Consider the following 56254-nt stretch of genomic DNA (forward strand, 5'->3'; position numbering starts at 1 on the left):
TCTCGGCCAGCTGATCGAGGCATGGGGCAGCCGCAAGCCGCAGGACCTCGGCGAATGGAAGGCCCGCATTGCCGGATGGCGCGCGCGCGAATGCCTCGCCTATCCGGACAAATCGAAGAAGAACCCGGGCGCGATCATGCCGCAAAAGGCCGTCGAGCGGCTCTATGCGCTGACCAAGGACCGCTCGCCGATCATCACCACCGAAGTCGGCCAGCACCAGATGTGGGCAGCGCAATATTACGGCTTCGACCAGCCCAATAAATGGCTCACCAGCGGCGGGCTCGGCACGATGGGCTACGGCATGCCCGCAGCGATCGGCGCGCAACTCGGCAATCCCGATGCGCTGGTGATCGACATTGCGGGCGAAGCCTCGATCCAGATGAACATCCAGGAGCTCGGCACCGCTTCGCAATACCGCCTGCCGGTCAAGATCTTCATCCTCAACAACGAGTATATGGGCATGGTCCGCCAGTGGCAGGAACTGACCTATGAGAGCCGCTATTCGAACTCCTATTCGGACAGCCTGCCCGATTTCGTGAAGCTCGCCGAAGCCTATGGCTGGAAAGGCATCCGGATCGAAAGCGAGGATGATCTCGACGCGGGGATTCTGCGCATGATGGAGCATGACGGCCCGGTGATCGTCGATTGCTGCGTCGCGCAGGACGCCAATTGCTTCCCGATGATCCCGAGCGGCGCGGCGCACACCGAAATGCTGCTTTACGGCGATCAGGTCGAGGGCACGATGGACGACGAAGCGAAAGCGCTGGTTTAGGGGCGATCGAGACCATGAAAATCAAAAGCGCCGCATCAGAGCGCCACGTCCTCAACGTTACCGTCGATAACGAGCCGGGCATCCTCGCCAAGATCACCGGCCTGTTCACCGCGCGCGGTTACAATATCGATAGCCTGACCGTGGCCGACATCACCGAGGACCACGCGGTCAGCCGGATCACCGTCGTCACCAACGGCCCGCCCGAAGTGATCGACCAGATCGAGGCCCAGCTCGAACGGCTGGTGCCGGTCCACCGCGTGACCGATCTCACCACCGCGGGTGCGCATGTCGAACGCGAGCTCGCGCTGGTCAAGGTCGCGGGAACGGGCGACAAGCGGGTCGAAGCGCTGCGGATCGCCGAACTGTTCCGCGCCAATGTCGTCGACACGACCATCGAAAGCTTCGTGTTCGAACTCACCGGCGCGCCGGACAAGATCGACAGTTTTATCGCCCTGATGCGCACGCTAGGCCTCGTCGAGGTCGGCCGCTCGGGGGTTGTGGGAATGATGCGCGGCGCAGAAGGCGCCTAGAAAAGGGAATCCAATGAAAGTCTATTACGATGCCGATGCCGATCTGGGGCTGATCAAATCGAAGAAGATTGCCGTGCTCGGCTATGGTTCGCAGGGCCACGCCCATGCGCAAAACCTGCGCGACAGCGGTGTGGGGGAAGTCGCCATCGCACTGCGTGAAGGTTCGGCCACCGCCAAGAAGGCAGAAGCCGCCGGTTTCACGGTGCTTACCAACACCGAAGCCGCAAAGTGGGCCGACATCCTGATGATCCTCGCGCCCGACGAGCATCAGGCGGCGATCTGGGAGAACGACCTCAAGGGCAATATGAAGCCCGGCAGCGCGCTCGCTTTCGCGCACGGCCTCAACATCCATTTCGGCCTGATCGAGGCTCCATCCGATATCGACGTCATCATGATCGCCCCCAAGGGCCCCGGCCACACCGTGCGCAGCGAATACCAGCGCGGCGGCGGCGTCCCGTGCCTGATCGCAATCCACCAGGACGCGAGCGGCAGCGCGCACGACGTCGCCCTCGCCTATGCCAGCGGCGTCGGCGGCGGCCGCTCGGGCATCATCGAAACCAACTTCAAGGAAGAGTGCGAAACCGACCTGTTCGGCGAGCAGGCGGTCCTGTGCGGCGGGATCACCCACCTGATCCAGGCCGGATTCGAAACGCTGGTCGAGGCCGGATACGCGCCCGAAATGGCCTATTTCGAGTGCCTCCACGAAACCAAGCTGATCGTCGACCTCCTCTATGAAGGCGGGATCGCCAACATGCGCTATTCGATTTCGAACACCGCCGAATACGGCGACATCAGGACCGGTCCGCGCATCATCACCGACGAGACCAAGGCGGAAATGAAGCGCGTTCTCGCCGACATCACCAGCGGGCGGTTCGTGAAGGACTTCGTACTCGACAACCGCGCGGGCCAGCCCGAGCTCAAGGCCAGCCGCAAGGCCGCCGAGGCGCATCCGATCGAAAAGACCGGAGCCGAACTGCGCGCGATGATGCCGTGGATCAGCGCCAACAAGCTGGTGGACAAGGAAAAGAACTGACACCACCTATCCGGGAAGTATGAACCTCTCCCGCACCAACGCGATCATCCTTGCCATCTGCGCGCTCGCGTGGGTGCTCGTGGTCGTCCGTATCGCGCAGCATGAACCCGTTTACGAGCCGCGCGAGATCGTGTCGGCGCGCGACGACGTGCAGCGGTATGCACGCCAGCAGCTGAACGACCTCCAGCGGCGCTCCTTCCATGAAAGCCGCGAATTCTGCGGGGTGATCGTGGAGGACGAACTCGGCAATCTCTCCACCATGAGCGTGAGCGAGGGCGACATCGCCAGCTGCCAGTACGAGTACGAGGGCCGTGTCGGGATTACGCCGGTCGCGAGCTTTCATACCCATGGCGGGGCAAGCATCCGCTTCGACGACGAAGCCCCTTCGCTGCAGGATCTGCAAAGCGACATCGCCAGCCGCATGGACGGATATCTCGCCACCCCCGGCGGGCGGTTCTGGCGGATCGACTGGCAATCGCAGACCGCGAACCTGATCTGCGACGAAGGCTGCCTGTTGCAGGATCCCGACTACACCCCCTGCCCCGCTCACGAGCCGGCCGGGCAATACGATATCAAACGCCTTCAGAAACGCTTTCGCGACACACCCTCGCGCTGCTGAGCGGGCCGCGCGAGACTTCGGAACTCCTCGCGGCGGCAGGCATTGAATTCCTGAAAAAGAAAGGAATTCAATCCCATGAAAACAGTCGCAATCGCCGCAGCCTTCGCCACCGCAGCCGTCACCGGGGGAATCGCCGCCGCTCCCGCGATCTTCGCGCAGGACAGCGCCGAGCTTCCCGGCGCGGTCGACCCCTCGCGCGTGACCGCCGGAACCTATGCGCTCGATCCCGCGCACACGCTGGTGAGCTGGGAAGTCGATCATTTCGGTTTCAACGACTATTTCGGCCTGTTCGGGAACATCACCGGCACGATGACGATGGACCCGGCAAACATTTCGGACGCCGAGTTCGAAATCATGGTCCCGATCGCCGAAGTGACGGTTGCCAGCGAACAGCTCAAGGATCACTTGCTGCGCCCGGGCAAGGACGGCGCGGATCCCGATTTCTTCGGCCCGGAACCCGGCATGGCAAAATTCACCTCGACCAGCGTCCGGCAGGCCAGCGACACCACCGCGGTCGTCTCGGGCATGCTCGAAATGAACGGCAAGTCCGGCCCGGTCACCATGCTGGTCGAATTCACCGGCGCAGGCACCAACCCTTTCAACAACAAGGAAACGGTCGGCTTTCATGCACGGGCGACGATCGACCGCACGCAGTGGGGCGTGATGTACGGCCAGGGTCTGGTCGGAAACGAAGTCGACCTGACGATCACCGCAGGCTTCGAGAAGCAGTAACAGGAATAACGGAGTGTGGCCGGTCCATCCTGGAGGAAGTCCGGACCGGCCACACCCCTAGATGCGCACCCTCAGGCACGAGGTGCGCAAAAGCATACCCGCGAATGGTGGCCGATTGGTCTTGGAGATTTCACTGCGGCGCACCCTTTGTACCTGCGGCGGAGTGTGCGGCGACTGCCCTTCGGGCGCCCGGTGCAAGGGGGGATGAATCGGGGCCCGGGACCCAAAAAGCAGCCGCGCACATCGAGGTATTCGCTCGCCGGAGCCGATTGGTGACAGCTGCGCGAAAATAAGTTTGCAGCCGCCCTGTTGGCGCGAACTGCATCGCTCTCGACAGCTATTGCGCAATCGGCCAAGGCTGCGATCGCAATGCGCCTTTCCGATTGCCACAATATCGACGATTTCAGGCTGCTGGCAAAGGCGCGGCTGCCCTTCCCCGTGTTCGACTATATCGACGGCGCAGCGGACGACGAACTGACCAAGGCGCGCAACACCGCCGCCTATGACTGCTGCGACCTCGTGCCCGATGTGCTCGCCGGGGTCGAGACTATCGATACCTCCTGCACCATCCTCGGTCGCAGAAGCGCGCTCCCCCTGATGCTCTCGCCCACTGCGGTGCAGCGCGCGTTTCACTGGCAGGGCGAAACGGCCGTTGCGAAGGCGGCGGAGAAATTCGGGCTGTGGTTCGGCATCTCCAGCCTGGCCACGCGCAGCATCGAGGAGATCGCCGCGCTCACCAATGGCCCCAAGCTGTTCCAGCTCTACGTCCACAAGGACAAGGGGCTCAACACCCATATGATCGAGCGCTGCCAGCAGGCGGGCTTCGATGCGCTTGCTCTCACCGTCGATACGATCGTGTCGGGGAAGCGCGAGCGATGCCTGCGTAGCGGCTTCACCACCCCGCCCCGCTTTACCCCGGCGAGCGTGTGGAGCTATGCGACCCGCCCGCGCTGGACGCTCGATTACCTCTTTCGCGAGAAATTCCGCCTGCCAAACCTCGATACGCATGTGTCCGAAGGCTCAAGCAAGGCGGTGAGCATCGCGGACTATTTCAACACCATGCTCGACACCTCGATGGACTGGTCGACTGCCGCCGCGATCCGCGAGCAGTGGGGCGGCACCTTCGTCCTCAAGGGCGTGATGAGCGCCAACGATGCACGCCGGGCGGTCGAGATCGGCGCCGATGCGATCATGATCTCGAACCACGGCGGGCGGCAACTGGACGGTTCGCGCAGCCCGTTCGACCAGCTTCGTGAGATCGTCGATGCGGTCGGCGGCGAGATCGAGATTATTTGCGATGGCGGCGTGCGGCGCGGCACGCATGCGCTCAAGAGCCTGTGCGCGGGAGCGACTGCAGCTTCGGGCGGGCGGCTGTATCTCTATGCGCTGGCGGCGGCCGGCCAGGACGGTGTCGAACGCGCGCTGGCGATCCTCAAGGATGAAATCGAGCGCGGGATGCGGCTGATGGGTGTGACCAGCGTCGGCCAACTGACGCGGGAGCGAATCCGCTGGCGCTAGGTTTCACGATACTGCAACATGAGACGCGCTTTGAGCCTGTCGACCAGAGTGATCGGAAGGAAGCATGAAGCACAGTATTGCAATCCTTGGAGCCGCCGCATTGCTCGCGCTAACCGCCTGTGGCGGCGAACCCGACCCCGCGTCCGGCACCGAGGCTGACGATTTTGCTGCGCGCATCAACGGTGGCGGTGCTGCATCGGGGAACAGCCCCCCGACGACCGGCGATGCGCCGCGTCCGATGGTGACCCCGACCGTGGTCGAGCCGCTACCCAACGCCGCTCCCGGCCCCTATGCGCCGGGCACCGCGACCGATCCGGCAGCCGCAACCTGCGATGCCAACAAGATGGGCACGTTCATGGGTCGCGTCGCCGATGCGCGCAGCCGGATGGAGATCGAGGAAACCGCCTCGCCGGGCCGCGAGATCCGTTTCCTGCGCCCGGGCGGCGTCTTCCTGAAGCCCGACGCCTCCAGCCCACGGCTCAACATCATGCTCGACGCACAGGACATCATCCGCGACGCGCGCTGCGGCTGATACAAAACCCCCGCCGGCGATACTCTCGCTGACGGGGGCTTCGCTCCGCGACCCGGCGGGCAACGGTGCTTACTGCTGGGTGAAGTGCTCGTCCGGAGAGTGGGCCGGGTAATTCTCGTCCGCCTTGGCGATGAAGCCGGGGATGTCCTTTTCCCACTTGTCCTGTACGTCTTCGCTGAAGTTCAGGTACAATGTTCCGTCGACGACCTCGTAGACATTGGGGTCGCCCGGCGCGAGCCGATCATTGGCGCCGATCGCCCAGGCGCAATAGCCGCCATAGGCCGGGGCGTATTTCGCCGGATCCTCGATAAAGGCCTTGGCGTTGTCTTCGCTCGCGAAGCGATAATCGTAGCCGTTATAGCGGACGGTGTATTCCTCCGAGCCCTCGACCGGCACGCCGTCGTCAACGAAATAGCTGACCACGTCATACCCGCGCACAGCGAGCGTATCGCCCAGCTCCTGGGTGTAGATCGGGCCGGTCGCCTCACCGCCGAGATCGGCGTAGAGCGGGGTTTCGGCAGCCACCTCTGCGGTCATGGCATCGCCCTCTGCCGGGGCGTCGGCGGCCTGGCTGCACGCGGCGGCGGTGGCCATCAGCGCGATAGCAAACACGGAATTCTTCATCGGGGGTATCCTCCTTAAAACTGTCTCTCGCCGGACAGCCTGTCGCCCGGTGACACATGAAAGTTCGCCGGATTGGCTTGCAGGGTTACAGCCCCGCAAACTTTTCACCCAAAATACTTGAGCCGCGCGGTGAAATCGGCAACAAGATGCGCATGACGCGGATGAGCAGCCTGCTTCTACGACTTACACGCCCTTGGGCGTGAGCGGCTGCGCGTGAAATCGGCGCGGCCCGGCGTTCAAGGGACCAGCAGCCACCATTTCCCGACCTTTCTCCGCGACGAGCCTTTCCGATGACCATGCTCAAAGACCCTGCCCGCAAATACCGACCCTTCGGGCAAATCGACCTGCCGAACCGCCAATGGCCCGGCCGCCTGATCGAGAAGGCGCCGCGCTGGCTTTCGACCGACCTGCGCGACGGCAACCAGTCGATCATCGATCCGATGGATGGCGTGAAGAAGCGCCGGTTCTTCGACCTGTTGGTCGAAATCGGCGTGAAGGAGATCGAAGTCGGTTTTCCCAGCGCGGGCGCGACCGAATTCGATTTCATTTCCGGCCTCGTCCAATCGGGGGCGATCCCCGATGACGTCACCGTTCAAGTGCTTACCCAGAGCCGCGAAGACCTGATCAGAACCTCTTTCGAGAGCCTTGCGGGCGCGCGGTCCGCGATCGTCCACCTCTACAACGCGGTCAGCCCGGCATGGCGCGACATCGTGTTCCGCATGTCGAAAGACGAGGTGCGCGACATCGCAATCGCAGGCGCGAAGGTGATGCGCGACGAGGCGGCCAAACGCCCCGACACCGACTGGCACTTCCAGTACAGTCCCGAGACCTTCTCCACCGCCGAACTCGATTTCAGCATCGCGGTCTGCGCGGCTGTGATGGACGTGCTGCAGCCCACGCCGGACAAGCCGATTATCCTCAACCTGCCCGCGACGGTCGAGGCGGCAACGCCCAATATCTACGCCGACCAGATCGAATACTTCTGCCGCAACCTGCCCAACCGCGAGAGCGCGGTGATCAGCCTCCACACGCACAACGATCGCGGCACCGGCGTCGCGGCGGCGGAGCTTGGCCTGATGGCGGGCGCGGACCGGGTCGAGGGATGCCTGTTCGGCAATGGCGAGCGGACCGGCAATTGCTGCCTCGTGACGATGGCGCTCAATCTCTACACCCAAGGCGTCGATCCCGGCCTCGATTTCTCCGACATCGACCGCGTGATCGAGACGGTCGAATACTGCAACGACCTGCCTGTCCACCAGCGCCACCCCTATGGCGGCGAGCTGGTCTACACCGCGTTCTCCGGAAGCCATCAGGACGCGATCAAGAAGGGTTTCGAAGCCCGCGATACGCAGAACGACGAAGGCTGGCGCGTCCCCTATCTCCCGATCGACCCGGCCGATCTCGGGCGGAATTACGAAGCGGTGATTCGCGTCAACTCGCAGAGCGGCAAAGGCGGCTTTGCGTGGGTGCTCGAGCAGGACCAGGGCCTCAAACTGCCCAAGCAGATGCAGGCCGATTTCTCGAAACACGTCCAGCGCATGGCCGATGAACTGGGCCGCGAACTGAACGCGGCAGACATCTGGGAAGCGTTTCGAAACGCCTACCACGTCCAGACGGAGAACAAGCACTTCCAGCTGGTCGATTACGAGGAAAGCAGAGGCGCAGACGGAACCCGTATCTTCGCCGGCAAGATCGCGGTCGACGGCGGCGAGCAAAGTGTCTCGGGCCGCGGCAATGGTCTCATTTCAAGCGTGGTCAGCACGCTTGAAGATGCCTTCGACATCGACCTGAAAGTGCTCGACTACACCGAACACGCGCTCGGCACGGGCCGCGACGCGCGCGCGGCCGCCTACCTCAAGTGCCAGTCGGGCGACCGGGTGATCTGGGGCTGCGGGATCGACGAAGACATCGCCACCGCGTCGGTGCGTGCGGTGGTGAGCGCGGCGAATTCGGCGGTGAGCGCGTAACGCGCCCTCCACCGCAAGGCTGCGTGCGGTTTCCTACTCGCCCCCGATCGGCCATGTTGCGGTCGAATACTCGACGCCGCTGTTGTGCCGCCCGCAAAATTTTCGAATTGGAAAAGTGTCAACTTCGTTTTTCAGGGCCAACCGTCTGACTTCAAGGCATTTTTCACCCCATTTTGCGGATGACCCACTGTCAACTCTGTCAACTTCGCTTCGCACCGAATTCCGGCCGATTTGCATCCCGCCGCATCGTCGAGGATGAACAGCCGAACCGACAAACCAAAGCGTGGGAGAGACGCCGATCATGACCGAAGAGATACTCGAGCCAGACCTGCCGATCATCGATCCGCATCACCATCTGTGGGACCTCAGGCCGATGGTGCCGATGTTCCCCGAGCCCAAGCATCCCTTCATCGCCGCGCTCGAGGGCAACGCCTATTACACTTTCGACGAGCTGCGCGCGCACCTGACGAGCGGGCACAACATCCTCGCTACCGTCTTCATGGAATGCGGCGCATTCTATAACGGCGCCTATGGCGAAGCGAAGAAGGTCGTAGGCGAGGTCGAGTATGTGAACGGCGTTGCCGCGCAATCGGCGAGCGGGCTCTACGGTGACTTGCGCGCCTGCGCCGGGATCATCGGCCATGCCGACCTGACGCTGGGCAGCGAGGCGGGCGAAGTCCTCGATGCGCTCATGGCCGCCTCTCCCCGGTTCCGGGGAATCCGTCACGCGGGCGCATGGGATGCCGATCCGGAGGTGCTCGGCCCGCCCTTCCATCACCCCGAGGGCCTTTATCGCGATGCGACGTTCCGCGCAGGCTTTGCCGAGCTCGGCAAGCGCGGACTCAGCTTCGATGCCTGGGTGCTCGAACCGCAATTGCCCGATGTGATCGACCTCGCCAACGCCTTTCCCGACCAGCCCCTCTGCCTCGACCATTGCGGCACGCCGCTCGGAATCGCGAGCTACAAAGGCAAGCTGCACGAGCGCTTCGACACGTGGCGGCACAACATCAAGGAACTCGCCAAGTGCGAGAACGTGCAGGTGAAGCTCGGCGGGCTCGCCATGGCGTTCTGCGCCCTGCCGGACGAAGGCCCGGCAGCGGGTTCGACATCGGAGCATCTCGCAGGGTTGTGGCGTCCCTACATCGAAACCTGCATCGAAGCCTTCGGCACCGACCGCGCGATGTTCGAAAGCAATTACCCGGTTGACTACTGGGGTGCGGACTACGCCGCGCTATGGAACGCCTTCAAGCACCTCACGCACGGTTCGAGCGCCGATGAGAAAGCCGCGCTCTATGCCGGGAACGCAGCGCGGTTCTATCGCATTGAAGAGGTGCTTGCCTGATTGCATTTTGCAACTTAGCCCGCACTGACACGCTTTCCAGGAGACCTCAATGCCGCTTCCCGCCCCGTTCGACCGCCTGCGCCTGCCGCTGATCGGATCGCCGCTGTTCATCGTCTCCGGCCCCGAACTGGTAATCGCGCAGTGCAAGGCCGGGATCATCGGCAGCTTTCCCGCCTTGAATGCCCGCCCGCAGACGCTGCTCGACGAGTGGCTGCACCAGATCACCGAGGAACTGGCCAAGCACAATCGCGAGCACCCCGACCGGCCCGCCGCGCCCTTCGCGGTGAACCAGATCATTCACAAGTCGAACGATCGTGTCGAAGCCGACATGGCGACCTGCGAGAAGTGGCAGGTCCCGATGATCATCACCTCGCTCGGCGCGCGCGAGGAAGTGTTCCAGGCGGTGCGCAGCTGGGGCGGGATCACGATGCACGACGTGATCAACAACCGCTTCGCGCGGAAGGCGATCGAGAAAGGCGCCGATGGCCTCATCCCGGTCGCTGCCGGTGCCGGCGGCCATGCGGGCGCGCTTTCGCCCTTCGCGCTGATGCAGGAAATCCGCGACTGGTTCGACGGGCTGGTCGCGCTCTCGGGCTCGATCGCGCACGGGGCCTCGATCCTTGCGGCGCAATCGCTGCGCGCCGATTTCGCCTATTCGGGCAGCGCCTTTATCGCGACTGAAGAAGCCAACGCCGACCAGGCGTACAAGCAGGGGATCGTCGAAGGCGATGCGAGCGGCATCGTGTACACCAATCTCTTCACCGGCGTGCACGGCAACTACCTGCGCAGCTCGATCGAGAATGCAGGGCTGGATCCCGACAATCTCCCGGAAAGCGATCCATCGAAGATGAACTTCGGCAGCGGGGGCAACACCAAGGCGAAGGCATGGAAAGACATCTGGGGCTCGGGCCAGGGCGTGGGCGCAGTTAAGTCCGTGGGCACGGTCGAGGACCTCGTCGGGCGTATGGAGCGCGAGTATCACGAGGCAAAGGTGCGTCTGCTCGCGAATTCCGACTACGCCCCGTGGCAGCCGATGGCCGAGGCCGCGGAGTAATGTTCAGGTCGAGCGCCAGAGCGCTTCGGCCATCGCGTCCAGCTCGGCGAAATCGAATCCTGTGCCGAGCGGATCCTTGCGATTGAGAATCATGCGGCGGCGTTCGTCGAGCAGCCTGCGGCGGAGCGCGGACTGGAGCAGCCGCAGCCGCAGGATCGCTTGATCGAGCGCGGCCTCCGCATCGTATCGCACGAGCTGCGACCAGTGCCGTTCGATGTGCCCGACGCGCTCGATCACGACCTCGTTGTAGCGCCGGTGGGGTCCGCGATGGAGCGGCATACCGGTGCGGATCGTCGCATCGTCACTCGCGGGAAGCAGCAGGCCGTTGGCACGGAAGTCGTCGAAACCGACATGCGAACGCCCAATCCTCGCGAACATCGGCCCGAAGCATTTGCGAGCGAGCAGCTGGCGAGGCAGGAGATGGTGGCGCTGGAATCCCGGATCGAAGCTAACGCTATCGCGCCGGTTGACCTTGCGAAATGGGATGGCCCTGCGCTGGTCTGCGCGATGTATTCGAGTCTGATTGAGCGACCCGGCCGTTCGCTATTCCCGGAATACGCGGATGAACCTGCCGTTTTGCGATGGCTGCAACACCAGCTTGCTCAGATCCGGAGCGGTCACGCGTTCGCTTCGATCAAGAGGTCCATCGATCACCAGCCGATTGATCAAGCGGCTGGCGAGCTGCGCTGCCTCGGCCTTGTCCCCGAGCAGATGCGGTTCGATCCGCAGCTCCTGACCGATCCAGAATTCGAGACCGACACTCTGCAGCGCGCCGTCTCCGGTCTCATGTATCGTGGTCAGGCCCATCGCGGGAAACGGTCCGCCTTCGAGCCATGCCGAAACGATCGATTCGAAATATCGTCGGCTCATCACGCTGGCGATCGGTTTCCACACCACCGCCTCGAGGTCGTCGAAATGCTGGACCATGTCGCAGGCAATCGCGAGCATTGTCCGGACAACGGGTATCGAGTTGCCGCCCCCGCTCAGATGCTTGCCGGGAACCAGCCGCAGTGCCTCCAGCCGTAGAGCGCCGGGGGACTGTCCGAAATCGAAGCTGTGCTGGATATCGGCACGTTCGCACGCCTCACCCGGTGCCAAGCCCATGAGATCGAAGGTCAGGCCATCGCGCAGGAGTTCAAGCCATTGCCGCTCGTCGATGTCGGGCTCGGCAACGGGTGCAGTCCCCACACGCTCGCCTTCGTTCGCAACAAGGTGCGGCGAGGTATCGAGCGGATCGTGGCTTATCGATACCGTGCACCTTGCCTCCGCGAATTCCTTGATCGCAAGGCGACTTGGCCGCTTGCCCGAAGCGAACAACAATTGCAGCCCCATGGCATCGGCAGTCTGCGTCTGAGTGATTGTCCAAGACTCCTTCAGGTCTTGCTAGCGCAGGTCGGTAGGATGAAATTGGAACCTGACGACATTTGTCGACAGCGTCGAGTCCTCATTCCCGCCCTATCCCTAGCAAGTATGCCAGTTCAGAACACACCCATCTGAAGGCCCTCGGCCAGCCCCTCCCCCAATTCGCGACATTCGGCAAGCACGTCTTCAGGCACCTGTTTACGAGCGAGAATCTCCTCTGGCGTCTGTGCCGAGAAATTGACGATCATCGGGTCGGCCACCCGTTTTAGCCGCCAGCCGGTGGCGATCCTGTCGATCTGGCGCTGTGCCCCCTCCCCATCCGATCCAGCGGCGATGATCGTCGCGTAGGGTCGTCCCTCGATCTGGCCCAAGACGGCATAATAGGTACGGTCGAACATCTCCTTCATCTCGCCGCTCATGCTTGCGAGGTTCTCCGGGCAGGCGAAAAGATATCCCCCTGCATCGAGCAACATTCGGTCGGTAACGTCGCGAGCGAACACCAGAAGGGTATTGGCGCCCTCCGCTGCGGCGCGTGCCATCGCCTCGCTCGCTCCTGTGCGGCTGTGCCAGATGACCAGCAGACGGGGTGTTGAGTCGTCGTCGGACATGGTGCGACGCAAGCCGCGCGGACTGTCGATTGTCAATGCCCTGCACCTGTTGCCCGGCGCCGCGATGCGCTAATGTCAAAGGATGGCAACACGGTCGCTTTCGCATGTCCTGGGCGTTTCGGATTCGATTTCAGGCCGCGCATGGCTCTGGCGAGGTGGGACCATGGATCTCGCTGGCGACACCGCCGGTTCGCACGGGCTCGACCACGATATCCTCTCGCAACTGCTGACCACCCGCGGGGTCGCACCCGACGACGTCTCCCGCCATGCCAATCCCACCATGCGCGAATTCCTTCCCGATCCATCGGAGTTCCGCGACATGGACGCGGCGGCAGAACGGCTTGCCCAGGCAGTATTGGGGCGGGAAAAGGTCACGATTTACGGCGACTACGACGTCGACGGAGCGACAAGCGCCGCCCTGATGATCGAGCTGCTGCGCGAGCTCGGCCTCGACGCGAATTACTACATCCCGGACCGCCTGCTGGAAGGCTACGGGCCAAGCGGGGAAGCGCTCGTCAAGCTGGCCGAAAACGGATCGAGTCTGATCGTCACGGTCGATTGCGGGGCAATGGCGCACGAGGCGTTGACGATGGCGCGCGATGCCGGGGTCGACGTGATCGTGGTCGATCACCACAAATGCGCAGCGGAGCTCCCGCCAACCGCCGCGCTGGTCAATCCCAACCGGCTCGACGAGAACGACCTTGCCGCAAGCCACGGCCACCTGGCTGCGGTCGGCGTGGCATTCCTGCTTGGCATTGCGCTGGTCAGGGCGCTCCGCCCGCACGGCTACTTCGACGATCGCAAGGAACCCAACCTGATGGGCCTGCTCGATCTCGTCGCGCTCGGCACCGTTGCCGATGTGGCGGCGCTTCACGGATTGAACCGCGCTTTCGTGGCGCAGGGCCTCAAGATCCTCGGGCGCAGGGAACGGATCGGGATGGCCGCCTTGATGGATGCCAGCCGGTTGAATCGCGCGCCAAAGGCCAGCGACCTGGGCTTCGCACTGGGACCGCGCATTAATGCTGGCGGACGGATCGGCGAATCCACCCTCGGTGTACGGCTTCTTACGACGCGCGATCCGGAAGAGGCGCGTGCGATTGCCGAACAGCTCTCCGCACTCAACGAGGAACGCCGGGCTATCGAGGGCGAGGTTCAGGAGGCTGCAGAGGCGCTGCTAGCCAACCAGCACAATATGGCCGTGCATGTTCTTGCAGGAGATGGCTGGCACCCCGGCGTGATCGGCATCGTCGCGGGCCGGATAAAGGAGAAGACCGGCAAGCCGTCGATCGTGATCGCGAACGACACGGACGGCACCGGCAAGGGTTCGGGGCGCTCGATCAGCGGCGTCGATCTCGGTGCCGCGATCATCGCCGCGCGCGAACAGGGGCTGCTTGTGGCAGGCGGAGGCCACGCCATGGCAGCAGGCCTGACGATCGCTGCGGAGAACCTGTCGGCGTTCACCGAATTCCTCGACACCCGGCTCGCCCGCGACGTCGAACGCGCGCGCGCGACGCAAGCAATGCATCTCGATCTGTCGCTGGCCCCGGGCGGATTGACTCCGGACCTGGTGACGACCCTAGATGCTGCCGGACCCTACGGCGTCGGCTGGCCGGCCCCGCGTGTCGCCGTCGGGCCGGTGCGGATCGTCAAGGCGGATATCGTGGGGAAGGATCACCTCCGCGTCATCGCCGCTGGCGACGATGGCAGATCGTTCAAGGGGATCGCATTCCGGGCGGCGGAAACCGAAATGGCGCAAACCCTGCTCCACCGCAGCAAGGGGCGCCGCTTCCATCTTGCCGGAAGGGTCAAGATCGACGATTGGGGGCCCCGTCCCGCCGCGGAACTGCACCTTGAAGACGCAGCCTTCGCCGACTGAGCGCGGACCTGCACAATTTTTCGAAGAACGCGCGAAACGGGGCTTGACCCATTACGCCCACACCCCTAGATGCGCGCTCTCGCAAGCGAGCGTGGCCCCTTCGTCTAGCGGTTAGGACGCGGCCCTTTCACGGCTGAAACACGGGTTCGATTCCCGTAGGGGTCACCACCTCCCTCCTCCATTGTCGGTCCATCATCACCTGCTACGGCAGGTGAGGTCCTTTCCACCCGCGAAGCTTGCGGTTAAGGGGGCAATCGCAATGGGCTTCAGGCAATCCTTTCCGCTCGCCGGCATCCTCCTTGCCATCGTGGCATTCGTTGCGATGCTGCTGCTTGACGTCGAACCCATCCTTTCGCTCGCCGTGCTCGTGGTATGGGTGGGTTCGCTCGTGCTTGTGTCCGGGCAACCACCAGAGGCGCCGCAGACGGTCGTCAAGGAATCCGTGAGCCTCGATTCCATGCGTGATCTCATCGAGAACTCGGCGACGCCCGTTCTGGTCACCGACAAGAACACCATCGCGATCGCCAATGCTGCAGCAAGACGGGTCATGGGCCGTCACATGCTTGGGCAGGATGCTCGGGTAACATTCAGGCAGCCGGAAGCGATTGCGCTGCTCAACAGCAATCGCAACGGGCGTGCGATCGTGCGTGGGTTGGTGAGACGCCAGGATATCTGGGAAATCAACCGCCAGGCGGTCGACGAACAGATGGCCGTGATCGAGCTCATCAACCAGACCGCCGAAGCCGATATCAGCCGCGCACATACCGACTTTGTGGCCAATGCCAGCCACGAACTCCGCACTCCGCTCGCCGCGATCCTGGGCTATGTCGAAACGCTCAGCGAAAGCGTAGACAGTCTGGACTCGCCGACGTCCAAGAGGTTTCTCAACACGATCGAGAGCGAGGGAAAGCGGCTTCAGAGCCTGATCAGCGATCTCATGAGCCTGTCACGCGTCGAGGCCGAAAAGCACGATCTGCCGCGCGAATTGATTGCGCTCGGGCCACTGGTAGAGCGCGCCGCATCCGATGCGGCAGGCCCCGACCGAAGCCAACGCCTCGATCTCGATCTCGACAGGGATCTGAACGTGCGCGGAGATCGGCAGCAACTCGAACAACTCGTGCGCAATCTCGTGGACAATGCGCTGAAATACGGCAACCCGGATTCGCCGGTAAAGGTCGCTCTTGCCGTCTCGCGCGACAAACAGGCCCGGCTGTCCGTGGTCGACGAAGGCGAAGGTATCTCTGCCGAGCATGTTCCGCACCTTACGCGGCGCTTCTATCGCACCGATCCGGGTCGCAGTCGCGCCTCGGGCGGGACGGGGCTTGGCCTCGCCATCGTCAAACATATCGTGGAACGCCACCGCGGACGTCTCGACATCGAGAGCGATCTCGGCAAGGGGACACGGGTAACTGTGCGCCTGCCGCTGGCCGAATCCGAAGGAAACGATGCGCTGCCCCCGGGAAAGGGAGATAAAGCACCTGCAACGCCGGAATTGTCTTAGTACTGTCTTATTTCTTTAACATGGGGCCATGAAGGGTTTTGACGCTTGACGCGGGCACGCCCCGCGCACCGCAGGCACACTCCACCGGCCTGCCAGATTGCTTCGAACCCTAGAGGCTTCGATTTTCGCATTTTCTACGTCGGGACGCGGTCACGCGCGACGCCAAGGGGAAACAGGTTCACTTCATGTCGCCTATAACGCTCATTCTGATTGCCATCGGGCTGGGTCTTGCAGGGTGGCTCGCAGGGCGCGCCAAGGCGTGGAGCTTCCAGAAGTCGGTGCCGGATGCTCGCCCGGTTGCCCGTCCGATCTACCATGCCTGGTATGTCGCCGTGTGGGTGGTGATCCCGGTCCTCGCGTTCGTCGTGATCTGGTCGATCCTCTCCCCGCAACTGGTCCTCCAGAGCGTACTCGCCTCGCCCGGCGCCGAATCCCTTCCGGCGTTCGGGTTCGAGCGCGAAGCCTGGCTGAACGAAGCGCGTGCTGTTGCCAGCGGAAACTCTCCGGCCGTGTTCAACCAGGGGGCCGAAGCCCTCGTCGAACCGTTCCGCGAAGCCATCACGCGCTACAACATCATCGGCGTCGTGCTGGTCTTCCTCATCGGTTTCGCAGGGGGAACATTCGCATTCCTGAGAGTGAAGCCCGATTTCAGGGCTCGCACACGAGTCGAGCGCACGGTCATGATCGTGCTGCTGCTTGCGTCGCTGGTCGCGATCCTGACGACCTTCGGCATCTTCGCCAGCCTCGTTTTCGAGACCGTCCGGTTCTTCAGCATAGTCTCGCCCGGCGATTTCTTTTTCGGCACCTTCTGGGGTCCCGATCCGATGAGCGCCGCCGACAATCCGGACGGCTCCAAATACGGAGCGATCCCGCTGTTCTGGGGAACGCTGTTCATCGGTGCCATCATTGCAATGATCGTGGCGATCCCGCTCGGTTTGATGAGCGCGATCTATCTCACCCAGTATGCCGATCCGAAGCTGCGCGCATGGGTGAAACCGGCGCTTGAGATTCTCGCCGGTGTTCCGACAGTGGTTTACGGCTATTTCGCTGCGCTCACGGTCGCTCCCGCGATCCGCGATGCCGCCGTGGCAGTGGGCATATCAAGCGCGTCGACCGAAAGCGCTCTTGCCGCGGGTGTGGTGATGGGGGTGATGATCATACCCTTCGTGTCATCGATGGCGGACGATTCCATCGCTGCCGTGCCGAGCGCGATGCGCGACGGCAGCTATGCGATGGGCGCCACCAAGTCGGAAACGATCAAGCGGGTGCTGTTCCCCGCCGCCCTGCCCGGCATCGTTGCCGGTATCATGCTCGCCATCAGCCGCGCGATCGGCGAGACCATGATCGTGGTGATGGCCGCGTCCACCGCGGCGAACCTTAGCGTCAACCCGCTGGACCGGATGACGACCGTGACGGTCCAGATCGTGAAACTGCTCACCGGCGAACAGAGCGCCGACCACCCGACCTATCTCAGCGCCTTCGCGCTCGGGTTTACCCTGTTCCTCGTCACGCTCGTGCTCAACATCATCGCGCTGCGCGTCGTCAAACGGTTCCGTGAAGCTTATGAGTGATACTGCACCCAATGCCTCCCTTTCGTCCGTTCCGGCTCACGACGGCCCGACACGCACGCCCGAATTCGAGAAGAGGCTCGCCAAACGCTACCGCAGGGAACGCAATTTCAAGCGTCTCGGACAAGGCGCCATCATGTTCTCGGTGGCGGTGCTGATCTTCCTGCTCGCGAACATGTTCATCAACGGCATCGGCGGGTTCCAACGCGCCGAGCTCGCGGTAACGATCGATTTCCCCGAAAGCGGCATGGCTGGCGACGCGGCCTCGCTTTCCGCTCCCAGCGCACTGCAGGTCCTCGAAATGCAGGGTATCGAGAATGTCGTCGATACCTATGCAGAACGATCGCTTGGCGAAGCGGGAGCGGCGAACCTCAGCCGGGATGCATGGCGGGACGTTGCCCTTGCCATCACACAAGACCCCTCGATGATTTCGCGAGCGGAGACATTCTACCTGCCTGCATCTTCGGACCTGGCCTCCGGCCTTGCCGGGGAAGGTTCGCCCGAGATGCAGCAGCTGGCGCAGGACCTTGCGGCGCAAGACAAGCTCTCCGAGAACTGGGATTGGGGATTCCTCGCCCGCTCGGACGCGACCAGCCCGCAAGCGGCAGGTATCTGGGGCGCTCTCAAGGGCTCGATCCTGACCATGATCGTCACCTTCCTGCTGGCCTTCCCGATCGGCGTGCTGGCAGCGCTCTACCTCGAGGAATACGCCCCCAAGAACCGCTGGACCGAACTGATCGAGGTTTCGATCAACAACCTTGCTGCGGTCCCCTCGATCATCTTCGGTTTGCTTGGCCTCGCGGTATTCCTGTGGCTGTTTCCAAACTACCGGTCTGCACCGCTGATCGGCGGGATGACGCTGGCACTGATGACGATGCCCGTGATCGTGATTTCCGGCCGCAACGCGATCAAGGCCGTGCCGCCTTCGATCCGCGACGGGGCGCTCGCCGTTGGTGCATCGCCGGTGCAGGTCGTGTTCCACCACGTTCTGCCGCTTGCGATGCCAGGCATGCTGACCGGCACGATCATCGGCATGGCGCGCGCGCTCGGCGAAACCGCGCCGCTGCTGCTGATCGGGATGCGCGCTTTCGTTGCCACCCCGCCTGACGGATTTACCTCGCCGTCCACCGTCCTGCCGATGCAGATCTTCCTGTGGTCGGACGAAATCGACCGCGGCTTTGTCGAGCGCACCAGCGCCGCTATCATAGTACTCCTGCTGTTCCTCCTGGTGATGAACGGCCTCGCCATCTACCTCCGCAACAAGTTCGAGAAGACCTGGTGACTGTCATTCACGAAAACATGGACGATACCGGCGCCAAGATGAGCGCTCGCAACGTCTCGGTCTATTATGGCGACAAGAAGGCGATCGATAACGTTTCGATCGACATCTCGCCGCAATATGTGACCGCCTTCATCGGCCCTTCGGGCTGCGGCAAATCGACCTTCCTGCGCTGTTTCAACCGCATGAACGACACAATCCCGATCGCGAGAGTCGAAGGATCGATCGAGCTCGAGGGCGAGGATATCCTCGGCAACAGCATGGATGTCGTGCAATTGCGCGCGCGGGTCGGCATGGTGTTCCAGAAGCCGAACCCCTTCCCCAAGTCGATTTACGACAACATCGCCTATGGCCCGAAGATTCACGGCCTTGCCGAAAAGAAGCCCGATCTCGATGCGATCGTGGAGAGGTCGCTGACCCGCGCCGGTCTGTGGGAAGAGGTGAAGGACCGCCTCGAGGATTCGGGCACGGCGCTTTCGGGCGGTCAACAGCAGCGCCTGTGCATCGCGCGTGCCATCGCGGTCGACCCCGAAGTCATCCTAATGGACGAACCCGCATCCGCGCTCGATCCGATCGCCACCGCCAAGATCGAAGAGCTGATCGACGAGCTTTCGGGCCGCTACACGATCGTCATCGTCACCCACTCGATGCAGCAGGCTGCGCGCGTTTCGCAGCGAACCGCTTTCTTCCACCTCGGAAAAATGGTCGAATACGGCCGCACATCCGATATATTCACCAATCCTATCGAGCAGCGCACGCAGGATTACATTACGGGACGGTACGGCTGATGGCCGAACATACAGTCAAAGCATTCGACGAGGACATCACCCGTCTTCGCGGCCTGATCGCGGAAATGGGCGGTTTGGCCGAAATCGCCATTCACGAAGCCCTGGAAGCGATGATCCGCGGGGACGAGGAACTCGGCAACCAGGTGGTCGCGCGCGACGTGAAGATCGATGCGCTCGAATCCGAAGTCGACAAGCTCGCCGTGCGAATCATCGCGTTGCGCGCACCGATGGCGGACGACCTGCGCGAGGTGATCGCCGCGCTCAAGATCGCCGGTGTCGTCGAACGGATCGGCGATTATTCGAAGAACATCGCCAAGCGGGTCGGGATGATCGAGCTTCGCGACCGGTTCGAACCGCTCACCCTGCTGCCTGCAATGGGCGAGATCGCGTGCGAAATGGTGCACGATGTGCTGACCGCCTATGCCGCGCGCGACCCCGATCTCGCCCGTGAAGTGATCGCGACCGACGCCAAGGTCGATGCGTTCTACAACAGCATTTTCCGCAATCTGGTCAGTCACATGGTGGAAAATCCTGCGACAATTTCGAGCGCGGCGCAATTGCTTTTCGTGGCGCGCAACCTCGAGCGGATCGGCGATCATGCGACGAACGTGGCCGAAATGGTCCACTTCGCCGCGACCGGCACCTATCCGCCGGAGGAAGACCGCGAGTAGGCCTGCATCCGGCAGAATCGCAAATCGTGCATGGCTGTCATCAAACGGTAGCCGAACTGAAACATAGCGCGAAAGCGGCCTCCGCAGCCGGGGGCAAGGCCAGGGAGACAGATTGCGATGTCCGCTGCCAAATTGCTGCTTGTCGAAGACGATCCGGCGCTCTCCGAGCTGCTCGAATACCGGTTCCAGAACGAGGGCTACGATGTCCGTTCGACCGGCGACGGGGACGAGGCGCTGGTGCTCGCAAGCGAGGACACGCCTGATCTCGTCATTCTCGACTGGATGATCGAGGGCACGAGCGGGATCGAGGTCTGCCGCCGCCTGCGCCGCGACAAGAAGACCGCGCATGTCCCGATCATCATGCTCACCGCGCGCGAGGCCGAGGACGACCGCGTTCGCGGGCTCGAAACGGGTGCGGACGATTACCTCACCAAGCCCTTCTCCCCGCGCGAACTGCTTGCGCGCGTCGCCGCGGTTATGCGCCGGATCCGCCCCGCGCTCGCTGGCGAGAGCATCGAAGTCGGCGACATCAAGCTCGATCCGGTCGCGCACAAAGTTCAACGGCGCGGCAAGTCGCTCCAGCTCGGCCCGACCGAATACCGCCTGCTCAAATTCTTCATGGAAAGCCCGGGACGCGTATTCAGCCGTGGGCAATTGCTCGACGGCGTGTGGGGCACAGGTTCGGACATCGAATTGCGCACGGTCGACGTCCACATCCGCCGGTTGCGCAAGGCAATCGCGGTCGATGGCGCCAAGGACCCGATCCGGACCGTGCGCTCGGCCGGATACGCTCTCGAAGCGAACTGATCCGGGCGCGGTGCGGCGGATTGCTGCAGCTGCACACAAAGTTGACAATGGTGACAGTGTGTCACCCGCGTTTTTCGGCATTTTCCACCTAATTTCCAGCATCTTGTCTTCGAAAATCGAAGTTGACACTTTGCCCGGCGCTTTTTTGCCCGGCGCCGCTTTTGCAGAGGATCGACGATGTGAAAGAGCCGCGCGCAGACTAGCGGCGACGGGGCGTGTAGGAAAATTCGGCCTAGTGGAAATCGCGCGATTTCGGGATGATCCGGTGGTTGCGCGGGTGGCCGGTCACATTCGGTAGCTGGTCGATCAGGTCGCGCGGCTTGATCGCCTCCCTTTCAGACGGCGTCTTGCGCCCGGTGAGCGGCGAATTGACATGGTCGGCCCGCGCGACCGGCGCATCGAGCATGTCGTCGGACAGGCGATAAAGCTGGTCGGTCGCGTCGGTCATGCGATGCGCGATCACGTGGATCACCTCGTCGTCGTATTCGACCCGTCCGCGCACCTCCATCAGCCGTGCGCCCATCACGACCTTGCGCTGTTTCTCCTTGAGATCGGGCCACACGACGAGGTTGATGACGCCGGTCTCGTCCTCGAGCGTGATGAAGCACACACCCTTGGCGCTGCCGGGGCGTTGGCGGATCAGCACCACGCCCGCGACCTGCACCATGCTACGGAACTTGCGGTCCCTGAGATCGCAGGCGCGCACGAAGCCGCGCTCGGCCAGTTGCGGGCGCAGGAACGCCATCGGATGCGCCTTCAGCGAGAGGCGCGTGGTCTGGTAATCGGCCACCACTTCTTCGGAGAGCGGCATCTGCGGCAGGCGGGTTTGCGTGCGCTCCGCCCCCTCGTCGCGCTCCTCCGCCGCGCGGAACAGCGGCAGGTCGGGCCCTGCAATCAGGCTGCGCGCATCCCACAGCGCCTGCCGCCGCGAGAGCTGCATCGAGGTGAAGCAATCCGCACTCGCCAGCCGCTCGATATGCGCCGGCGAAAGCCTCGCCCGCTCGCGCAGCTCGGCAACATCGCGATAAGCGCCGTTCTCGGCGCGTTCGGCGATCAGTTGCGCAGCCACATGCTCGGGCAACCCGTCTATCTGACGCAGGCCAAGACGCAGGGCGATGTGCTTGTGCTGCCTGCCCTTCACTTCGCAGGGGCGACGGATTTCTTCGAGCGTGCAATCCCACTCGCTGCCATTCACATCGGTCGGGAGCACTTCGACCCCGTGCTCCCTCGCATCGCGCACGATCTGAGCAGGCGCATAGAACCCCATCGGCTGCGAATTGAGCAGCGCCGCCGCGAAGGCCGCCGGGAAATGGCATTTGAGCCAGCTCGACACGTAGACGAGGTGCGCGAAGCTCGCAGCGTGGCTTTCGGGAAAGCCGTATTCGCCGAAGCCGCGGATCTGGTTGAAGCAGCGCTGCGCGAAGTCGCGCTCATAGCCGCGGGTCACCATCCGCTCGACCATCATGTCCTGCAGCTCGTCGACCATTCCGCGCGAACGGAAAGTCGCCATCGCCTTGCGCAGCCGGTTGGCCTCGGCACTGGAGAATTTCGCCGCATCGAGCGCGATCTTCATCGCCTGCTCCTGGAAGATCGGCACGCCGAGCGTGCGTTCGAGGATGGAAGACAGCTCGTCCGGCGGGCCATGCGCGGGCGATGGCTTGGGGATCACCACCTGCTCGGCCCCGCGGCGACGCTTGAGGTAGGGATGGACCATATCGCCCTGGATCGGCCCCGGGCGCACGATCGCGACCTGGATCACGAGATCGTAGAACTCGCGGGGTCGGAGCCTCGGAAGCATGTTCATCTGCGCGCGGCTTTCGACCTGGAAGACGCCGAGCGAATCCCCCTTGCGCAGCATCGCGTAGGTCTCAGGGTCCTCGCGCGGAACCGTGGCGAGCGTCAGCGTGCGGTCGTGATGCACCTCCAGCAGGTCGAGGCACTTCTTGATGCAGGTCAGCATGCCCAGCGCCAGCACATCGACCTTGAGGATGCCGAGCGCCTCGATGTCGTCCTTGTCCCATTCGATGAAACTGCGATCGGGCATCGCGCCATTGCCGATCGGCACGGTCTCGGTCAGCGCGCCTTCGGTGAGGATGAACCCGCCGACATGCTGCGAGAGGTGGCGCGGCATGCCGATCATCTGCTCGGTCAGCCTGAGCACGCGTTTGAGGTGCGGGTCGGAAATGTCCATGCCGGTTTCGGAGGCGTGCTTCTCGCTGATCTCGCGTCCCCACCCGCCCCATACGGTGCGTGCCAGCGCGCTGGTGACGTCTTCGGACAGCCCCATCGCCTTGCCCACCTCGCGGATCGCCATGCGCGGGCGGTAATGGATCACGGTCGCGGTCAGCCCGGCGCGGTGACGGCCATATTTGCCGTAGATGTACTGGATCACCTCCTCGCGCCGCTCGTGTTCGAAATCGACGTCGATATCGGGCGGCTCCTTGCGCTCTTCGGAGATGAAGCGGTCGAACAGCAGCTGGTGCTTGGCCGGATCGACGCTGGTGATTTCGAGGCAGTAGCAGACCGCCGAATTGGCCGCGCTCCCTCTGCCCTGGCACAGGATCGGCGGATCGACGCTGCGCGCGAAATCGACGATGTCCTTGATGGTGAGGAAGTAGCGCGCGAGCTCGAGCTTGGCGATCAGCGCCAGTTCGCGTTCGAGCGTCTGCTGCACGCTGTCGGGTACTCCGTTGGGATAGCGCCGCTCGGCCCCGCGCCAGGTCTCGATCTCGAGATATTCCTGCGGAGCCATCCCGTCGGGATAGATTTCCTCGGGATATTCGTAGCGCAGTTCGTCGAGCGAGAAGTCGCAATTGTCTGCAACCTCGCGCGCCGCTGCAATGGCATGCGGCCAGCGCTCGAACAGGTGCTGCATCGCCTCGGGGCTCTTGAGATGCCGTTCGGCATTGGCATGGAGCAGGTGTCCGGCTTCAGCGACGGTGGTCTTGTGCCGGATCGCTGTCATCACGTCCTGCAACGGGCGCCGCTCGGGCGCGTGATAGTGCACGTCATTGGTGGCGAGCAGCGTCAGGCCGTTATCCTGCGCCAGCGCATCGAGCCGGTCGATCCGCGCGATGTCGCCGCCGCGATAGAGATAGCTTGCGGCGAGGTGACGCAGGGTCGGGAGTTGCGCGGTGAGATGCGGGAGAATGTCGGTGAAGGGTCCCCTGAACTCTACTCTCTCGTCACCCCGGACCTGATCCGGGGTCCCGCTTGTCTTCGAAGGAAGCGGGACCCCGGCTCGGTGGCCGGGGTGACGGAAGGGAATGACATTGTTCTCTATCCTGATCGTGAACTCCGCCTTCAGATCGTCGGGGGGGAGCAGGACCAGCTGCACGCCTTCCGCATGGTCGGCGAGCATCGCGCAGTCGATCTCGCACACGCCCTTTTCCTGCCATTCGCCCGTGAGCGTCTGCATCCGGCCTGCGCTGATGAGGCGGCACAGGCGGCCATAAGCGGCGCGGTCGCGCGGATAGGCGAGGAAGGCCAGCCCCTCGACCGTCTCGATCCGGCAGCCGATCACCGGGCGCAGCTTGAGCGTTCTCGCCTCGGTATGGATGCGCACTACACCGGCCATGCTGTTCGCATCGGCAATCCCCAGCGCGTCATAGCCGAGCGCGCGGGCGGTCATCGCGAGGTCGACCGCGTCCGATGCCCCGCGCAGGAAGCTGAAACAGCTGACAAGGCCGAGCTCGACGAACGGCGCGCGCGGCGGCGCTTCGATCAGGTCGGGATCGAGTTCGATCGTCCGCTTGGGTATCTGGAGGTCGTTTTCGGGCATGGCGGACAGGCCTCTAGGCCGCCGTCATCCCCGCGAAGGCGGGGATCCAGATAACGGGAGTCAATATTCGAGAGGGTGAATGGGCCCCTGCCTTCGCAGGGGCGACGACAAAGTTATGGAGACCGTTCATACCGACAATTCCCCCAACCGCGCCTGCACCGCCGCCAGATCGCGCGCGAACAGCCGCCCCTGCTCCTCGCTCGCCTCCCCATCGAGGCGCAGCAGGTAGGAGGGGTGCACGCTCACCCATAATTCGCTGCCATCCCCGAGCGGGATCGGAGCGCCCCGCACCTTCGACACGCTCACCGTCTTGCCGAGTATCCCGCGCGCCGCCGATGCGCCCAGCGCCAGCACCACGCGCGGTTTGACGATGCCGCGCTCGCTTTCGAGCCACCAGCGGCAGGTGTCGATCTCCTTCGCCTGCGGAGTCTGGTGCAGCCGTCTTTTGCCGCCTTGAACGATCTTGGGGACGAATTTGAAATGCTTCACCGCATTGGTGACATAGGCAGTGCTGCGCTCGATCCCTGCACGCTCGAGGCACTCGTCGAGCAACTGCCCGGCCGGACCGACGAAGGGCCTGCCAACCACATCCTCCTGGTCGCCGGGCTGTTCGCCGACGATCATCAGCGAAGCGGTTGCGGGTCCCTCGCCCATCACCGCGCGCGTGCCGCATTCGGCGATCGGACAATCCCGGCAGGTCGCGATCTGCCGGGCGATGTCCTCGAGACTGCCGGGCCGTTCGCGTTCCTCCCGCTCGCCCGCCGCGACCATCCCCGCCTCGCGCGCCTGCGCCCCGGCGATGAGATCGGGGATGAGCTCGGCCTCTGGCATGTTCTTCCAGTATTTCTTGGGCATTTCGGAGAGCATCGCCCCGACCTTCAGCCGTGCGGGGTTGAAGATCGAGGCGTAGTAGGACTTCCACAGCTCCTCGGTCGGATCTCCCTGCGGTGCATCCTCGCGCCGTGCCGGGCCGCTCTCCCGCATCGTCTCTCCATCCCAGTGGATACAGCCGCGCGGGGTCAGGATCGACCAGTGCATGTTGGCAAAGCGGCGCCTGAAGAAGCCCGCATTGGCGCGCAGGATGTGGTGATCGGGCTCGAACCAGGCGACGTAGTGCTCCTCGTCCTCGCCCGCGACTTCGCGGAAACGGACGAAGGCGTGCATCTTGTGGCTGTCGCGGCGGACCGACTTGTCGAGTTCCTCGATCCGGCGGACATCGGGATCGGCCTTGTCCTCCATCGCACGGGGATTGCGCTGGAGTCGCCAGAGCATGCGGTAGAGCAGCCCGAAGCGCTGCGAATCCGAATGGAGCGCAGCGTTGCGCGCAAGCTTCATGAAACGCCTGGAGGCGCGCACGGGGCGAGCGTCCTTGTCCGGCACGGGAAGGCGCTTTTCCCCGCGCGAGGGACCTTCCTGCGCAAACAGGTCCCCCGTTCCGCCCGGCTCGACCCAGCTCACCCGATCGGGCGGGACGTCGCACTGGATCAGCCCCCGCGCCCGCTCGCGCCAGAAGGCGAAATCGTCGGGCGCAGGCATATGGACGACGTAATGCGATCCGAGCGAGACGTTCTGCATCGCGGTCATGACGGGTCCCCCAACCCGTCACCCCTGCGTAGGCAGGGGTCCAGATGAGTTCTGCAGCGCACGCCAACATCGTTATCTGGGCCCCTGCCTGCGCAGGGGCGACGAGGAAGCAATTTCATCAGAACAGCTCCAGCTGCACCTGTTTGGGTGCGAGCAACGCGCGCAGATCGGCGCGGTCGGTGAGCGTCGTCGGTCTCCAGTCCAGCGCGACGAGGAACGGGCGGACCTTGGCGATCGACTGGGTGAGCCGCGCCACGTCGTCGAGGCGCAAGGTCCGATGCCGCCGCGCCGCGAGGATCTTGCCCACCGCAGTCGTCCCCAGCCCCGGCACGCGCAGCAATTGTTCCTTGGACGCGCGGTTGACGTCGACCGGGAAACTCTCGCGAAACTTCAGCGCCCAGGCGAGCTTGGGATCGATATCGAGCGGCAGGTTTCCGTCCGCCTCGGTCGCCTGCGCCACTTCACCGGGCGCGAAGCCATAAAACCGCATCAGCCAGTCCGACTGATACAGCCGGTGTTCGCGCATCAGCGGCGGGCGCTTCAGCGGCAGCACTGCAGAGGCATCGGGGATCGGCGAGAACGCGCTGTAATAGACGCGGCGTAAGCCGAAGCTGCCATAGAGTCTGCTCGCCTTGCCGACGATATCGGCATCGGTCGCATCGTCCGCGCCGACGATCATCTGGGTCGACTGGCCTGCCGGGGCGAAGCGCGGCGCATGGCGAAAGCGCTTGCGCTCGTCCTTCGCCTCGATGATCCGCGACTTGGTCCGCGCCAGCGCGCCTTCGATCTGGCGTTCGTCCTTGTCGGGTGCAAGCCGCGTCAGCCCCGCCGTAGTCGGCAGTTCGACATTGATCGAGACGCGGTCGGCATAGAGCCCCGCCTGGTGGATCAGTTCCGGATCGGCCTCGGGAATGGTCTTCAAGTGGATGTAGCCGCGAAAATCGTGCTCCTCGCGCAGGATACGCGCGGCCTCGACCAGCTGCTCCATCGTATGGTTCGAGCTCTTGATGATGCCCGATGAGAGGAACAGCCCTTCGATATAATTGCGCTTGTAGAAAGCGATCGTCAGGTCTGCGATCTCCTGCGGGGTAAAGCGCGCGCGGGCGACGTTCGAACTCTTGCGGTTCACGCAGTAATGGCAATCGAAGATACAGTGATTGGTCAGCAGCACCTTGAGCAGCGAGATGCAGCGACCGTCGGGTGCATAGGCGTGGCAGATGCCCATCCCCTCGGTCGAGCCGATGCCCTTGCCCCCGAGGCTGTTCTTCTTCGCCGTGCCCGACGACGCGCACGACGCATCGTATTTCGCCGCATCGGCGAGGATTTCGAGCTTCTGTTTGAGCGTTTGCTGGAGCATCGGAGACCTTGGGGAACACCTTTTTGTTCCTTATATGTTCTTACCTCCGATCCAACAAATGCAAAGTGTGCAATCGCCGGGAACCAACCCAAGAATGATACGTAATATCGCCACGGACCGGGCCCCTCTGGCGAGCAATCGTGCTCGTGATGTCGGACGTAACCATTCAAAGGTTGGGGGGCGTCGAAGCTCCCCGAACAAACATGGGAGCAGTCATGAAGAAGATTCTTACCATCACCGCGGCGGCAGGCATTTCACTCGCCGCCGTCGCTGCCTCGGCCCAGGATTGGGCGTACACAGACGGCGAAACCCCCGAAAAATGGTCGGACGCAGGACCTGAATTCGAAGGATGCGACGTCGGCAAGATGCAGTCGCCGATCGATCTCGGGTCGCCGACCGCCTATGGCAATATCAGGCTCGCGGCAGACTACGGACCGACCGACGGCACGCTGCGTCTCGGCAAGCACAAGATCCAAGTCGATGCCGGACCGGGTCAGGGCATGGTTTCCGGCGACCGCCTGTTCAGCCTGATCCAGGTTCACTTCCACACCCCGTCGGAGCACGCCATCAATGGCGAGCGTTACCCGCTCACCGCGCATTTCGTGCACGCCACGCGCGATGGCACGCTGGGCGTGCTTGGCGTGATGTTCGAGGAAGGCGATGCCAACGAAGGCTTGCAGACCATCATCGATGCCATGCCGAACGGCGATGGCTCGGCCATTTCGATCGACATGGGCGCAATGGTGCCCGACGAACTCGAAGTCTATCGCTACATGGGCTCGCTCACCACGCCGCCGTGCAGCGAGAATGTGAACTGGCACGTGGTCGAGGATTCGATCGAAGCCAGCGCGGAGCAGATTGCCGCATTCGAAGCTGCGCTGGAAATGAGCGCGCGTTCATTGCAGCCGCTGAACAACCGCCTGCTGGTCGCTCCGTCGGATTGATCTTGATATCGCAGGAGGAGCGGGGTCGGTGCCTGAAGCATCGGCCCCGTTCTTTTTGGGAGGCCTACAGGCGGCGCGTGCTCGTATCCCGCTCTTCCGCCAGCTTGATGCCCTGTTGCTGGACGAGATGATCGATGATGGCGGGATGCATTCCGCCTTCGAAGGCGATACCGGCAATCTTGCCTTCGACCCAGACCACATTGCCCAGCGGCGCGTTTACGCCGGCAACCTTCATCGTGACCCGGTCACCGACATTGGCGAAGCCCAGCGAGCCGCGAATCTTGCAGCCGCCTTCGGAAATGTCGATCAGGTCGCAATAGACCACGCGCGATTTCACGCGGCCCTTGATCATCAGGCTGAGCGAACGGCGCTCTGCGGCGCGCGGGATGCTGTGCATGTTCATGGTGAATTGCGTAGCAAGCATTCGTAAAAAAATGCTGATCAGGCGTAGAGGCCTTGCAGGTACCACTCAGGCACGCCCCCGCGCCCGTCGCCCGCGATCCCGTGACGAAAAATCCAGAACCGCCGTCCTGACGTGTCCTCGACGCGATAGTAGTCACGCAGCCGCACGGTCGATTTCTCGCGCCACCATTCGGGGGCGATCCGCTCCGGCCCCTCGACCCGCGCGACCTCGGACACATCGCCGCGCCAGCGAAACCGCTGCGGCAGGCCGTCGGGCGAAGCGTAAAGCACCGCAATCCTCTCGGGTTTATCGAGTAATTTCATTGGCCTCTGGTGGAATTCCAGCATGCTTTGCGAGCTTGGCTCGGGATCCAGCGGTGGCTGCCATTTTTGCGCCCGCTCGGGGAGGTGGCTGGCATGCGGCACCGGTCGGCGCACCGCTTGCGGGCCAAGGCGCACCGTGAGGCGATCGATGCAGGCGTTGAGCGAAGTGCCATGCCGCTCCGCCGCCTGCTCGACATCGCCCTGCGAGAGCGCAAGCGGTTCGGCCCAGCTTGCACGCAGCCGCACGGTCTCGATCCCGAACCCTGCATCGATATCGCCCAATCGCTCGGCGAACAGGCGGGTTATATGACCCGCCTCGCGGGTTGCCGCCGCGAGTTCGAGTCGGCGAACGAGCACCTCGCCATCGACCCGCCACAGCCCGAGTTCGAGCCTGCGCGCGCCCTCGCCGCGCGCTTCGAGCTCGCGCACCATGTCCTCGGCAAGGTCGTCCAGCACCTGGTCGAGCAATGCGCGGTGGCGGATCGGCTCCATCAGCCGGCGCTGCACCAGCGGGGCGTGCTGCGGGACGACCGGCAGCAGCGGCTCGGGCACCTTGCCGAGCAGCTGATCGAGCCGGACCAGCGGATTGGCCGCAGGCGATTTTCGGTTGCGGAAGCGGCGATGGATCGCATCGCGGGCAGCCGCCTCGGCGCGGTCGGCGGGACCGGTGGCAATGGCGGCGAGGTCGCCGAGCCGTTTCAGCCCGAGACGGCGCAGAACGGTCAGCACGTCCTGGTCGAGCCTCAACGCCGCGACCGGCAAGTCTGCAAGCAGGCGTATCGTGTCGCCATGCGAGGGCATGATCGCCGCAGATGGCCCGGAATGCGCCCCGAAATGCGCCAGCGCCCATGCTGCCCCCGCTGTCGGCGCTATGGCGGCGCGGGTGGCAAGCCTGCGCTTCGCAAACGCCGCTTCGACATCCCTGAGCAACCGTTCCTCGCCGCCGAACAGGTGCGCGGCGGCGGTGATGTCGACCAGCACACCGTCGGGCGGATCGAGCGCGCTCCACGGCCCCCAGCGCTGCGACCACAGCGCAAGTTTCTCCAGCGCGTCGAGATCGCCCGCCGGGTCCGCCGGTGCGGTCTGGATCGCGGGGCACAGCGTGCGCGCATCGGCGAGCATCATCCCTGCCCGCGCGCCCGCTGCGTGCCCGGCGTGGTTCACCGCATCGATCCGCGGCCCGTGCGCGGTTTCGGTGATCAGCGCGGTCGGGAGCGCATCCGGCCCTTCGCCTGCTTCACATCCGTGCGACAGCCGCCAGCGATCGACCGACAGTCGGGCGAACCAGATCGCCAATATCCTGCGTGTTGGAAGCGGTCGGACCGTGGCGGCGGGCGCGTAAACGTCCGTCGTCATTGCTCAATATCCATTTTCCGGGAGCGTGGCTGCGCGCGCGGAAGAGTTCGGCTGCCCATTGCGGCACGCCGGGAGCAGCGGCATCCCAACGGGCCGGTGCGGAATGGGCAGGCGCCGCTCGCCAGCGCATCCGGGCCGAGGACAGTTCGGGCGCGGCATCGAGCCGCACCAGCCACAGCGCCACGCCATGCTTCTCCGCCGCGAGGCTGAGACGGCGCGAGGCGGTGAAGGAGAGCGCGCGGGGATTGCCGGTGATCTCCCCGATCACGCAGGCAAGATCGCGGCACTTGAGCCCCTCCTCGAGCGCGAACAGCGCATCCTCGGGGGTCTTCGTCTCGACATGGATCAGGCGGTCGCGCAGTTCCCTCGGCAGGCCATGGCGGTACGGGCGACCGCCGCGCTGCACCGCGCGGGCATCCTGCACCCACAGCACCTGTCTGCGGTCATGCTCCTCTGCAAGCGGATTATCCCCCTCGCCCGCCACCCGCAGCGCGTCCTGCGCCAGCGCCAGCGCCAGCCCCGCCCCGCTCGCATCGGAGGTACTGGCGAAAATCTCGCTATGCAGCGGCTGCCCGGCAAGCCCCGGCCGCCAGCGCCCCTCGCGCGCTTTCGACAGCGCCGCGATGTCGGCGGCGGACAACCGCGCGGCAACAGGGAGAGGAGCAAGCGCTTTCGCGCCGGAAGGGGAAACGGAACTCTGCATAGGAACGACTCGTCGTAAACGACTCACGTGTTCCTATTTTGTTCCACACTTGCGGGGCGATTGCAACGGTGTGATCACCCGCCGCAACCGCCCCGGAAATGCTTACTCGGCGCCGACGATGCTCGGAAAGATGCCGACGATCAGAATCGCGGTGAGCGCAACCGGACACAGCCAGCGCACCAGGAATACCCAGAACTGGTGCATCCCGCCCGAAAGGCCGTTCTCGTTATCGATCAGCTGGCGGCTCGCCACCCAACCGACGAAGATCGAAACCAGCAAGGCGCCAATCGGCATGAACAGCTTGGCCGTCACGCTATCGAGCGCCGAGAATACGCCCTCGCCTTCGAACAGCGGAATGAACCCGAGCGGATGGAAGCTCGAAAGCGAGTTGAACGAATAGGCGGAAAGCACGCCGAGCACCGCCGCCAGGGCGGCAATCGCAAGCGCAGTCGGCGCGCGGGCAAAGCCGAATCTGTCGATTGCCCAGGCGGTCGGAACCTCCATCAGCGAAATCGAGCTGGTCAGCGCGGCAAAACCCACCATGATGAAGAATGCGAGCCCGATCACCGTGCCGAACGGCATCGACTGGAACGCGTGCGGCAGGACGTCGAACATCAGGCCAAGCCCGCCGTCCGACGAAAGGCCGGCCGCCAGAACGATCGGGAAAATGCAAAGACCCGCAATCAGCGCCACCGACGTATCGGCAAAAGCGATCGTTGCCGATGTCTTGGCGAGGTTCACGTCGCGGCTGACATAGGAGCCGTAGGTCATCATCCCCGCAACGCCCAGCGACAGCGAGAAGAACGCCTGACCGACCGCCGCGAGCATGACTTCGCCCGTCAACTTCGAAAAATCGAAGACGAAAAGATAGGCGATCGTTTCCGCAAACGCACCCTCGAACGCACCGTAGATGGTGATCCCGAGCAGGAGCAGGAAGAACGCAGGCATGAGCCAAACGGAGGCTTTTTCGATCCCTCCCGAGACGCCGCGCGCGACAAAGGCAACGGTGATCGCGATGAACAGCAGGTCAAGGACGCTCATCGTAAAGCCTTGCTCAAGGAGCGCAGGGAACAGGTTCTTGATATTTTCCTCTGTCATGCCGGTCAGGGCGCCCCCGGTCACACCGGAAACGAACAGATCCTCGACGAACAGCCAGATGTAAGAGAGCACCCAGCCACCGATCACGCAGTAGAAAGCGAGGATCATGAAGGCGGAAAGCACGCCGAGGCTGGCAATCCCGCCCCACATCTTGGACGCGCCGCTTTCCGCCGCCATCTTCTCTACACTTTCAACCGCGCTCGCCTGGCCGTGACGCCCGATCAGCGTCTCGGCGAGCAACACCGGCAGGCCGATCAGCACGATGCAGGCGATGTAGAACAGCACAAATGCGCCGCCGCCGTTATTGGCGGCCTCTGCCGGGAAACGGACGAGGTTGCCGAGACCTACGGCCGCGCCGACCGCAGCAAGAATAAACGCACTGCGCGAGGACCAACCATCGCGCGTCGCCGAACCTGTGGTTGCTACCATGTCTAGAAATGTATCCCTTTTGCCGCGCGTCCCCCGACGCGCCATCCCATTGGACCCCTCTGTGCAATGTTTCTGCGCCTGCGCCAAGGGGGCTTTGCGTTTATCCGGCGCGCAAGCTAAATGCGCGGCCATGTCGACGACCTTCCAGCTCGATACGAGCACCAGCCGCGCCAATCCTACCCCCGCCCCGATGAAGCGGCTCACCGTGCCGCGCATTCGTGCGCGCAAAAAGGATGGCGTCACCGAAAAGCCGCTGGTGATGCTTACCGCCTACACCGCGCGGCAGGCGCAATTGCTCGACGCCCATTGCGACATCCTGCTGGTTGGAGACTCGCTCGGACAGGTGATCTACGGTCTTCCCTCCACCATTCCGGTGACGCTCGAAATGATGGCCAACCACGGCGCGGCAGTGGTGCGCGGATCGTATCACTCGGTGGTTGTGGTCGATATGCCGTTCGGCAGCTACGAAAGCTCGCCCGAACAAGCCTTCGAAAGCGCAGCCCACCTGCTCAAGCAGACCGGCGCGGCGGCGGTGAAGCTCGAAGGCGGCGAAGCGATGGCGCCCACCGTCGAGTTCCTCAATTCGCGCGGTATTCCGGTGATGGGCCATGTTGGCCTGACGCCGCAGGCCGTCAATGTGCTGGGCGGCTACATGGCCCGCGGGCGCTCGGACGCTGAGGCCGACAAGATCGTCAGCGACGCGGTCGCGCTCGACAAGGCGGGTGCATTCGCAATCGTGATCGAGGGCGTGGTCGAACCGATCGCCATCGCCGCCACCGAGGCCGTATCCTGCCCGACCATCGGCATCGGCGCGTCGGCGAAATGCGACGGACAGGTGCTGGTGACCGAAGACATGCTCGGCATGTTCGAACGCGTCCCGCGCTTCGTGAAACGCTATGAAGATATCGCCAGCGTGATCGAAAAGACCGTCGCGACCTATGCCGAGGAAGTGCGCGATCGCAGTTTTCCCGGCGAAGAACAGACCTATCAGCCCAAGAGCTGATTTCCCTCCCGAACAGGCTCCAGCCCATGCAAACGCTGCTGCGTTACTACACATTCTCGCTGATCTTCACCGCAGTCTGCCTCGGCCTTGCGGGGTGGTATGGCTATGCCAGCACCGGCACGATCGGCGGGATGCTGTCGATACTGTGGATCGTGTTCGTGCTCTCGATCCTCGAAGTGTCGCTCAGCTTCGACAACGCCGTGGTGAACGCGACCGTGCTGCGCGAAATGGACCCGGTGTGGCAGCAGCGCTTCCTCACCATCGGCATCCTGATCGCGGTGTTCGGGATGCGGATCGTCTTTCCGATCGCAATCGTCTCGATCGCCGCGCAGATCGGCCCGTGGGAAGCGGTCCAGCTTTCGCTCGGCGATCCCGAGGAATACGAACGCCTTGTTTCCGCCGCTCATATCGGCATTGCCGGTTTCGGCGGCGCATTCCTGGCGATGGTGGGGCTCACCTTCTTCTTCGACGAAGGCAAGGACATCCATTGGATCAGCGTCATCGAGCGCGGGGCCAACAGGTTCTCCAGCATCCCGGCGATGGAAATCGGGTTCGTGCTTGCGCTGGTCTACGGCGTGTCGACGATCCTTGAACCTGACGAGGCACTGACTTTCCTCACCGCCGGTATCCTCGGCTTGCTGACCTATATCGCTGTCCATGCGCTGGGCGAGATCATCGAACAGGGTGAGGCCCGGAAGAAAGCCGCCGGTGAAGTCGTCAAATCGGGCCTCGGCGGATTTCTCTATCTCGAAGTGCTCGATGCGAGCTTCAGTTTCGACGGGGTGATCGGGGCCTTTGCGCTGTCCAACAACATGGTCGTGATCGCCATCGGCCTTTCGATCGGCGCGATGTTCGTGCGCTCGATGACGATCCACCTCGTCCGCGCAGGCACGCTCTCGCAGTTCCGCTATCTCGAACACGGCGCGTTCTGGGCGATCATCGTGCTCGGCGTGATCATGCTGGTTTCGGCGAAGTATCACATCCCCGAGACCTTCACCGGACTGATCGGCGCGATCCTGATCGGACTGTCGCTGTGGTGGTCGATCCGCCACAACCGCGCCCAAAGCGATGCTAGCCCGGAGCCTGCTGCGCAAAGCGACTAGCGAGCGGAGCCGCAACCACCAGTTGCAGCAGGTGGTAGATCAGCAAGGGCGCGATCACGAAGCCCGCCATCTCAGGCGGAAACAGGATCGCGGCCATCGGCGCGCCTATCGCAACGCTCTTTTGCGGAGCGGCGAAGAGGAACGCGATGCAGTCCCCACGCGGGTAACCGAGCAATTGCGCCGACCACCAGGCGACCGCATAGGCCGCCACCATGAACGCCCCTGTCACCGCAAAGAGCCATGCGGTTGCCCCAGCCGAAAGCGTTTCGAGCAAGCCCATCTCGACCGCACCGGAAAACGCGACGTAGACGGCGATCCCGATCACGATCCGGTCGAGCCAGACCACCCGCGCCTTGTGCTCGATCACTGTATCGCGAACGAAGCCTTGCAATGCCTGCCCGATCACGAACGGCAAGAGAAGGATGACCCCGATCCGCAGGATCGTCTGGTAACCGAGATCGACCGCATCACCGCCCGCCAGCAGCGCGAACAGCGGCGCGCTGACGAATACGCCGAGAATGTTGATCAGCGCCGCTCCGACGACCGACAGCGCGGCATTGCCGCCCGCCAGCGTCGTGTAGCTGGTCGCCGACTGGATCGTCGAAGGGAGCACCCCGAGGAAGATAAAGCCGAGCGCGATCTCGGCGGGGAGCACCTGCGCAGTCGCTGCTCCCAGCCCTGCTCCCGACAGCCCCATCGCGCCGAAAACGAACAGCACCAGCGGAAGGTAGAAGCGCCAGTTGCCGATCGCGCTCGGTATCTCGCTCCGCGCGATGCGAATGCCGTTGACGAGAAACAGCAGGAATATCGAAACGTTCGACACCCACTGCGCCGCCAGGCGCGTCTCGCCGACCGCCGGCGCGACGAGCGCGAGTCCGGTGGCGATCAACAGCACTGCGATCATCGGATCGGCTAGGATGGCAAGGCGTCTGGTCATCGGGGTCGCCCCTGCCGACTCGACCGGCCAATGTCGAGCGCTACGATCTAGCGCGGAGCGAAATCGCCCGGGCCAAGTTTCGCAAGAGCCGAAGCGAAGCGCGCAATCGAGGCTTCATCGTCGAGCGCGCGGGCTGATCGCAGCCGCAATTCCAGCACTTCGAGGTCATTGCCTGCGCCGATTTCGATCACATGATCGAGAAGAACTGCCACCCGGAGCCAGTCGTCATCTTCGGCGCTGCGCTGCGCCAGCATGATCAGAGCCTCTGCGTTGCGCGGCTCGGCGCGAAGTTGCCGGAGAAGCAGCGCATCGGCTGCAGCAGTATCGCCGCTCTGGCGAAACGCGTGGATCATCTTGCGCGACAGCGGCCACGGACGCCGGACTTCAGCAGCGCGGCCATAGAGGGACAGCGCGCCGCTTGGGTCGCCACGCCACAGCGCAGCATCGCCGGCGAGCGCGGCGATGTCGGACGATTCGGGGAATTGTCGCAGCAATTCGCCAGCATACCTCTCCGCCTCGCCCGGCGGCGCGGAATTGACGAATTGACGCATGGCAAAGGTCTGGTCGGGCAAGCCGTCGGGATTGCCATTGGGTGCGGGGAGAACCGCCGCTTCGCCGGTCTGGAATGCCAGAGCGCGCTCGATCAGGGGTGCCGCCATGGCGCGCTCCCCGAGCCGCTCATATGCGCGCCCCACGAGCATTGTGAGGTAGGGCGAGGCATCGGGGGCGGAGACACGAGCCGCGAACCGGTCGACGATTTCGCGGTCGCGGCCGCCCAGCCAGAGGGCGCGCGCGAGCAGGTCTCTCGCCACAGCATTGCCGGGTTGACGCTCAAGCAATCGCTCGAGCGAGGACGCAGCCGTATCGAACGTGCCCTGTTGCAGATCGGCCAGCGCATCGGCAACCAGCGCCGCCGGCACCCCGCGATCGACCATTCCGCTGCGCTTCAGCAGGCTGCTGGCGAGCACCGGTTCACCGGCCCGGAGCGCCAGCACGGCTTGCAGGTAGTGAACGCGCGGGTCGCTGGCATCGACTTCAGCCAGATCGCGCACCGCAGCCAGCATATCGCGATGACGCCCGAGATCGCCAAGCGTCGCGGCGTATTCTGCCAACAGGTCGGCGTCGCGCGGGTGCAGCGCCAGAGCCGCCTCGAACCAGCGGAGCGCCGCTTCCAGGCCATAGGCATCGCGCACCAATTGCGCCCGCAGCAGTAGGGCGGGCGCGAATTCCCGATCGAGCGAGAGCGCGAATTCCGACGCCTCCAGCGCCCCGGTGTGTTCGCCTCCGCGAAACCGGAGCCGGGCAATATCGACCCAAAGACCAGGATCGACCCGATCGGTTGCGAGCGCCGCATCGAACAGCCTGCCCGCCTCGGCGAGGTTGCCCTCCTCCATTTCGAGCCGCGCCTCCTCGACCAGCCGCTGCAATTCGGGTGGCCGCGATTGCGTAGTATCACCGGGCGTCTCGGTGTCTGCGCAGGCAATGAGCCCGAGCGCCAGTCCGAGGCAGGGACCGAGGCAGGCGCGCCGCCAATCAGGCATGCAGATCGTATTGCTTGAGCAGGTCGTACAGAGTCGGTCGGCTGATTCCGAGCAGCTTGGCGGTGCTCGAGATGTTGCCCTCGCTTCGCGCCAGCGCGTGGCGGATGACGCGGCGGTCGGCCTGCTCGCGCGCAGCCTTGAGGTTCAGCACCTCCGCGCTCTCTTCGTCATCGCCGTGGAAGTCCAAATCTTCGGCGCCGACCAGCTTGCCATCGGCCATGATGACAGCCCGCTTCACGCGGTTTTCGAGCTCGCGAACATTGCCCGGCCAGTCATGCGCGTCAATCGCGGTCAGCGCGTCCGGAGCAAACCCGGTCACCGCCGGGTTCATCTCCGCGGCAAAGCGCTTGAGGAATGCCTTGGCGAGCAGCACCGCGTCTCCGTGGCGTTCGGCGAGGCCGGGAATGCGCACGACGATCTCGGCTAGTCGGTAGAACAGGTCTTCGCGGAAGGTCCCGGCGCCGATCATCGCCTCGAGATCCTGATGGGTCGCGCAGACGATGCGGGTATCGACCGAAATGGTCTTGCGACCGCCGATACGCTCGATCGTGCGTTCCTGCAGGAAGCGAAGCAGCTTGACCTGCAGGGGCAGCGGGATGTCGCCCACTTCATCGAGGAACAGCGTCCCGCCGCTGGCGCTCTCGATCTTGCCCTCGGTGGTCTTGACCGCGCCGGTAAAGGCGCCCTTCTCATGCCCGAACAGCTCGCTTTCGAGGAGGTTTTCCGGGATTGCCGCGCAATTGATCGCGATGAAAGGCCCGTCGGCGCGATCGCTCGCATTGTGCAGCCCCTGCGCGAGAAGCTCCTTACCGGTGCCGCTCGCGCCGAGCAGCATGACCGATACGCTGGTGCTCGCGACCCGCTCGATCGTCCGGGCAACCTTGACCATTTCAGGAGCGCCCGTGATCAGGCGCCCCAGCACGGTCTTGTCCTCGCTCGCATGCGACGTCAGGCGGCGGTTTTCCTCCTCGATCTCGTAGAGGTTGAACGCCCGGCGCACGATCAGGCCGAGCGCTTCGATATCGACCGGTTTCTGGTAGAAATCGTAGGCTCCGCGCTCGATCGCCTGCAGCGCGCTTTCGCGCGCTCCGTGGCCGCTGGCGACGATCACCTTGGTATCGGGCTTCAGCTCCATGATCGCATCGAGCACGGCAAAGCCTTCGGTCGTGCCGTCGGGATCGGGTGGCAGTCCGAGATCGAGCGTCACAACGGAGGGCATCTCGCTGCGCAGTGCCGCAATCGCGCTGTCGCGGTCTCCCGCGATCACGACTTCGAAATCGTCATACGCCCATTTGAGCTGCGCCTGCAGCCCTTCGTCATCTTCGACGACAAGCAGCGTCGGTTTCTTCTCTGCCATTGCTATGCGACCTTGTTGCTGGGTAGATTGTTAGAGCTGCCACCGGATGCGAGACGATGGGTTTCGGTTAGCGGCAGGATCACGGCGAACCGCGTGCCCATGCCTTCGCGCGATTCGACCATTACGCGGCCGCCCATCGCCTTGACCATTTCCCGCGCCTCGAAGGCACCGATGCCGAAGCCGCCCTGTTTCGAAGAGACGAACGGCTTGAACAGGCCGGTGCGCACGAATTCGGGACTCATGCCGTGGCCCTCGTCGACCACTTCGATCCGTCCGTTGAGCCCCTCGCGAGTCGCCGCGATGTGAACCACGCCGCGCTCATCGCTCGCGTCGATCGCGTTCTGGATAAGGTGAACGAGCGCCTGTTCGAGACTGTCGCGGTCCGCCATCACCCGGACGCTTTCCGCCTGAGCGATGGCGACCGGGTGCACTGCAGTGAAACGCTCAGCCAGGTCGCGGGCGAGCGTGCCGAGATCGACTTCGACCAGCGTCTGCACCGGCCCGGCACCATAGCGCCCCAACCGTGCGAGCAGGGCCGAGAGCTTTTCCGAAGAACTGCGCAAGGTCACCAGCATGTCCGCGCGGAAATCGGGATTGTCGGCGTGCTTCTGGGCGTTGGCCGAAAGCAGCGAGAGCTGGCTCGCGAGGTTCTTGATGTCGTGCATGACGAAAGCCATGCGGCGGTTGAATTCGTCGAACCGGCTCGCATCCATCAGTGCCTGCTGTCCGGCCTGTTCGGACAGATAACTGGCGAGCTGCTGGCCGACGACCCGCAGGAGATCGAAATCCTCCCAGTCGAGCCGGCGTTCGATGCGCGGGCGGGCAAGCACTATAGCGCCCACCAAACGGTCGAAATGAAGCAGCGGCACCAGGGCCCAGACATCTTCGGCCTCGCTCAGCCAGGCGGGCACATGCGCCAGTTCTCCGTGATGCTCCACCCCGGCGCGGATCTCGTCGAGATCGATGATGAGCCCGTGCTTTTCGAGCAGTTCGGTCAGGCCGAATTCGCCCGCGACAGCCGGAACATCAATGGTCGGCCAATTCCAGCGTGCAGTCAGTTCAAGCTGCGCTTCCTCGTTGGAGACGAGCAGCAGTCCCGCAGGGCTTTCGGTGATGTCGGCGATCGCCTTGACGGCGCGCTCGTGGAAGGTCGGGCCTCCGCTAGACCCACGACCGATCGTGTGGGTGAAACGCAGCCATTCCTCGCGATAGTCGTAGCGGTGCTGGAACAGGTGCTTGCTGGCGGTTACCCGCAACCAACCGCGTGCCCGCTTGGAAGGGACAACGATCGCTACCGCGAGAATGCCGAATACGAGGAAAGCAACCTGCCCGGCCCGCGCAACATCGCCGCCGATCAGCGTAAGCGATCGGGTCACGATCACCATAACCAGCAAGTAGCCGCAGATCACCAGCAGCGAGAGCGTCTGGAAAGTGACGGCGCGCGAGGGCCGGAATTCGAGTCCCCTGCCCGCTTCGCTCGCCCCCAGGGCGAGAAGCGCGGCCATCAATCCTGCAAAGATGCCGCGCACAGCCAACAGAGCTGCGGGATAGTCGTTCAGCAGGTAAGCGACTGTGTAGAGGTTCAAATCGTAGGCGAAGATGCCCGCCAGCCCGATGCCGCTCCAGCGCAGCACCCGGCGCGATGCTGCCGCCGCACCGGCGTAAAGGTTGTGCAGGAGCACCAGCGCGCCGATCGCGACCAGCATGTTGAGGATCGCCGAGACTTCGAATGTCAGCGAGAGGATTTCAGGGCCGATACCGGGCCGGGCGTTGACGAACAGCAGGACCGGCTGGAACAACTGGACCAGGACCAACGCGATGATGACCGGGCGGATCGGCCGCAAGCTTTCGTCGCGCCCGTCGGCAGAAAAAAGCCGGAATATGACCCCGATAAGCGCAAGATTTCGACCGGTTTCGGAGAGCAATGTCTCGGGCTCGAAGGGGCCGAGCGTTGCGGCTAGCAAGCACCAGAGCGCCATCAGGAAGCAGGCTGCAAGCAGCACCGTGCGATCAGGCCGCGCACGATCCCCGGATCGCGCGATCCACAGCCCGGCGCCTGCGCTCAGCACCCCGCCCGCGACGTAGCAGGCAAGGCTCACGTAAAGGCCGATATCGCCCATCAGCGCGCTCCCTCCGGCCACAGGATCACCCGCACCGTCTGAAGCAGGATCACGAGATCGAGGAAAGGCGTGTAATTCTTCGCGTAATAAAGATCGTATTCGAGCTTCTTGCGGCTGTCCTCGTTGGAGGCACCATAAGGATAATTGATCTGCGCCCAGCCGGTGATTCCCGGCTTCACCATGTGGCGTTCGCCATAGAAGGGGATGTCTTCTTCGAGGCTTTCGACGAATTGCGGCACTTCAGGACGCGGGCCGACGAAACTCATCTGGCCCTTCAGCACGCTCCATGTTTGCGGCAGTTCGTCGATCCGCACCTTGCGGATGAAACGCCCGATGCGGGTGATGCGCGGATCGTTTTCCTCGGCCCACTTTGCGCCGTCCTTTTCCGCGTCGGTGCGCATCGAGCGCAGCTTGATGAGTTGGAAGGTTTCGCCGAACAGCCCGACGCGCTCCTGCCGGAAGAAGGCCGGACCCTTGCTGTCGAGTTTAACGAGCACGGCGAAGATCGCGATGATCGGGAATGTGAGCAGCAGCAGGATCAGGCTCGCGGCGATGTCGAACACGCGCTTGACCGCGCTCGAAAACATCCGGCTGCTGGAAAAGCCGTCGGAAAAGATCAGCCAGCTGGGATCGAGGGTGTCGAGATCGACGCGCCCCGTCTCGCGCTCGAGAAAGCTGGAAAAGTCGTTCACATGAACGCCCTTGGTCTTCATCCGCAGAAGGTCTTTCAAGGGCAGCGAGTTGCGGCGCTCCTGCAGAGCCAGCACGACTTCGCTCACCCCGAGGTTTTCCACGAACCGCCCAAGGTCGTGGATCGCCTCGCGCGGGATGGCTTCTTCGACGACGCGCTCGGGCTCGCTCATGGCGATGTAGGAGACGATGGCGAAGCCGCTTTCGGGCTTTTCGCCCAACTTTCGAAGGCGCTGAGCCCGATCCCCCGCCCCGAGCACAAGCACCCGGCGACGGAACGCCGACGATCCAAGAAAGCTGTTGAGCACCAGCCGGTCGACCACCAGGACGAGCACGGCAAAGCCCATCGCGTAGACCAGGGTCGAGCGCCAGAATGCGTCCGCCTGCAACAGGAAATCGATGAAGGCGAGAGCGATGATGCCGAGGCTGATCGCGACCAGCAGGCGGGCCCCGGCAAAGCGCAGCGAGCGTAGCGCATAGGGACCGTAGACCCCGACCGAAATCATCGCCAGCCAGACGATCGCGGCCGAACCGGCGAGCGCCAGCCAGCGTTCCGACAGCGTCCCTGCATCCATTCCGATCTGTGCAGACCGTACCTGCCAGGCGAGCTCACCCGCCAGGAACAGCAGCGCAAGATCGAGCAGGCCGAGAAGGATCACGGCATGCGGGATATAATGCTTGAACAGGCGGATCATGATTCGGCGGCTTTACCCACGGTGGTTTCCCGAGCGGGTTTTACGCGCCAGAGCTTAAGTGTCGGTAAACTTTACACCGCGTGCCGAGAGCCCCGAATATCGGTCGAGAGAGCGGTTAATCGGGCCTTAGGAACCGGCGTTTGCGGGCCCGGCCAAACGGGCTGGAGCGGGGGTCAGGCAGTCCGTGCGACCGCAGCGCGGGCAACCCACGCCGAGCGGCACCGCATCCTGCGGATCGAGCGAGATACCGCGCGCGTGCGCGAGCTCGCCGGCGAAGCGCGCCTCAATCCCCAGAACGACCGCTTTTCTCGAGCTGCAGGCAACGCCATCGACCTCGACCGTGCGGGCGATGGTGAACCAGTGCTTCGGCGCCGCCTCGCCTTCACCGAAGGTGACCGCCTGCGTCAGCAGCGCGCCGCGGTTCTCGAAAGCCGCATAGGGCACCCATGCCGGCCAGCGCGCGCCGTCGATCGGGTAGACCGCTCCGCTCGCACCGGCGGTGAAATGCACCATCCGGCCGGTTCGGCCAAAGCGTGCGCTGAAGAACGGCAGACCCCGCTCTCCGACGCGCTGAAGGCTCGTCAGGCGCTGGGCAATCTGGTCGAAACTCGATGCAAAGCGACGCTGGAGGATGTTTACATCGTAACCGGTCTGCTCGCAGGCGCGCAGGAACCGGCGATAGGGCATCAACAGCGCCGCTGCGGCATAATCGGTGACATGATCGCGAAACCCCTCGCGCGCCTCGCCGGAGGAGAGGTTCGCCCCCGCCACCAGCGTATCGATATCCTCGCGCAGTTCGAGCGCCGCGACCTGCCGCGCGATCTGGAACCGGCGCGCGGCACCCGGAAGCATTTCCGAAAGCTGCAATTGCCGCGCATGCAGGTCGAGCCGGTGGACGATCCCCGGCATGACTTCGGCGGGAAGCACCCGCACCGAAAGCTGGTGCTTCTGGCGCAAGCGATCGGCGAGTGCCGCGCCCGTATCTCCCTGAGACAGGCGCAGTTCGTCGGCCATGTCTTCGGCGGCATGATCGAGATCGGCAAAGTGGTTCTGCCAGCGCTCGACCGCCTGACGCGCCTGCTCGGCGGGATCCTCCGCACGCGAAGTGGTTTCTCCGGCTGTATCGTAGAGGCGGGCGAAGGCGGCGGCGGCCTGCGGGGCGGCCGCAAGGAATTCCTGCACTTCCTCGCGGTCGATGCCGAGATCGGCGAAACGCTTGTCCGACATGCGCCGCACCAGCCCGTCGATCCCGCCGATCGCTTCGTCTTCGCGCAAGGATCGCGGATCGAAATCGAAGCGTTCGATGACCTGCACCAGCACCCGCGCGGAAAGCGGACGCTGGTTGCGCTCTATCAGGTTGAGATAGCTGGGAGAAATCCCGAGCGAAGCGGCCATTGCAGCCTGCGTAAGCCCTTCACGCTTGCGCAGGCGTCGCAGCGAGGGTCCGGCGAGAAGGGAGCTGTCCGACATCTTCCGGCGTGTAAATTAATTTACATCCTTACACAAGGATTTCCGCATTCCGCGCGATACAGACAATAAATTCTGTAATTTTTCCTATCATGCTGCGCTGCACCAATGCAGATGGGTCGCACTACCTCCCCACCCTCTCACGGAGACCGGACATGACCTATCAGAACACTATCTCCCAGATGCAAGGCATCATCGAAGCGAACGGCCCGAGTTGGGCGGCGATCGATCCCGAATCGACTGCCCGCATGATGATCCAGAACCGCTTTCCGACCGGTCTCGATATCGCGAAATACACGGCGAAGATCATGCGCGCCGATATGGAAGCCTACGACGCGGATCCGGCGAAATACACCCAGTCGCTCGGTTGCTGGCACGGTTTCATCGCGCAGCAGAAGATGATTTCGATCAAGAAACACTTCGGCAGCACCAAACAGCGTTACCTCTACCTTTCCGGCTGGATGGTCGCCGCGCTCCGCAGCGATTTCGGACCGCTGCCCGACCAGTCGATGCACGAGAAGACCAGCGTTCCCGGACTGATCGAGGAACTTTACACCTTCCTGAAGCAGGCCGATGCGCGCGAGCTCGGCATGATGTTCCGCGATCTCGACAAGGCCCGCGATGCCGGTGACGAGATCAAGGCGCAGGATATCCAGAACCAGATCGACAATTACGAAACGCATGTCGTCCCGATCATCGCCGATATCGATGCAGGCTTCGGCAATGCCGAGGCGACCTATCTGCTCGCCAAGAAAATGATCGAAGCCGGGGCCTGCGCGCTGCAGATCGAGAACCAGGTGTCCGACGAAAAGCAGTGCGGCCACCAGGACGGCAAGGTCACCGTTCCGCACGAGGACTTCATCCAGAAGATCCGCGCCTGTCGCCACGCCTTTCTCGAACTGGGCGTCGAAGACGGCGTCATCGTCGCACGCACCGATTCGCTCGGCGCCGGCCTCACCAAGCAGATCGCCTACTCGAAGGAGCCCGGCGACCTTGGAGACCAGTACAACGCCTTCCTCGACTGCGAGGAAGTCGATCCGGCGAACATCACCAATGGCCAGGTCTTCATCAGCCGCAATGGCAAGCTGATGGCACCGAAGCGCCTGCCGTCGAACCTCTACCAGTTCCGCGCCGGTACGGGCGAAGATCGCTGTGTGCTCGATTGCATCACCTCGCTCCAGAACGGTGCGGACCTGCTTTGGATCGAGACCGAGAAGCCGCATGTCGAGCAGATCGCCGGAATGGTGGATCGCGTGCGCGAGGTCATCCCCAATGCGAAGCTGGTGTACAACAACTCGCCTTCGTTCAACTGGACGCTCAACTTCCGCCAGCAAGTCTATGATGCGTGGGCGGAAGCGGGCCAGGATGTTTCGGCCTACGATCGCGATCGTCTGATGGATGCAAGCTACGATAGCACCGAGCTTGCTACCGAAGCCGACGAGAAGATCCGCACCTTCCAGCGCGATGCCGCGGCGCGTGCAGGCATCTTCCACCACCTTATCACCCTGCCGACCTACCACACGGCAGCGCTCAGCACCGACAACCTCGCCCGCGAGTACTTCGGCGAACAGGCGATGCTCGGCTACGTCAAGAACGTCCAGCGTGAGGAGATCCGCCAGGGTATCGCCTGCGTGAAGCACCAGAACATGGCGGGCTCCGACATCGGCGACGACCACAAGGAGTACTTCGCCGGAGAAGCTGCGCTGAAGGCAGGCGGCAAGGACAACACCATGAACCAGTTCGAGGCTGCCTGACACGCCGACCGAACTCGACGATGGATTTCCGCAGGGCCGAACCCCCATCGGCCTTGCGGGAACCAACCAAGACCTCCATTAGCTTGGTCATCAGATAGCCCTTGCTGGACCACGGAGAGAGATAATGAGCGATACCGATACGCCGAAGACCGAACCATCGCGCGCCCGCGCACTGCTTTCGACGGCGGATATGAAGCTGCTGCGCCGCGCGCTGGAGAGCCACGCGCGCAACACCGAGGACCGCGACGAGCTTGCCAAGATCAACGCGCTACACCACCGGCTCGGGACCTACGTGCCCAGCTCCGACTGAGGCGCACGCGCCACCACCAGTTCTCCTGGGGAGGAGAATACGGCCGTCGTAACGGAGCGATCCGTTTCGGCGGCCGTCCTTTATTCTGCGTACCCCATCCGCGGTGCGATTTTCTCGCCCGCGCGACCGAGAAATTCTTATCCGCCGTTCTTGGGCATCAGATCGAGCGTGCTCGCAACCAGCGCTTCGGTCGCGGTTGCGATCACCGTTTCGGCATCGGGAGCCCAGAACGGCGAGTGCAGCGAAGGCAGCTCAACCTCGCCCGCCTGCGCCTTTTCCCACTGGTCCTGCGGGACCCCGCCAACCCAGAAAATCAGCGTCTGGACATTGTCCGGATCGGCGCGGCGGAACTGGCTGAAATCCTCGCCGCCCATCACCGGATCGGTCTCGATCACGCGCTCGCCGAACCTGCCTTTGAGCAAAGCTGCAACGTTCTCGGTGAGTTCGGGCGTGTTGTAGGTCGCGGGGGTGTACGGGTCCTTTACCGTCACGACCGGCAGCATGTCGCCTTCGAGCCCTGCCGCCATCGCTTCGGCTTTGGCAATCCGCTCGATCCCGGAAAGCAGTGCGTCGCGCGACTCGTCGCTGTAGCTGCGCACCGTCAGCTGCAGCCTTGCCTCGTCGGAGATAATGTTGTGCTTCGCCCCGGCCTGAAAGCTGCCGACCGTCACCACAGCGGGGTCGAGCGGGTTCTTTTCGCGGCTGACCAGCGTCTGCAAGCGCATCACGATCGAAGATGCGATCACGATCGGGTCCTTGGTCGTGTGCGGATAGGCACCATGCCCGCCAATGCCCTTCACGGTAATGTCGACGCTGTCGACATTGGCAAGCGCATAGCCCGAGGTGTAGCCGATCACACCGGCAGGCGCGGCGGCGGCATCGTGAAAGGCAAGCACATAATCGGGCTTCGGAAAACGCTCGTAGAGCCCGTCTTCGATCATCGCGATCGCGCCCAAACCGAGCTCCTCGGCGGGTTGCAGGATCATCACCAGCGTGCCCGACCACTCATCCTTGCTTTCGGCCAGCAGCTGCGCCGCACCGAGCCAGGCGGCCATGTGGGTATCGTGGCCGCAGGCGTGCATGATCCCGGTCTCGACCCCGCTCGCGGGCACGCCGCGGGCCTCGGAGGCGAAAGGCAAGCCGGTCTGCTCGACCACCGGCAGCCCGTCCATGTCGGCGCGCAGCATGACTGTCGGGCCCTCACCATTGCGCATGACCGCGACGACACCGGTCTGCCCGACGCCTTCGGTCACCTCGAAGCCCAGCGCGCGGGCCCTTGCTGCAAGCTTCTTCGCAGTCTCGAATTCCTGAAAGCTCAGTTCGGGATTGGCGTGGAGATCGCGATAGACTTCCATCAGCCCGGGCATGTCGGCCATGACTTCGGTCCGCAGATCGTCTGCGTGATTGTCCGCATGCGCCGGCGCGTCCATCACCATTGCCAGCGCCGCGCCAGCCGTCAGAACCCGTTTAAGCATAGTTGTGTGTCCCCGTATTCTTATGTCTTGTGAGAAGCCCGCGTTCTACAATCCGTACCACAGTGCCAGCAGCACCGAGAGTGTCGCCACCATCAGCAGCACCAGTGGAACGCCGGTGCGGACGTAGTCGGCGAAATCGTAATTGCCCTCCGCCATGATGAGCATGTTCGTCTGATACGCGATCGGCGTGGCATAACACAGGTTGCAGCCGAACAGCACGGCGAGCACCAGCGGTTCGGGCGGCAAGCCGAGTTGAGCCGCGATACTGAAAGCGATGGGCGTGCCGACCGTCGCCGCCGTCGCGTTCGAGGCAAAGTTGGTGAGCACGGTAACAAAAGCCATGATCGCCGCCAGCACCAGCGCAGGCGGCAAATAGCCGAGGCCCAGCGACAGCGCCTCGCCGAGCCACGCCGCAGCCCCGCTTTCGTCGATTACCCGCCCGATGGCGATACTGGCGGCGACCAGCACGATCACCTGCCCCGAAAGCGCCCGTCCGACGCGGTCGAATTTCACACAGCCGGTCACGAACATCAGGATCGCGCCCGCCAGCGCGGAGATTGCGATCGGGAATATGCCGATCGATGCGGTGAACACCGCGACCCCCATGATGGCGGCCGCGAGCACCGCCTTCGAACGGCGGGGCAATTCGCGCCCGCCTTCGAGCATCAACAGGCTGTCGGCTCGGGCGAAGGCCTGAAGGTCTTCGTTAAGGCCCATCACCAGCAGCACGTCGCCTTCCGTAATCCGCAGGTCGCCGCCTTCCGAATACTGGTCGCGCTCGCCGAGCAGGCGCTCGGGTCGATGGATGCCAAGCACGGCCACACCGTAGAGGTCGGCAATCCCCGAGGAAGGCAGCGTCCGCGTGATCAGGCGCGAATCCGCTGTCACCGTCATCTCGACGACCATGATGTCGGCATCCTGAGCCGCAGCATTTCGCTTGATCCGGTCGAGCACCCAATTGGGTGCAAGCTCGCCCTTTAACACTCGCACCGCATCCTCGAGCCCTTCGTGCGTGCCGGAAATATGCAGGCGTTGCTGGGCTTGGATCGGCCCCGCGCCATAGCCGTGAAACTCGATCGTCTTGGGCAGTTTATCGGTTATCTCGCCCACTTCCTTGCCGACGAGGTCGCTCTGTTCGGCGATCCGCAGACGCGTGTGGAAGCGCCGGACGTTCTCCTGAGTGTCGGTGCGGTTGTCCGCCAGCATGCGCGGCATCACCAGCCACATGTAAGGCAGCGCGATAAGCCCCGCGACCAGCACGATCGGGGTAAAATCGAACACTCCGATCTCGCGCATGCCGAGGTCGACCGCGATCGAAACCACGAGGATATTGGTCGAGGTACCGATGGTGGTCGCAAGGCCGCCTAGCAACGATGCGGAGTTGAGCGGCATCAGCGTCTTCGAGGTCGGCATCGCTCCCCGCTGCGCCAGCGCGGCGAAGATCGGGATCATCAGCACCAGTACCGGCGTGTTGTTGACGAACATCGACAGGAAAAATGCGATCAGCAGCGAGACCAGCAGACCGATCTGCAGGTTCATCCGGAATACGCTTTCGAGAATCCGCGCTGCGGGTTCGAGCGCTCCGGTTACGACCAGCCCCCTGCCCATCACCATGAGCGCGCAGATCGTAATCAGAGCGTAATGTCCGAAGCCACCGAAGGCGAGCGCCAGTCCGTCGATCGGACGGGTTCCTTCCAGCGGAAAGAAATACAGACCGACCGCGATCACCGCGATGGTCAGCAGCGAGACGATCTCGATCGACATCCGCCCGCGGACGAATCCCACGAACATCAGGATCGTGATCACCATAGCGGCGATAGCGTGATAGGAAGGAAGCTCGAGCATGATCCCGTTGAGGACGGGTCTCCCAACTAACGGTGCGAAGATCAAGAGATTTCAGTCAGACGCCTTCTGCCGCTGCACTTCGGCGGCGTCGGCCTGGTCCTCCGGATCGCGCAGTTGCTGCGGCACGGCCCGCCCCTGGACCATCCACGACGTGCCGAACGCACCGAGCGCAAGCGCCTCCATCCAGAAGGTCAGATTGTTGCCGCGCCACGCGTCTCCGACCAGCAGGTCCCCGGCGGCGATGGCAAGCGTCGAAACGACGATGACGGTGCCGGAAACGCGGTAAATCGCGTTACGCATCCGCTTTGCTCGAGAAAGAGGTTCATGTGCGCGGTGTGCGGGGACACGGGTGAAGACGAAGAAACAGAAAAAGGCGAGCACCGCGAACAGCGCTCCGGCGGATCCTGCGTGAACCCAGTATCCGATCTGAGGATAAAGGCGGGTCTCCGTCTCGCATTGCCCAAGCGCATCGAGCGCCTCGCAACCGGTCACCCAGCCCTCCATAGGAACGAGCGCGACAAGCAGGGCGGCAACCCCTGCAAAAGTTGCGAGCTGCGCAACATGCGGGGTCCAGCCGCGATAGGCGAGTAGCAGCGATGCGATCAGCACGAGGCTGCCGACGAAAATGTCGCCCAGCACCAGTTCCTCGTAATAATACCCGCTGAGCGCTTCGCGAAAGTCGCCGAGCAGCACGCCGCCCAAACCGAGCACGATCGGCAGGCCGAAGGCCACGACGCCGACGACACGGGCGAGCCGCCGCTGGTCGAACCGCAGCTTGGGATCGCGGGCATATACGTAGTCGCCAGTGCGCTGATAGCGTTGCGGGTCGACTTCGAAAGGCATGTCCATTGGACGGTCCTAGCGGAAGCGTCCGGAGGAGCGAAGCGGTTCCGCGAGCTATTTGCGCTCAAGCAGCGAAGCGGTAGCGCCAGATATCCGCGCTCAACCAGCGAAGCGTTAGCGCAAAGAGATGGTGCCCCTGGCCCGACTCGAACGGGCACTCCCGAAGGAAAGCGATTTTGAGTCGCTCGCGTCTACCAATTCCACCACAGGGGCACGCCTGATGTGGAGCGCGGCTGTTAGCGCCGCGCTCGCGTCACTTCAAGACGTCTGTTTGCCGCCCGCTCCGCTATTTGAGCGAGTTCGCGAGCAGCTTGTGCAACTTCGAATGCAGGCTGTCGTTTGCGGCGAGCACCTGCTCCGCAAGGATCGGATTGGAACGCCCGCGGAAATCGGAGACGAAACCGCCTGCCTCGCGCACCAGCAGGCAGCCGGCAGCGGTATCCCAGTCGTTGAGGCCGCTCTCCCAGAAGCCGTCGAACCGGCCCTGTGCCACCCAGGCGAGGTCGAGCGAGGCGGCACCGAAGCGGCGAATCCCGGCGACTTCCGGCCCGATCGCTCCGTAAATGCGGCTCCATTCGGCGAAATCGCCCTGCCCTTGAAAGGGAATGCCGGTGGCAACCAGTGCATCAGGCAGGTGGCGACGACCCGATACCCGCAGCCGCGCGTCTTGCAGCCACGCGCCGCGGGTCTTTTCCGCCCAATAGGTTTCGTCGTTGATCGGGTGGTAGATCACCGCGGCGGTGACATCGCCCCAGCCTTTCCCGTCAAGCCGTGGTTCCTGCACCGCGATGCTGATCGCAAAATGCGGAATGCCGTGGAGAAAATTAGAAGTGCCGTCGAGCGGATCGACGATCCAGCGCGGCTTGTCCGGCGCGCCTTCGATCACGCCGGCCTCTTCCATCACGAAACCCCAGTCGGGCCGCGCATGAAGCAACTCGTCGTAGATCGTGCGCTCCGCGCGCATATCGGCCTTGGACACGAAGTCGGCGGGCCCCTTGCGACTCACCTGCAGGTGCTCGACTTCGCCGAAATCGCGGCGCAAGCGCCCGCCCGCCTTCCGCGCAGCGCGTTCCATGACGCGGATCAGGCCTGAAAACATCGACATGAATTCTCCAATTCCGCGCCAGAAAGCGCACGGACTCTCTTAGCGCGGCTGAGCGGGTGCCTCGCCGGTCGGTTCCGGTTGGAACCCGCAAATACCCGCCATCAATCCGAGCATCGCGCCGGTATCGGTGCGATCGAGCTCTTCGGGATTGGCAGCGATAGCCTTGTCCATCGCAACCGTGATTTCCTGCATCGAGTTCTGGTAAATGCAACCGACGAGGACGTTCTTGATTTCCCCGTCGACCTGCTCGGAATTGAGCGCGGCGAAAAGCAGCCGGATGTTTTCGACGGCATGCTGCCGGGTTTCGGTATCATCGGCGGTCGTCGCATCCTGGGCGGCGGTCGACACCGCTGCCCCGGCGCCGAGTCCGGCGATGGCAAGAGTAGTAACGAAAGTCTTGAAAATACGCAGTTTCACTAAATCAACCAGCCTTTCCAACATAGGTCTGTTCGTACACATCGACCACGATCCGCGTGCCGCTTTCGATATGCGGCGGGACCATGATGCGAACGCCGTTATCGAGCACGGCGGGCTTGTAGCTTGAGGAGGCGGTCTGCCCCTTCACCACCGCATCGGCTTCGACGATTTCCGCCTCGACCTGCTGCGGCAGCTCGACCGAGATCGGCTTTTCCTCCCAGAGTTCAAGCTTTACCTCCATCCCGTCCTGCAGGAACGGGCGGGCATCGCCCAGCAGGTCCGACGGCAGGTTGATCTGCTCGTAGGTGTTCTGGTCCATGAAAACGAGCATGTCGCCGTCTTCATAGAGGAACTGGTATTCCTGCGTATCAAGCCGCACCTTCTCGACCGTGTCGGCGCTGCGGAAGCGCACGTTGGTCTTGCGGCCATCCTGCAGGTTCTTCATCTCGACCTGCATGTAAGCCCCGCCCTTGCCGGGCTGGGTGTGCTGGATCTTGGCGACCTTCCAGATGCCGCCCTCGTATTCGAGGATATTGCCGGGACGAATATCGACGCCGCTGATTTTCATGGGGGCTCGTGCCTTTGTGCAGGATGGTGGGCGCGGCTCGCGGGCCTTGCGCTCGGGTAACTTGTGATGCGCGCCAATAGCGAAAGGCCCGGCTTCGGGCAAGCGCAGCCGAACGGGAGACGTTTCAGCCGCAATTCAGCTATCCGTGGTTAACGCCGTGGCGCAAGGCTGGGCCGGGTGCTAGGCCCGCCGCACGATGAGATCGCACCGATGAAAACCAGATACGTTGTTCTTCTGACCGCGGTAGCCGCCATCGTGGCGGCCACTTCTCCGTTGATCGCGCAAAAGTCTCCACCCTCGGGTGGAATGCTGCGCACCATGCCGCTCGGAACCTATGAATGCGCCCTGCCCGGCGATGCCGGCGGCGAAGCCTATCGCGTCGTAGAGGAAGAGCAATTCCGCATCCGCCCCGCTTCGGGCTATGACAATGCCGAGGGCAAGGGCATCTACATCCTGCGCGGTACCGAGCTGACGTTCACGCGCGGCCCGAAGAAGGGCGAGGTTTTCGAACGGATCGGCACCAACCAGCTGAAGCGCGGCGAGATGATCTGCACCCGGCTGGGCGGGAGCGCCTGATCCCGATTATTCGCCAGCGTCCGTAGGCGCTGCAACCGGCGGCATCTGCGGTTGCGCGGCAGGTTCGGCCGTAGGGGCCGGGGTAGGCGACGATGTCGGCGAAGGCGTCGGAGACGGCTCCTGCATGATCGGCGGCGCGCTCGGCGTGACCTCGGCTTCGGGAGAGGGCTCGGGCGCCGCGACATCTTCCCCAGCCTGTCGTTCGCTCGCCTTTTCGAGCAGTGTGGTACCGAAAAGGATCCAGATCAGCGACGTGATCGTCGCAGTGACGACGATGGTGAGCAGGCGGTCGAGGAATTTCATGCGCGTTTACTCTCCGTCTGTGATCGCTTTGGCAAACGCCTCGATTGCCGCGACTTCATCACCGTTCCAGATCGCGCCCGACACCGCAAGAAAGTCGGCGCCCGCATCGACCAGCGGCGCGCAATTTTCCGGCGTGATCCCGCCGATCGCGACACAGGGCAGTTCGAACAGGGTCGACCACCACGACAGGATTTCGGGCGTCGGCCGCTCGGCGTCGCCCTTGTCCTTGGTGGTGCTGTCGAAGAACGCTCCGAAGGCGACATAATCCGCCCCGGCCTCGCCCGCTTCCATAGCCAGGTGCTTCGACGCGTGACAGGTGACGCCGATCTGCGCCTCGCGGCCCAGCGCATCGCGCGCTTCCTTTGGCGAGCCGTCATCCTGCCCAAGGTGCACGCCATCGGCCTTGATCCGCTTCGCCAGTGGAATGCTGTCGTTGACGATGAAGGCCACGTCATGCGCGGCGCAGATTGTCTGCAAGGGCTCGGCGAGCGCAGCGGCTTCGTGCTGGTCGATATCCTTCACACGGAACTGGAAAGCGGTGACGAGGCCCTTGCCCGCCGCCAGCGCGCGCTCGAACCGCTGCGGGAATGCGCCGCCAACGTCGAGCGGCGAGATCAGGTAAAGCTGGGTTGCCGTTTCGCTCACACGAGCGCCTTAGCCAGAGCAGCTCGCGCTCGCAATCTTGTCGATCGCCCCACCCAGCGCCGCGTCGAATTCCGCATCGCTCTGGTCCTTGCGCAGATCCTGCAGCAGCCCGCGGCTGAAGCTCGCAATCATGCCGGGGTTCCTGGCGAGGTGCGCGCAGGCATCGTCGGTGGAATAGCCACCCGAAAGGGCGACCACACGCAGCACATTGGGGTGCTCTATGGCAGGCGCATAGAGGCCGGGCTTTACGGGAATCGAAAGCTTGAGCATCACCGTCCGGGCTTCGGGCAGTGCATCGAGGCCTTTCATGATTTCGGCCAGTAGCATGTCCTCGCCCTCGGCGCGGTCCGCAGCGTGGATGTCGTATTCGGGCTCCAGCATGGGCACGAGGCCCGCATCGGCGATCCGGTTGCCGACCTCGAACTGCTGCTCGACAATCGCCGCGATCCCGCCGGCATTGGCCGACTTGATGACCGAGCGCATCTTGGTTCCGAACATGCCCTTGCCGACCGATTTCTCGAGCAGCGCAGGCAGCTTGTCGAGCGGCTTCATCAGTTGGACGCCGTCGCTCTCGTCGGCAAGGCCCTGATCGACCTTGATAAAGGGTACGATTCCGCGATCTTTCAGCGCATAGGTTGTCGGCTTGCCATCGACCTGACCGTCCATCGTCTTTTCGAACAGGATCGCGCCGATGACCTTGCCGCTACCGAAGCACGGGGAAGTGATCACACGGCTGCGCATTTCGTGGATGCGCGCGAACATCTCCTCATCACCCGCCCATTCGCTGTCCTCCACGCCGTAGCCGCGCAGCGCCTTCGGGGTAGAACCGCCCGACTGATCAAGCGCGGCGATAAAGCCCTGCCCTTCACGGATCTTTGCGGCCATCTGATCGGTGTTCATCGGCGATTCCTTATCCTGTGCATACCTATGCATAGAGAGATCGTGCGCGCCTTAGACAGTGCCGTCCGATGCTGCAATATGGGGGCACAAAGAATCCTCGGTTGAGGCGTAAGTCTGGTGGTAGAGGAGAGTTCGCAATGCTCGACCCGAAACAAGAACAGCTCTGTGCGGAAAACGAAACCGACTTCAGCGATCTGTCCGCCTTGTTCGTCAATTGCACGCTCAAGCTTGCTACCGAACAAAGCCACACCCAGACGCTGATCGACATTTCGGCGGAGATCATGCGGAAATCGGGCGTGTCGGTCGAGACAGTGCGGGCGACCGATTTCGATATCGCCTGGGGCGTGTTTCCCGACATGACCGAACATGGCGCGCAAAACGACGCTTGGCCCAAGCTTTGGGAGAAAGTCCAAACTGCGGACATTCTCGTCATCGGCACTCCGATCTGGCTGGGGGAGAAGAGCTCGGTGTGCCAGCTCATCATAGAGAAACTCTATGCCCATTCGGGTCAGACGAATGATCGCGGGCAATATGTGTTCTACGGCAAGGTCGGCGGCTGTCTCGTTACCGGCAACGAAGACGGGATAAAGCATGTCGGCATGGGCGTGCTCTATGCCATGCAGCATGTCGGCTACACGATTCCGCCGCAGGCCGACGCAGGTTGGATCGGTGAGGCAGGCCCCGGTCCGTCATTCGGAGACGAATTGGACGATGGCTCGCGCGCCGGTTTCGACAATGATTTCACGCGCCGCAACACGACATTCATGACGTGGAACCTGATGCACTTTGCACGGATGCTCAAGGATGCTGGAGGCATCCCCGCCTATGGCAATTCCAAGGACCTTTGGCAGGAAGGGTATCGCTTCGATTCACTCAATCCCGAGTATCGATAAACCCTAGTCGCGCCGCGCGAGCTTGCGAATTATCCCCGTGAAACTGAGCGCAGGCTCGCCGTCGCCGGTGATCAGACCGCGCACGAAGATCGTTTTGCCGCCGCCGCGCGTAACCTCTCCGCGCGCCTCCATCAACGCACCTGCCCTCGCTGCGCCGAGGAAGTCTCCCGAAAGGTTCATCGTCACAGCGTTGTCGCCGTTCAACTCATCGGTCGCGATGGCAAACAAGGCGAAATCGGCAAAGGTGAGCAGGCAACCGCCGTGCATGAACCCTGCTCCGTTCATATGGCGCTGTTCGGCACGGAAAGCGCTTACATAGGTGCCGTCGTCCTCGCGCCGCATGAAGAACGGACCGGAACGCGTCTCGTAGGGGTCGTGGTTCCAGTGATACCAGCCCGCGAACTCGCCCTCGCTGGCCTGCACCGCATTCCCGTATCCATACTCGGTCTTGGTTTCGTTCATTTCACTTCACCGCCACAGCTGCAATCGGCGCACCGTTTCGGCGTGCGTACCATCGTCTTCGACCTTCGACAGGCCGCGTTCGAC

At 63.5% G+C, this 56254-nt stretch carries 52 protein-coding genes and 2 tRNA genes (2 of these 54 only partly in view); 25 read left to right on the plus strand and 29 right to left on the minus strand.

Features of this window, described 5'->3' with window-relative positions; translation table 11 throughout:
- From ilvB to ACI5KX_RS09740, 7 genes are all read left to right on the plus strand, one after another.
- A protein-coding gene (gene ilvB, locus ACI5KX_RS09710; protein WP_406810462.1) for a biosynthetic-type acetolactate synthase large subunit crosses the window boundary here: on the plus strand, window positions 1-772 show its final stretch. Its footprint begins 953 nt before the window's first position; 772 of the gene's 1725 nt are visible here — the last part of the coding sequence; its start codon lies beyond the left edge, outside the window; its stop codon occupies window positions 770-772.
- A gap of 14 nt (window positions 773-786) precedes the next feature.
- Entirely contained in the window at window positions 787-1302 is a 516-nt protein-coding gene (ilvN, locus tag ACI5KX_RS09715) for an acetolactate synthase small subunit (protein WP_406810463.1), read from the plus strand.
- Between the two features lie 13 nt (window positions 1303-1315).
- The gene (gene ilvC, locus ACI5KX_RS09720; RefSeq protein ID WP_406810464.1) at window positions 1316-2335 is read left to right on the plus strand and encodes a ketol-acid reductoisomerase; all 1020 of its coding nucleotides are present in this window, start codon (window positions 1316-1318) and stop codon (window positions 2333-2335) included.
- A gap of 19 nt (window positions 2336-2354) precedes the next feature.
- A complete protein-coding gene (locus tag ACI5KX_RS09725; RefSeq protein WP_406810465.1) occupies window positions 2355-2954 on the plus strand; it encodes a DUF4329 domain-containing protein in 600 nt (199 codons plus the stop codon).
- 75 nt (window positions 2955-3029) lie between these two features.
- On the plus strand, window positions 3030-3686 hold the full coding sequence (locus tag ACI5KX_RS09730; protein WP_406810466.1) for a YceI family protein: 657 nt from the start codon (window positions 3030-3032) through the stop codon (window positions 3684-3686).
- 369 nt (window positions 3687-4055) lie between these two features.
- Window positions 4056-5204 carry an alpha-hydroxy acid oxidase gene (locus ACI5KX_RS09735; protein ID WP_406810467.1) on the plus strand — a complete coding sequence of 383 codons (1149 nt, stop codon included), beginning with the start codon at window positions 4056-4058 and terminating at the stop codon, window positions 5202-5204.
- A gap of 64 nt (window positions 5205-5268) precedes the next feature.
- Complete coding sequence (locus ACI5KX_RS09740; protein WP_406810468.1) at window positions 5269-5736, plus strand: hypothetical protein; 468 nt, start codon at window positions 5269-5271, stop codon at window positions 5734-5736.
- Window positions 5737-5805: 69 nt separating this feature from the next.
- Here ACI5KX_RS09740 and ACI5KX_RS09745 read toward each other — a convergent pair whose 3' ends face one another.
- On the minus strand, window positions 5806-6360 hold the full coding sequence (locus ACI5KX_RS09745) for a YHS domain-containing (seleno)protein (protein WP_406810469.1): 555 nt from the start codon (window positions 6358-6360) through the stop codon (window positions 5806-5808).
- A gap of 290 nt (window positions 6361-6650) precedes the next feature.
- Here ACI5KX_RS09745 and leuA point away from each other — a divergent pair, with 290 nt between their 5' ends.
- From leuA to ACI5KX_RS09760, 3 genes are all read left to right on the plus strand, one after another.
- Window positions 6651-8327, plus strand: coding sequence for a 2-isopropylmalate synthase (gene leuA / locus ACI5KX_RS09750; RefSeq protein WP_406810470.1), 1677 nt, complete (start codon window positions 6651-6653; stop codon window positions 8325-8327).
- A gap of 301 nt (window positions 8328-8628) precedes the next feature.
- Window positions 8629-9669, plus strand: a complete 1041-nt coding sequence (locus ACI5KX_RS09755) for an amidohydrolase family protein (RefSeq protein ID WP_406810471.1) — start codon at window positions 8629-8631, stop codon at window positions 9667-9669.
- Between the two features lie 49 nt (window positions 9670-9718).
- The gene (locus tag ACI5KX_RS09760) at window positions 9719-10723 is read left to right on the plus strand and encodes an NAD(P)H-dependent flavin oxidoreductase (RefSeq protein ID WP_406810472.1); all 1005 of its coding nucleotides are present in this window, start codon (window positions 9719-9721) and stop codon (window positions 10721-10723) included.
- A gap of 3 nt (window positions 10724-10726) precedes the next feature.
- Here the strand turns inward: ACI5KX_RS09760 and ACI5KX_RS09765 are convergent, their stop codons facing one another.
- The 3 genes from ACI5KX_RS09765 to ACI5KX_RS09775 form a co-directional block, all read right to left on the minus strand.
- Window positions 10727-11236, minus strand: a complete 510-nt coding sequence (locus ACI5KX_RS09765) for an AHH domain-containing protein (protein ID WP_406811357.1) — start codon at window positions 11234-11236, stop codon at window positions 10727-10729.
- A 30-nt stretch (window positions 11237-11266) separates the two neighbouring features.
- Complete coding sequence (locus ACI5KX_RS09770) at window positions 11267-12055, minus strand: hypothetical protein (RefSeq protein ID WP_406810473.1); 789 nt, start codon at window positions 12053-12055, stop codon at window positions 11267-11269.
- A 146-nt stretch (window positions 12056-12201) separates the two neighbouring features.
- On the minus strand, window positions 12202-12693 hold the full coding sequence (locus tag ACI5KX_RS09775; RefSeq protein WP_406810474.1) for a flavodoxin family protein: 492 nt from the start codon (window positions 12691-12693) through the stop codon (window positions 12202-12204).
- 82 nt (window positions 12694-12775) lie between these two features.
- Here ACI5KX_RS09775 and recJ point away from each other — a divergent pair, with 82 nt between their 5' ends.
- From recJ to phoB, 8 genes are all read left to right on the plus strand, one after another.
- Window positions 12776-14569, plus strand: coding sequence for a single-stranded-DNA-specific exonuclease RecJ (gene recJ, locus ACI5KX_RS09780; protein ID WP_406810475.1), 1794 nt, complete (start codon window positions 12776-12778; stop codon window positions 14567-14569).
- 93 nt (window positions 14570-14662) lie between these two features.
- Window positions 14663-14737 (plus strand) — tRNA-Glu (locus ACI5KX_RS09785).
- Window positions 14738-14828: 91 nt separating this feature from the next.
- Window positions 14829-16070, plus strand: coding sequence for a sensor histidine kinase (locus ACI5KX_RS09790; protein ID WP_406810476.1), 1242 nt, complete (start codon window positions 14829-14831; stop codon window positions 16068-16070).
- Between the two features lie 185 nt (window positions 16071-16255).
- Complete coding sequence (gene pstC / locus ACI5KX_RS09795; RefSeq protein WP_406810477.1) at window positions 16256-17641, plus strand: phosphate ABC transporter permease subunit PstC; 1386 nt, start codon at window positions 16256-16258, stop codon at window positions 17639-17641.
- A complete protein-coding gene (pstA, locus tag ACI5KX_RS09800; RefSeq protein WP_406810478.1) occupies window positions 17634-18920 on the plus strand; it encodes a phosphate ABC transporter permease PstA in 1287 nt (428 codons plus the stop codon). Before pstC ends, pstA begins: the two co-directional genes overlap by 8 nt.
- Window positions 18921-18937: 17 nt before the next feature.
- The gene (gene pstB, locus ACI5KX_RS09805; RefSeq protein ID WP_406811358.1) at window positions 18938-19705 is read left to right on the plus strand and encodes a phosphate ABC transporter ATP-binding protein PstB; all 768 of its coding nucleotides are present in this window, start codon (window positions 18938-18940) and stop codon (window positions 19703-19705) included.
- Window positions 19705-20376: a phosphate signaling complex protein PhoU gene (phoU, locus tag ACI5KX_RS09810; protein ID WP_406810479.1), complete on the plus strand. Its 672-nt coding sequence runs from the start codon at window positions 19705-19707 to the stop codon at window positions 20374-20376. The genes pstB and phoU overlap by 1 nt, the downstream gene beginning before the upstream one ends.
- Window positions 20377-20493: 117 nt before the next feature.
- Window positions 20494-21183 (plus strand): phosphate regulon transcriptional regulator PhoB, encoded by a 690-nt coding sequence (phoB, locus tag ACI5KX_RS09815; protein ID WP_406810480.1) that lies wholly within the window; start codon window positions 20494-20496, stop codon window positions 21181-21183.
- Window positions 21184-21415: 232 nt separating this feature from the next.
- Here the strand turns inward: phoB and ACI5KX_RS09820 are convergent, their stop codons facing one another.
- The 3 genes from ACI5KX_RS09820 to ACI5KX_RS09830 form a co-directional block, all read right to left on the minus strand.
- Entirely contained in the window at window positions 21416-24964 is a 3549-nt protein-coding gene (locus ACI5KX_RS09820) for an error-prone DNA polymerase (protein ID WP_406810481.1), read from the minus strand.
- Between the two features lie 126 nt (window positions 24965-25090).
- On the minus strand, window positions 25091-26548 hold the full coding sequence (locus tag ACI5KX_RS09825) for a UdgX family uracil-DNA binding protein (RefSeq protein ID WP_406810482.1): 1458 nt from the start codon (window positions 26546-26548) through the stop codon (window positions 25091-25093).
- A gap of 118 nt (window positions 26549-26666) precedes the next feature.
- Window positions 26667-27905 (minus strand): putative DNA modification/repair radical SAM protein, encoded by a 1239-nt coding sequence (locus tag ACI5KX_RS09830; protein WP_406810483.1) that lies wholly within the window; start codon window positions 27903-27905, stop codon window positions 26667-26669.
- A gap of 215 nt (window positions 27906-28120) precedes the next feature.
- On the opposite strand from ACI5KX_RS09830, the gene ACI5KX_RS09835 reads away from it, so the two are divergent.
- A complete protein-coding gene (locus ACI5KX_RS09835) occupies window positions 28121-28849 on the plus strand; it encodes a carbonic anhydrase (protein WP_406810484.1) in 729 nt (242 codons plus the stop codon).
- Between the two features lie 64 nt (window positions 28850-28913).
- Here ACI5KX_RS09835 and ACI5KX_RS09840 read toward each other — a convergent pair whose 3' ends face one another.
- From ACI5KX_RS09840 to ACI5KX_RS09855, 4 genes are all read right to left on the minus strand, one after another.
- Window positions 28914-29273, minus strand: a complete 360-nt coding sequence (locus tag ACI5KX_RS09840) for a PilZ domain-containing protein (RefSeq protein ID WP_406810485.1) — start codon at window positions 29271-29273, stop codon at window positions 28914-28916.
- Between the two features lie 17 nt (window positions 29274-29290).
- Complete coding sequence (locus ACI5KX_RS09845) at window positions 29291-30931, minus strand: DUF6504 family protein (protein ID WP_406810486.1); 1641 nt, start codon at window positions 30929-30931, stop codon at window positions 29291-29293.
- The gene (locus ACI5KX_RS09850) at window positions 30813-31571 is read right to left on the minus strand and encodes a recA-like protein (protein WP_406810487.1); all 759 of its coding nucleotides are present in this window, start codon (window positions 31569-31571) and stop codon (window positions 30813-30815) included. Before ACI5KX_RS09850 ends, ACI5KX_RS09845 begins: the two co-directional genes overlap by 119 nt.
- Window positions 31572-31736: 165 nt before the next feature.
- The gene (locus ACI5KX_RS09855) at window positions 31737-33161 is read right to left on the minus strand and encodes a sodium-dependent transporter (RefSeq protein WP_406810488.1); all 1425 of its coding nucleotides are present in this window, start codon (window positions 33159-33161) and stop codon (window positions 31737-31739) included.
- A gap of 130 nt (window positions 33162-33291) precedes the next feature.
- Between ACI5KX_RS09855 and panB the strand changes: the two genes are divergently transcribed.
- Both panB and ACI5KX_RS09865 read left to right on the plus strand, forming a co-directional pair.
- Window positions 33292-34164, plus strand: a complete 873-nt coding sequence (gene panB / locus ACI5KX_RS09860; RefSeq protein ID WP_406810489.1) for a 3-methyl-2-oxobutanoate hydroxymethyltransferase — start codon at window positions 33292-33294, stop codon at window positions 34162-34164.
- 26 nt (window positions 34165-34190) lie between these two features.
- The gene (locus ACI5KX_RS09865) at window positions 34191-35267 is read left to right on the plus strand and encodes a DUF475 domain-containing protein (protein WP_406810490.1); all 1077 of its coding nucleotides are present in this window, start codon (window positions 34191-34193) and stop codon (window positions 35265-35267) included.
- On the opposite strand, the gene ACI5KX_RS09870 is transcribed toward ACI5KX_RS09865, so the two are convergent.
- The 6 genes from ACI5KX_RS09870 to ACI5KX_RS09895 form a co-directional block, all read right to left on the minus strand.
- A complete protein-coding gene (locus tag ACI5KX_RS09870) occupies window positions 35236-36204 on the minus strand; it encodes a bile acid:sodium symporter family protein (protein ID WP_406810491.1) in 969 nt (322 codons plus the stop codon). The two genes, ACI5KX_RS09865 and ACI5KX_RS09870, sit on opposite strands and share 32 nt — an antisense overlap.
- A gap of 47 nt (window positions 36205-36251) precedes the next feature.
- Window positions 36252-37745, minus strand: a complete 1494-nt coding sequence (locus ACI5KX_RS09875; protein ID WP_406810492.1) for a tetratricopeptide repeat protein — start codon at window positions 37743-37745, stop codon at window positions 36252-36254.
- The gene (gene prsR, locus ACI5KX_RS09880; RefSeq protein WP_406810493.1) at window positions 37738-39102 is read right to left on the minus strand and encodes a PEP-CTERM-box response regulator transcription factor; all 1365 of its coding nucleotides are present in this window, start codon (window positions 39100-39102) and stop codon (window positions 37738-37740) included. Before prsR ends, ACI5KX_RS09875 begins: the two co-directional genes overlap by 8 nt.
- A 2-nt stretch (window positions 39103-39104) precedes the next feature.
- On the minus strand, window positions 39105-41222 hold the full coding sequence (prsK, locus tag ACI5KX_RS09885; protein WP_406810494.1) for an XrtA/PEP-CTERM system histidine kinase PrsK: 2118 nt from the start codon (window positions 41220-41222) through the stop codon (window positions 39105-39107).
- Window positions 41222-42607, minus strand: a complete 1386-nt coding sequence (locus tag ACI5KX_RS09890) for a TIGR03013 family XrtA/PEP-CTERM system glycosyltransferase (RefSeq protein ID WP_406810495.1) — start codon at window positions 42605-42607, stop codon at window positions 41222-41224. The genes prsK and ACI5KX_RS09890 overlap by 1 nt, the downstream gene beginning before the upstream one ends.
- A gap of 126 nt (window positions 42608-42733) precedes the next feature.
- Complete coding sequence (locus tag ACI5KX_RS09895) at window positions 42734-44077, minus strand: short-chain fatty acyl-CoA regulator family protein (protein ID WP_406810496.1); 1344 nt, start codon at window positions 44075-44077, stop codon at window positions 42734-42736.
- Window positions 44078-44229: 152 nt separating this feature from the next.
- Here ACI5KX_RS09895 and ACI5KX_RS09900 point away from each other — a divergent pair, with 152 nt between their 5' ends.
- Together ACI5KX_RS09900 and ACI5KX_RS09905 are read left to right on the plus strand one after the other, a co-directional pair.
- Entirely contained in the window at window positions 44230-45828 is a 1599-nt protein-coding gene (locus ACI5KX_RS09900; RefSeq protein ID WP_406810497.1) for an isocitrate lyase, read from the plus strand.
- 124 nt (window positions 45829-45952) lie between these two features.
- Complete coding sequence (locus ACI5KX_RS09905) at window positions 45953-46138, plus strand: hypothetical protein (RefSeq protein ID WP_406810498.1); 186 nt, start codon at window positions 45953-45955, stop codon at window positions 46136-46138.
- Between the two features lie 137 nt (window positions 46139-46275).
- On the opposite strand, the gene ACI5KX_RS09910 is transcribed toward ACI5KX_RS09905, so the two are convergent.
- The 7 genes from ACI5KX_RS09910 to efp all read right to left on the minus strand — a co-directional run bounded on the left by ACI5KX_RS09910 (window position 46276) and on the right by efp (window position 52391).
- A complete protein-coding gene (locus tag ACI5KX_RS09910) occupies window positions 46276-47613 on the minus strand; it encodes an amidohydrolase (protein ID WP_406810499.1) in 1338 nt (445 codons plus the stop codon).
- A gap of 45 nt (window positions 47614-47658) precedes the next feature.
- Window positions 47659-49458: an SLC13 family permease gene (locus tag ACI5KX_RS09915; protein ID WP_406810500.1), complete on the minus strand. Its 1800-nt coding sequence runs from the start codon at window positions 49456-49458 to the stop codon at window positions 47659-47661.
- A 51-nt stretch (window positions 49459-49509) separates the two neighbouring features.
- Window positions 49510-50307, minus strand: a complete 798-nt coding sequence (locus ACI5KX_RS09920) for a hypothetical protein (RefSeq protein WP_406810501.1) — start codon at window positions 50305-50307, stop codon at window positions 49510-49512.
- Window positions 50308-50429: 122 nt separating this feature from the next.
- Window positions 50430-50514, minus strand: a tRNA-Leu gene (locus ACI5KX_RS09925).
- A gap of 73 nt (window positions 50515-50587) precedes the next feature.
- Window positions 50588-51406, minus strand: a complete 819-nt coding sequence (locus ACI5KX_RS09930) for an inositol monophosphatase family protein (protein ID WP_406810502.1) — start codon at window positions 51404-51406, stop codon at window positions 50588-50590.
- Window positions 51407-51445: 39 nt separating this feature from the next.
- Window positions 51446-51823 carry a hypothetical protein gene (locus ACI5KX_RS09935; RefSeq protein ID WP_406810503.1) on the minus strand — a complete coding sequence of 126 codons (378 nt, stop codon included), beginning with the start codon at window positions 51821-51823 and terminating at the stop codon, window positions 51446-51448.
- A gap of 4 nt (window positions 51824-51827) precedes the next feature.
- Window positions 51828-52391 carry an elongation factor P gene (efp, locus tag ACI5KX_RS09940; RefSeq protein ID WP_406810504.1) on the minus strand — a complete coding sequence of 188 codons (564 nt, stop codon included), beginning with the start codon at window positions 52389-52391 and terminating at the stop codon, window positions 51828-51830.
- A 210-nt stretch (window positions 52392-52601) separates the two neighbouring features.
- Here efp and ACI5KX_RS09945 point away from each other — a divergent pair, with 210 nt between their 5' ends.
- Window positions 52602-52967 carry an elongation factor P gene (locus ACI5KX_RS09945; protein ID WP_406810505.1) on the plus strand — a complete coding sequence of 122 codons (366 nt, stop codon included), beginning with the start codon at window positions 52602-52604 and terminating at the stop codon, window positions 52965-52967.
- Between the two features lie 6 nt (window positions 52968-52973).
- Here the strand turns inward: ACI5KX_RS09945 and ACI5KX_RS09950 are convergent, their stop codons facing one another.
- From ACI5KX_RS09950 to ACI5KX_RS09960, 3 genes are read right to left on the minus strand one after another with little or no spacing between them, the layout of a single operon-like run.
- Entirely contained in the window at window positions 52974-53270 is a 297-nt protein-coding gene (locus ACI5KX_RS09950) for a hypothetical protein (protein ID WP_406810506.1), read from the minus strand.
- A 6-nt stretch (window positions 53271-53276) separates the two neighbouring features.
- The gene (thiE, locus tag ACI5KX_RS09955; protein WP_406810507.1) at window positions 53277-53915 is read right to left on the minus strand and encodes a thiamine phosphate synthase; all 639 of its coding nucleotides are present in this window, start codon (window positions 53913-53915) and stop codon (window positions 53277-53279) included.
- Window positions 53916-53924: 9 nt separating this feature from the next.
- On the minus strand, window positions 53925-54815 hold the full coding sequence (locus tag ACI5KX_RS09960; RefSeq protein WP_406810508.1) for a fructose bisphosphate aldolase: 891 nt from the start codon (window positions 54813-54815) through the stop codon (window positions 53925-53927).
- A gap of 137 nt (window positions 54816-54952) precedes the next feature.
- On the opposite strand from ACI5KX_RS09960, the gene ACI5KX_RS09965 reads away from it, so the two are divergent.
- Entirely contained in the window at window positions 54953-55708 is a 756-nt protein-coding gene (locus tag ACI5KX_RS09965; RefSeq protein ID WP_406810509.1) for a flavodoxin family protein, read from the plus strand.
- A gap of 3 nt (window positions 55709-55711) precedes the next feature.
- On the opposite strand, the gene ACI5KX_RS09970 is transcribed toward ACI5KX_RS09965, so the two are convergent.
- Together ACI5KX_RS09970 and ACI5KX_RS09975 are read right to left on the minus strand one after the other, a co-directional pair.
- Window positions 55712-56170 carry a PaaI family thioesterase gene (locus tag ACI5KX_RS09970; protein WP_406810510.1) on the minus strand — a complete coding sequence of 153 codons (459 nt, stop codon included), beginning with the start codon at window positions 56168-56170 and terminating at the stop codon, window positions 55712-55714.
- Between the two features lie 6 nt (window positions 56171-56176).
- A protein-coding gene (locus ACI5KX_RS09975; RefSeq protein WP_406810511.1) for a nuclear transport factor 2 family protein crosses the window boundary here: on the minus strand, window positions 56177-56254 show its end. Its footprint extends 348 nt past the window's final position; 78 of the gene's 426 nt are visible here — the last part of the coding sequence; its start codon lies off the right edge, out of view; the stop codon is at window positions 56177-56179.

It is taken from the genome of Erythrobacter sp. GH1-10, from assembly GCF_045363165.1.
GTDB lineage: Bacteria > Pseudomonadota > Alphaproteobacteria > Sphingomonadales > Sphingomonadaceae > Erythrobacter.

Excerpts from the sequence above, each read along its gene's own strand:
- ACI5KX_RS09960 (WP_406810508.1), bottom strand. The coding sequence starts at position 54,815 with ATGAACACCGATCAGATGGCCGCAAAGATCCGTGAAGGGCAGGGCTTT.
- phoU (WP_406810479.1), top strand. The coding sequence starts at position 19,705 with ATGGCCGAACATACAGTCAAAGCATTCGACGAGGACATCACCCGTCTT.
- ACI5KX_RS09735 (WP_406810467.1), top strand. The coding sequence starts at position 4,056 with ATGCGCCTTTCCGATTGCCACAATATCGACGATTTCAGGCTGCTGGCA.
- ACI5KX_RS09745 (WP_406810469.1), bottom strand. The coding sequence starts at position 6,360 with ATGAAGAATTCCGTGTTTGCTATCGCGCTGATGGCCACCGCCGCCGCG.
- phoB (WP_406810480.1), top strand. The coding sequence starts at position 20,494 with ATGTCCGCTGCCAAATTGCTGCTTGTCGAAGACGATCCGGCGCTCTCC.
- ACI5KX_RS09950 (WP_406810506.1), bottom strand. The coding sequence starts at position 53,270 with ATGAAATTCCTCGACCGCCTGCTCACCATCGTCGTCACTGCGACGATC.
- recJ (WP_406810475.1), top strand. The coding sequence starts at position 12,776 with ATGGCAACACGGTCGCTTTCGCATGTCCTGGGCGTTTCGGATTCGATT.
- leuA (WP_406810470.1), top strand. The coding sequence starts at position 6,651 with ATGACCATGCTCAAAGACCCTGCCCGCAAATACCGACCCTTCGGGCAA.
- ACI5KX_RS09930 (WP_406810502.1), bottom strand. The coding sequence starts at position 51,406 with ATGTCGATGTTTTCAGGCCTGATCCGCGTCATGGAACGCGCTGCGCGG.
- pstA (WP_406810478.1), top strand. The coding sequence starts at position 17,634 with ATGAGTGATACTGCACCCAATGCCTCCCTTTCGTCCGTTCCGGCTCAC.
- ACI5KX_RS09895 (WP_406810496.1), bottom strand. The coding sequence starts at position 44,077 with ATGTCGGACAGCTCCCTTCTCGCCGGACCCTCGCTGCGACGCCTGCGC.
- ACI5KX_RS09770 (WP_406810473.1), bottom strand. The coding sequence starts at position 12,055 with ATGGGGCTGCAATTGTTGTTCGCTTCGGGCAAGCGGCCAAGTCGCCTT.
- ACI5KX_RS09730 (WP_406810466.1), top strand. The coding sequence starts at position 3,030 with ATGAAAACAGTCGCAATCGCCGCAGCCTTCGCCACCGCAGCCGTCACC.
- ACI5KX_RS09830 (WP_406810483.1), bottom strand. The coding sequence starts at position 27,905 with ATGCTCCAGCAAACGCTCAAACAGAAGCTCGAAATCCTCGCCGATGCG.
- ACI5KX_RS09910 (WP_406810499.1), bottom strand. The coding sequence starts at position 47,613 with ATGCTTAAACGGGTTCTGACGGCTGGCGCGGCGCTGGCAATGGTGATG.
- ACI5KX_RS09870 (WP_406810491.1), bottom strand. The coding sequence starts at position 36,204 with ATGACCAGACGCCTTGCCATCCTAGCCGATCCGATGATCGCAGTGCTG.
- ACI5KX_RS09970 (WP_406810510.1), bottom strand. The coding sequence starts at position 56,170 with ATGAACGAAACCAAGACCGAGTATGGATACGGGAATGCGGTGCAGGCC.
- ACI5KX_RS09840 (WP_406810485.1), bottom strand. The coding sequence starts at position 29,273 with ATGCTTGCTACGCAATTCACCATGAACATGCACAGCATCCCGCGCGCC.
- ACI5KX_RS09865 (WP_406810490.1), top strand. The coding sequence starts at position 34,191 with ATGCAAACGCTGCTGCGTTACTACACATTCTCGCTGATCTTCACCGCA.
- ACI5KX_RS09875 (WP_406810492.1), bottom strand. The coding sequence starts at position 37,745 with ATGCCTGATTGGCGGCGCGCCTGCCTCGGTCCCTGCCTCGGACTGGCG.
- ACI5KX_RS09905 (WP_406810498.1), top strand. The coding sequence starts at position 45,953 with ATGAGCGATACCGATACGCCGAAGACCGAACCATCGCGCGCCCGCGCA.
- ACI5KX_RS09835 (WP_406810484.1), top strand. The coding sequence starts at position 28,121 with ATGAAGAAGATTCTTACCATCACCGCGGCGGCAGGCATTTCACTCGCC.
- ilvC (WP_406810464.1), top strand. The coding sequence starts at position 1,316 with ATGAAAGTCTATTACGATGCCGATGCCGATCTGGGGCTGATCAAATCG.
- ACI5KX_RS09890 (WP_406810495.1), bottom strand. The coding sequence starts at position 42,607 with ATGATCCGCCTGTTCAAGCATTATATCCCGCATGCCGTGATCCTTCTC.
- ACI5KX_RS09855 (WP_406810488.1), bottom strand. The coding sequence starts at position 33,161 with ATGGTAGCAACCACAGGTTCGGCGACGCGCGATGGTTGGTCCTCGCGC.
- ACI5KX_RS09725 (WP_406810465.1), top strand. The coding sequence starts at position 2,355 with ATGAACCTCTCCCGCACCAACGCGATCATCCTTGCCATCTGCGCGCTC.
- ACI5KX_RS09920 (WP_406810501.1), bottom strand. The coding sequence starts at position 50,307 with ATGGACATGCCTTTCGAAGTCGACCCGCAACGCTATCAGCGCACTGGC.
- panB (WP_406810489.1), top strand. The coding sequence starts at position 33,292 with ATGTCGACGACCTTCCAGCTCGATACGAGCACCAGCCGCGCCAATCCT.
- ACI5KX_RS09965 (WP_406810509.1), top strand. The coding sequence starts at position 54,953 with ATGCTCGACCCGAAACAAGAACAGCTCTGTGCGGAAAACGAAACCGAC.
- ilvN (WP_406810463.1), top strand. The coding sequence starts at position 787 with ATGAAAATCAAAAGCGCCGCATCAGAGCGCCACGTCCTCAACGTTACC.
- ACI5KX_RS09755 (WP_406810471.1), top strand. The coding sequence starts at position 8,629 with ATGACCGAAGAGATACTCGAGCCAGACCTGCCGATCATCGATCCGCAT.
- pstC (WP_406810477.1), top strand. The coding sequence starts at position 16,256 with ATGTCGCCTATAACGCTCATTCTGATTGCCATCGGGCTGGGTCTTGCA.
- ACI5KX_RS09845 (WP_406810486.1), bottom strand. The coding sequence starts at position 30,931 with ATGACGACGGACGTTTACGCGCCCGCCGCCACGGTCCGACCGCTTCCA.
- ACI5KX_RS09740 (WP_406810468.1), top strand. The coding sequence starts at position 5,269 with ATGAAGCACAGTATTGCAATCCTTGGAGCCGCCGCATTGCTCGCGCTA.
- prsR (WP_406810493.1), bottom strand. The coding sequence starts at position 39,102 with ATGGCAGAGAAGAAACCGACGCTGCTTGTCGTCGAAGATGACGAAGGG.
- efp (WP_406810504.1), bottom strand. The coding sequence starts at position 52,391 with ATGAAAATCAGCGGCGTCGATATTCGTCCCGGCAATATCCTCGAATAC.
- prsK (WP_406810494.1), bottom strand. The coding sequence starts at position 41,222 with ATGGGCGATATCGGCCTTTACGTGAGCCTTGCCTGCTACGTCGCGGGC.
- pstB (WP_406811358.1), top strand. The coding sequence starts at position 18,938 with ATGGACGATACCGGCGCCAAGATGAGCGCTCGCAACGTCTCGGTCTAT.
- ACI5KX_RS09820 (WP_406810481.1), bottom strand. The coding sequence starts at position 24,964 with ATGCCCGAAAACGACCTCCAGATACCCAAGCGGACGATCGAACTCGAT.
- ACI5KX_RS09915 (WP_406810500.1), bottom strand. The coding sequence starts at position 49,458 with ATGCTCGAGCTTCCTTCCTATCACGCTATCGCCGCTATGGTGATCACG.
- ACI5KX_RS09945 (WP_406810505.1), top strand. The coding sequence starts at position 52,602 with ATGAAAACCAGATACGTTGTTCTTCTGACCGCGGTAGCCGCCATCGTG.
- ACI5KX_RS09790 (WP_406810476.1), top strand. The coding sequence starts at position 14,829 with ATGGGCTTCAGGCAATCCTTTCCGCTCGCCGGCATCCTCCTTGCCATC.
- ACI5KX_RS09900 (WP_406810497.1), top strand. The coding sequence starts at position 44,230 with ATGACCTATCAGAACACTATCTCCCAGATGCAAGGCATCATCGAAGCG.
- ACI5KX_RS09760 (WP_406810472.1), top strand. The coding sequence starts at position 9,719 with ATGCCGCTTCCCGCCCCGTTCGACCGCCTGCGCCTGCCGCTGATCGGA.
- ACI5KX_RS09825 (WP_406810482.1), bottom strand. The coding sequence starts at position 26,548 with ATGACCGCGATGCAGAACGTCTCGCTCGGATCGCATTACGTCGTCCAT.
- ACI5KX_RS09775 (WP_406810474.1), bottom strand. The coding sequence starts at position 12,693 with ATGTCCGACGACGACTCAACACCCCGTCTGCTGGTCATCTGGCACAGC.